This is a genomic window from Sanguibacter sp. A247, from assembly GCF_052324925.1.
In the GTDB taxonomy this organism is placed as follows: domain Bacteria; phylum Actinomycetota; class Actinomycetes; order Actinomycetales; family Cellulomonadaceae; genus Flavimobilis.
In genome coordinates this window covers 1-55791 of the sequence record NZ_JBQPRE010000002.1, presented here as the reverse complement: position 1 = coordinate 55791, position 55791 = coordinate 1, and the positions used below count along the sequence as shown (strand labels likewise).

At 71.4% G+C, this 55791-nt stretch carries 53 protein-coding genes, 4 tRNA genes, 1 pseudogene and 1 riboswitch (1 of these 59 only partly in view); of the genes and pseudogenes, 29 read left to right on the top strand and 29 right to left on the bottom strand.

The features are described from left to right. On the top strand, positions 1-579 hold the 3' portion of the coding sequence (locus ACTVCO_RS04455; RefSeq protein ID WP_443727209.1) for an NUDIX hydrolase. It extends 474 nt beyond the left edge of the window; 579 of the gene's 1053 nt are visible here — the last part of the coding sequence; its start codon lies off the left edge, out of view; the stop codon is at positions 577-579. Between the two features lie 93 nt (positions 580-672). Here the strand turns inward: ACTVCO_RS04455 and ACTVCO_RS04450 are convergent, their stop codons facing one another. The 3 genes from ACTVCO_RS04450 to ACTVCO_RS04440 form a co-directional block, all read right to left on the bottom strand. After that, entirely contained in the window at positions 673-1677 is a 1005-nt protein-coding gene (locus ACTVCO_RS04450) for an inorganic phosphate transporter (RefSeq protein ID WP_443727208.1), read from the bottom strand. Between the two features lie 6 nt (positions 1678-1683). Next, entirely contained in the window at positions 1684-2292 is a 609-nt protein-coding gene (locus ACTVCO_RS04445; RefSeq protein ID WP_443727207.1) for a DUF47 domain-containing protein, read from the bottom strand. A 442-nt stretch (positions 2293-2734) separates the two neighbouring features. Continuing rightward, the gene (locus ACTVCO_RS04440) at positions 2735-3376 is read right to left on the bottom strand and encodes a hypothetical protein (protein WP_443727206.1); all 642 of its coding nucleotides are present in this window, start codon (positions 3374-3376) and stop codon (positions 2735-2737) included. Positions 3377-3484: 108 nt separating this feature from the next. On the opposite strand from ACTVCO_RS04440, the gene ACTVCO_RS04435 reads away from it, so the two are divergent. Continuing rightward, entirely contained in the window at positions 3485-4003 is a 519-nt protein-coding gene (locus ACTVCO_RS04435; protein ID WP_443727205.1) for a MarR family winged helix-turn-helix transcriptional regulator, read from the top strand. Between the two features lie 44 nt (positions 4004-4047). Next, positions 4048-5628: an MFS transporter gene (locus tag ACTVCO_RS04430; RefSeq protein ID WP_443727204.1), complete on the top strand. Its 1581-nt coding sequence runs from the start codon at positions 4048-4050 to the stop codon at positions 5626-5628. An 18-nt stretch (positions 5629-5646) separates the two neighbouring features. Here ACTVCO_RS04430 and msrB read toward each other — a convergent pair. Then, a pseudogene (gene msrB, locus ACTVCO_RS04425) lies at positions 5647-6036 on the bottom strand (peptide-methionine (R)-S-oxide reductase MsrB); the annotation flags it as partial. A 156-nt stretch (positions 6037-6192) separates the two neighbouring features. Further along, positions 6193-7779: a DEAD/DEAH box helicase gene (locus ACTVCO_RS04420; RefSeq protein WP_443727203.1), complete on the bottom strand. Its 1587-nt coding sequence runs from the start codon at positions 7777-7779 to the stop codon at positions 6193-6195. 310 nt (positions 7780-8089) lie between these two features. Here ACTVCO_RS04420 and ACTVCO_RS04415 point away from each other — a divergent pair, with 310 nt between their 5' ends. The 5 genes from ACTVCO_RS04415 to ACTVCO_RS04395 all read left to right on the top strand — a co-directional run bounded on the left by ACTVCO_RS04415 (position 8090) and on the right by ACTVCO_RS04395 (position 13603). Next, positions 8090-9349 (top strand): sensor histidine kinase, encoded by a 1260-nt coding sequence (locus ACTVCO_RS04415; protein ID WP_443727202.1) that lies wholly within the window; start codon positions 8090-8092, stop codon positions 9347-9349. Then, positions 9346-10017: a response regulator gene (locus ACTVCO_RS04410; RefSeq protein ID WP_443727201.1), complete on the top strand. Its 672-nt coding sequence runs from the start codon at positions 9346-9348 to the stop codon at positions 10015-10017. The genes ACTVCO_RS04415 and ACTVCO_RS04410 overlap by 4 nt, the downstream gene beginning before the upstream one ends. Positions 10018-10134: 117 nt before the next feature. Next, the gene (locus ACTVCO_RS04405) at positions 10135-10938 is read left to right on the top strand and encodes an ABC transporter ATP-binding protein (protein WP_443727200.1); all 804 of its coding nucleotides are present in this window, start codon (positions 10135-10137) and stop codon (positions 10936-10938) included. A 5-nt stretch (positions 10939-10943) separates the two neighbouring features. Further along, complete coding sequence (locus ACTVCO_RS04400; RefSeq protein WP_443727899.1) at positions 10944-12824, top strand: FtsX-like permease family protein; 1881 nt, start codon at positions 10944-10946, stop codon at positions 12822-12824. A gap of 23 nt (positions 12825-12847) precedes the next feature. Continuing rightward, complete coding sequence (locus tag ACTVCO_RS04395) at positions 12848-13603, top strand: M50 family metallopeptidase (protein ID WP_443727199.1); 756 nt, start codon at positions 12848-12850, stop codon at positions 13601-13603. A 78-nt stretch (positions 13604-13681) separates the two neighbouring features. Here the strand turns inward: ACTVCO_RS04395 and ACTVCO_RS04390 are convergent, their stop codons facing one another. Next, a complete protein-coding gene (locus tag ACTVCO_RS04390) occupies positions 13682-14230 on the bottom strand; it encodes a HEAT repeat domain-containing protein (RefSeq protein ID WP_443727198.1) in 549 nt (182 codons plus the stop codon). 191 nt (positions 14231-14421) lie between these two features. Here ACTVCO_RS04390 and ACTVCO_RS04385 point away from each other — a divergent pair. Both ACTVCO_RS04385 and ACTVCO_RS04380 read left to right on the top strand, forming a co-directional pair. Next, a tRNA-Lys gene (locus ACTVCO_RS04385) sits at positions 14422-14494 on the top strand. 83 nt (positions 14495-14577) lie between these two features. Next, a complete protein-coding gene (locus tag ACTVCO_RS04380) occupies positions 14578-15489 on the top strand; it encodes a glycerophosphodiester phosphodiesterase (RefSeq protein WP_443727197.1) in 912 nt (303 codons plus the stop codon). A 34-nt stretch (positions 15490-15523) separates the two neighbouring features. Here ACTVCO_RS04380 and ACTVCO_RS04375 read toward each other — a convergent pair whose 3' ends face one another. The 5 genes from ACTVCO_RS04375 to ACTVCO_RS04355 form a co-directional block, all read right to left on the bottom strand. Continuing rightward, positions 15524-16483, bottom strand: coding sequence for an alpha/beta hydrolase (locus ACTVCO_RS04375; protein WP_443727196.1), 960 nt, complete (start codon positions 16481-16483; stop codon positions 15524-15526). 7 nt (positions 16484-16490) lie between these two features. Further along, a complete protein-coding gene (locus ACTVCO_RS04370; protein WP_443727195.1) occupies positions 16491-17927 on the bottom strand; it encodes an MFS transporter in 1437 nt (478 codons plus the stop codon). Positions 17928-18066: 139 nt separating this feature from the next. After that, positions 18067-18139 (bottom strand) — tRNA-Phe (locus tag ACTVCO_RS04365). A 42-nt stretch (positions 18140-18181) separates the two neighbouring features. Then, positions 18182-18255, bottom strand: a tRNA-Asp gene (locus ACTVCO_RS04360). A 27-nt stretch (positions 18256-18282) separates the two neighbouring features. Further along, a tRNA-Glu gene (locus ACTVCO_RS04355) sits at positions 18283-18355 on the bottom strand. A 151-nt stretch (positions 18356-18506) separates the two neighbouring features. On the opposite strand from ACTVCO_RS04355, the gene ACTVCO_RS04350 reads away from it, so the two are divergent. The 4 genes from ACTVCO_RS04350 (at position 18507) to ACTVCO_RS04335 (ending at position 20686) form a co-directional block, all read left to right on the top strand. Continuing rightward, on the top strand, positions 18507-18845 hold the full coding sequence (locus ACTVCO_RS04350; protein WP_443727898.1) for a metallopeptidase family protein: 339 nt from the start codon (positions 18507-18509) through the stop codon (positions 18843-18845). A gap of 45 nt (positions 18846-18890) precedes the next feature. Next, entirely contained in the window at positions 18891-19874 is a 984-nt protein-coding gene (gene galE, locus ACTVCO_RS04345; protein WP_443727194.1) for a UDP-glucose 4-epimerase GalE, read from the top strand. 102 nt (positions 19875-19976) lie between these two features. Then, positions 19977-20384, top strand: coding sequence for a phage holin family protein (locus ACTVCO_RS04340; RefSeq protein ID WP_443727193.1), 408 nt, complete (start codon positions 19977-19979; stop codon positions 20382-20384). Next, positions 20381-20686, top strand: coding sequence for a DUF3618 domain-containing protein (locus ACTVCO_RS04335; RefSeq protein WP_443727192.1), 306 nt, complete (start codon positions 20381-20383; stop codon positions 20684-20686). Before ACTVCO_RS04340 ends, ACTVCO_RS04335 begins: the two co-directional genes overlap by 4 nt. Positions 20687-20774: 88 nt before the next feature. Here the strand turns inward: ACTVCO_RS04335 and ACTVCO_RS04330 are convergent, their stop codons facing one another. Next, the gene (locus tag ACTVCO_RS04330; RefSeq protein ID WP_102509979.1) at positions 20775-20987 is read right to left on the bottom strand and encodes a BldC family transcriptional regulator; all 213 of its coding nucleotides are present in this window, start codon (positions 20985-20987) and stop codon (positions 20775-20777) included. A gap of 343 nt (positions 20988-21330) precedes the next feature. Here ACTVCO_RS04330 and ACTVCO_RS04325 point away from each other — a divergent pair, with 343 nt between their 5' ends. Further along, entirely contained in the window at positions 21331-21510 is a 180-nt protein-coding gene (locus tag ACTVCO_RS04325; RefSeq protein ID WP_443727191.1) for a DUF3073 domain-containing protein, read from the top strand. An 84-nt stretch (positions 21511-21594) separates the two neighbouring features. On the opposite strand, the gene purM is transcribed toward ACTVCO_RS04325, so the two are convergent. Together purM and purF are read right to left on the bottom strand one after the other, a co-directional pair. After that, positions 21595-22698, bottom strand: a complete 1104-nt coding sequence (gene purM, locus ACTVCO_RS04320; RefSeq protein ID WP_443727190.1) for a phosphoribosylformylglycinamidine cyclo-ligase — start codon at positions 22696-22698, stop codon at positions 21595-21597. A 69-nt stretch (positions 22699-22767) separates the two neighbouring features. Continuing rightward, a complete protein-coding gene (gene purF, locus ACTVCO_RS04315) occupies positions 22768-24312 on the bottom strand; it encodes an amidophosphoribosyltransferase (protein WP_443727189.1) in 1545 nt (514 codons plus the stop codon). A 204-nt stretch (positions 24313-24516) separates the two neighbouring features. On the opposite strand from purF, the gene ACTVCO_RS04310 reads away from it, so the two are divergent. The 4 genes from ACTVCO_RS04310 to ACTVCO_RS04295 all read left to right on the top strand — a co-directional run bounded on the left by ACTVCO_RS04310 (position 24517) and on the right by ACTVCO_RS04295 (position 28279). Then, the gene (locus tag ACTVCO_RS04310) at positions 24517-25557 is read left to right on the top strand and encodes a sulfate ABC transporter substrate-binding protein (RefSeq protein ID WP_443727188.1); all 1041 of its coding nucleotides are present in this window, start codon (positions 24517-24519) and stop codon (positions 25555-25557) included. Then, on the top strand, positions 25554-26420 hold the full coding sequence (gene cysT, locus ACTVCO_RS04305) for a sulfate ABC transporter permease subunit CysT (RefSeq protein ID WP_443727187.1): 867 nt from the start codon (positions 25554-25556) through the stop codon (positions 26418-26420). The genes ACTVCO_RS04310 and cysT overlap by 4 nt, the downstream gene beginning before the upstream one ends. Then, positions 26407-27222 carry a sulfate ABC transporter permease gene (locus ACTVCO_RS04300; protein ID WP_443727185.1) on the top strand — a complete coding sequence of 272 codons (816 nt, stop codon included), beginning with the start codon at positions 26407-26409 and terminating at the stop codon, positions 27220-27222. Before cysT ends, ACTVCO_RS04300 begins: the two co-directional genes overlap by 14 nt. 82 nt (positions 27223-27304) lie before the next feature. After that, positions 27305-28279, top strand: coding sequence for a sulfate/molybdate ABC transporter ATP-binding protein (locus tag ACTVCO_RS04295; RefSeq protein WP_443727184.1), 975 nt, complete (start codon positions 27305-27307; stop codon positions 28277-28279). 49 nt (positions 28280-28328) lie between these two features. Here the strand turns inward: ACTVCO_RS04295 and ACTVCO_RS04290 are convergent, their stop codons facing one another. Further along, positions 28329-28757 (bottom strand): hypothetical protein, encoded by a 429-nt coding sequence (locus ACTVCO_RS04290; protein ID WP_443727182.1) that lies wholly within the window; start codon positions 28755-28757, stop codon positions 28329-28331. Between the two features lie 37 nt (positions 28758-28794). Here ACTVCO_RS04290 and ACTVCO_RS04285 point away from each other — a divergent pair, with 37 nt between their 5' ends. Continuing rightward, positions 28795-29166, top strand: a complete 372-nt coding sequence (locus ACTVCO_RS04285) for a sterol carrier family protein (RefSeq protein WP_443727181.1) — start codon at positions 28795-28797, stop codon at positions 29164-29166. A 26-nt stretch (positions 29167-29192) separates the two neighbouring features. Here the strand turns inward: ACTVCO_RS04285 and ACTVCO_RS04280 are convergent, their stop codons facing one another. The 7 genes from ACTVCO_RS04280 to ACTVCO_RS04250 all read right to left on the bottom strand — a co-directional run bounded on the left by ACTVCO_RS04280 (position 29193) and on the right by ACTVCO_RS04250 (position 38575). Further along, on the bottom strand, positions 29193-30773 hold the full coding sequence (locus tag ACTVCO_RS04280) for an RNB domain-containing ribonuclease (RefSeq protein WP_443727180.1): 1581 nt from the start codon (positions 30771-30773) through the stop codon (positions 29193-29195). Continuing rightward, positions 30773-31813: a glycoside hydrolase family 6 protein gene (locus ACTVCO_RS04275; protein WP_443727179.1), complete on the bottom strand. Its 1041-nt coding sequence runs from the start codon at positions 31811-31813 to the stop codon at positions 30773-30775. The genes ACTVCO_RS04280 and ACTVCO_RS04275 overlap by 1 nt, the downstream gene beginning before the upstream one ends. A gap of 233 nt (positions 31814-32046) precedes the next feature. Then, on the bottom strand, positions 32047-33384 hold the full coding sequence (gdhA, locus tag ACTVCO_RS04270) for an NADP-specific glutamate dehydrogenase (RefSeq protein WP_443727178.1): 1338 nt from the start codon (positions 33382-33384) through the stop codon (positions 32047-32049). 267 nt (positions 33385-33651) lie between these two features. Then, the gene (locus ACTVCO_RS04265) at positions 33652-34383 is read right to left on the bottom strand and encodes a copper homeostasis protein CutC (RefSeq protein ID WP_443727177.1); all 732 of its coding nucleotides are present in this window, start codon (positions 34381-34383) and stop codon (positions 33652-33654) included. Positions 34384-34406: 23 nt separating this feature from the next. Beyond that, positions 34407-35303 carry a D-hexose-6-phosphate mutarotase gene (locus ACTVCO_RS04260; protein WP_443727176.1) on the bottom strand — a complete coding sequence of 299 codons (897 nt, stop codon included), beginning with the start codon at positions 35301-35303 and terminating at the stop codon, positions 34407-34409. 28 nt (positions 35304-35331) lie between these two features. Further along, positions 35332-37653, bottom strand: coding sequence for a phosphoribosylformylglycinamidine synthase subunit PurL (gene purL / locus ACTVCO_RS04255; RefSeq protein WP_443727175.1), 2322 nt, complete (start codon positions 37651-37653; stop codon positions 35332-35334). Continuing rightward, complete coding sequence (locus tag ACTVCO_RS04250; protein ID WP_443727174.1) at positions 37598-38575, bottom strand: NAD-dependent epimerase/dehydratase family protein; 978 nt, start codon at positions 38573-38575, stop codon at positions 37598-37600. The genes purL and ACTVCO_RS04250 overlap by 56 nt, the downstream gene beginning before the upstream one ends. A gap of 133 nt (positions 38576-38708) precedes the next feature. Here ACTVCO_RS04250 and ACTVCO_RS04245 point away from each other — a divergent pair, with 133 nt between their 5' ends. From ACTVCO_RS04245 to ACTVCO_RS04235, 3 genes are all read left to right on the top strand, one after another. After that, positions 38709-39608 (top strand): DUF2599 domain-containing protein, encoded by a 900-nt coding sequence (locus ACTVCO_RS04245; RefSeq protein ID WP_443727172.1) that lies wholly within the window; start codon positions 38709-38711, stop codon positions 39606-39608. A 74-nt stretch (positions 39609-39682) separates the two neighbouring features. Further along, positions 39683-41239, top strand: coding sequence for a heparan-alpha-glucosaminide N-acetyltransferase domain-containing protein (locus ACTVCO_RS04240; RefSeq protein ID WP_443727171.1), 1557 nt, complete (start codon positions 39683-39685; stop codon positions 41237-41239). A 187-nt stretch (positions 41240-41426) separates the two neighbouring features. Next, complete coding sequence (locus ACTVCO_RS04235) at positions 41427-42125, top strand: superinfection immunity protein (protein WP_443727170.1); 699 nt, start codon at positions 41427-41429, stop codon at positions 42123-42125. A gap of 448 nt (positions 42126-42573) precedes the next feature. Here ACTVCO_RS04235 and ACTVCO_RS04230 read toward each other — a convergent pair whose 3' ends face one another. Together ACTVCO_RS04230 and ACTVCO_RS04225 are read right to left on the bottom strand one after the other, a co-directional pair. Next, positions 42574-44649 carry an acyl-CoA dehydrogenase family protein gene (locus tag ACTVCO_RS04230; protein ID WP_443727168.1) on the bottom strand — a complete coding sequence of 692 codons (2076 nt, stop codon included), beginning with the start codon at positions 44647-44649 and terminating at the stop codon, positions 42574-42576. 39 nt (positions 44650-44688) lie between these two features. Beyond that, complete coding sequence (locus tag ACTVCO_RS04225) at positions 44689-45519, bottom strand: TetR/AcrR family transcriptional regulator (protein ID WP_443727167.1); 831 nt, start codon at positions 45517-45519, stop codon at positions 44689-44691. A gap of 63 nt (positions 45520-45582) precedes the next feature. Here ACTVCO_RS04225 and ACTVCO_RS04220 point away from each other — a divergent pair, with 63 nt between their 5' ends. From ACTVCO_RS04220 to ACTVCO_RS04210, 3 genes are read left to right on the top strand one after another with little or no spacing between them, the layout of a single operon-like run. Further along, on the top strand, positions 45583-46947 hold the full coding sequence (locus ACTVCO_RS04220; RefSeq protein ID WP_443727166.1) for an acetyl-CoA C-acetyltransferase: 1365 nt from the start codon (positions 45583-45585) through the stop codon (positions 46945-46947). Next, the gene (locus ACTVCO_RS04215) at positions 46944-48302 is read left to right on the top strand and encodes a 3-oxoacyl-ACP reductase (RefSeq protein WP_443727165.1); all 1359 of its coding nucleotides are present in this window, start codon (positions 46944-46946) and stop codon (positions 48300-48302) included. The genes ACTVCO_RS04220 and ACTVCO_RS04215 overlap by 4 nt, the downstream gene beginning before the upstream one ends. After that, complete coding sequence (locus ACTVCO_RS04210; protein ID WP_443727164.1) at positions 48302-49285, top strand: MaoC/PaaZ C-terminal domain-containing protein; 984 nt, start codon at positions 48302-48304, stop codon at positions 49283-49285. The genes ACTVCO_RS04215 and ACTVCO_RS04210 overlap by 1 nt, the downstream gene beginning before the upstream one ends. Here ACTVCO_RS04210 and ACTVCO_RS04205 read toward each other — a convergent pair. After that, positions 49282-50376, bottom strand: coding sequence for a hypothetical protein (locus ACTVCO_RS04205; protein WP_443727163.1), 1095 nt, complete (start codon positions 50374-50376; stop codon positions 49282-49284). The genes ACTVCO_RS04210 and ACTVCO_RS04205 overlap by 4 nt on opposite strands. Beyond that, entirely contained in the window at positions 50376-50705 is a 330-nt protein-coding gene (locus tag ACTVCO_RS04200; protein WP_443727162.1) for a PadR family transcriptional regulator, read from the bottom strand. Before ACTVCO_RS04200 ends, ACTVCO_RS04205 begins: the two co-directional genes overlap by 1 nt. 192 nt (positions 50706-50897) lie before the next feature. Here ACTVCO_RS04200 and ACTVCO_RS04195 point away from each other — a divergent pair, with 192 nt between their 5' ends. Further along, positions 50898-51482, top strand: a complete 585-nt coding sequence (locus ACTVCO_RS04195; RefSeq protein ID WP_443727161.1) for a pentapeptide repeat-containing protein — start codon at positions 50898-50900, stop codon at positions 51480-51482. On the opposite strand, the gene ACTVCO_RS04190 is transcribed toward ACTVCO_RS04195, so the two are convergent. Then, complete coding sequence (locus ACTVCO_RS04190; RefSeq protein ID WP_443727160.1) at positions 51469-52053, bottom strand: GNAT family N-acetyltransferase; 585 nt, start codon at positions 52051-52053, stop codon at positions 51469-51471. The two genes, ACTVCO_RS04195 and ACTVCO_RS04190, sit on opposite strands and share 14 nt — an antisense overlap. Before the next feature lie 158 nt (positions 52054-52211). Then, a complete protein-coding gene (locus ACTVCO_RS04185) occupies positions 52212-52970 on the bottom strand; it encodes a GNAT family N-acetyltransferase (RefSeq protein ID WP_443727159.1) in 759 nt (252 codons plus the stop codon). A gap of 248 nt (positions 52971-53218) precedes the next feature. After that, positions 53219-53328: riboswitch (SAM riboswitch) on the top strand. A gap of 11 nt (positions 53329-53339) precedes the next feature. On the opposite strand from ACTVCO_RS04185, the gene ACTVCO_RS04180 reads away from it, so the two are divergent. Continuing rightward, complete coding sequence (locus tag ACTVCO_RS04180; RefSeq protein ID WP_443727158.1) at positions 53340-53744, top strand: rhodanese-like domain-containing protein; 405 nt, start codon at positions 53340-53342, stop codon at positions 53742-53744. Then, on the top strand, positions 53693-54955 hold the full coding sequence (locus ACTVCO_RS04175) for an O-succinylhomoserine sulfhydrylase (protein WP_443727156.1): 1263 nt from the start codon (positions 53693-53695) through the stop codon (positions 54953-54955). The genes ACTVCO_RS04180 and ACTVCO_RS04175 overlap by 52 nt, the downstream gene beginning before the upstream one ends. A gap of 93 nt (positions 54956-55048) precedes the next feature. Here ACTVCO_RS04175 and ACTVCO_RS04170 read toward each other — a convergent pair whose 3' ends face one another. Then, the gene (locus ACTVCO_RS04170) at positions 55049-55696 is read right to left on the bottom strand and encodes a hypothetical protein (protein WP_443727155.1); all 648 of its coding nucleotides are present in this window, start codon (positions 55694-55696) and stop codon (positions 55049-55051) included. Positions 55697-55791 lie beyond the last annotated feature (95 nt).

Sequence of the window (55791 nt, the reverse complement as noted above, 5' to 3'; positions counted from 1 at the left end):
CTCGTCGCGGCGCACGAGCGTGGACGGCTCGACACGCACGCGCTCGTCATCGCTCGGCACACGCGCGCGCGCAAGCGCAGCGCGTGGGCTGGCGGCGAGGACGACCGCCCGCTCACGCCCGCGGGCTACCTGCAGGCGGCGACGCTCGTGCCCATCCTCTCTGCCTATGGCGCGCGCCGGATCGTCTCGAGCTCGTGGTTGCGCTGCACTGACACGGTCGCGCCGTACGCCCGCGCGAGCGGGCTCTCGGCGGGCCTGAGCTTTGACCTCACCGAGATCGCGCACGCCGACGACCCCTCGGACGCCTACGACCTCGTCGACGATCTTCTCTCGGGTGCGGTGCCCGCGGTCCTGTGCACGCACCGGCCGGTCCTTCCGACCGTCCTCGAGGCGCTCGGGGCGCGCGCTCGCCGCAAGGTGCGCGACGTCCTGCCGGGCGCGGACCCGTACCTCAAGCCGGGCGAACTGCTCGTCGCACACGTCGTGCAGCGGGCGTCGGGTCCGCGCGTCGTCGCCGTCGAGATCTCACGTTCTCACCTGCACGCGGCCATCCTCGGACCGCGCGCTGGGGTCGCCTGACGCTCATGAGGCGCGGCTCCGGCGGCGCTCATCACGCGAGAGGCGGGCGGCGCTCATGCGCCACCCGCCTCTCAGCCTGTCCCGAGGCCTCGGCTACACGAGGAACGGTCGCAGCGCGAAGAAGCACAGAGCCGCGACGGCGGCCGCTGCCGGGATCGTCAGCACCCACGCGGCTCCGATCGACTTCGCGACGCCCCACCGGACCGCCGAGAGGCGCCGGGTTGCGCCCACGCCCATGATCGCGGTCGTGATCGTGTGCGTCGTCGAGACCGGAGCGTGCAGCCAGAACGCGTTGAGGTAGAGAACGACCGCAGAGACTGACTCGGCGACGAAGCCGCGCGCCGGGTCGAGCTCGATGATGCGGCGGCCGAGTGTGCGCATGATGCGCTTGCCGCCGGTCGCGGTGCCCGCCGAGATTGCGGCAGCCGCGAGGATCTTGATCTCCCACGGGATCGCGTCGCCCTTGACCGTCCAGCCGACGGCGGTCGTCGCGAGGAACATCACGCCCATGGTCTTCTGCGCGTCCTGCAGGCCGTGGCCCAGGGCCATGGCTGCGGCTGACGCGGTCTGGGCGATCCGGAACCGGCGCGACGCCTTGGCGGGCGCGACGTTCTTGAAGATCCACAGGACGGCGACCATGACGAGGAAGGCGATGCCGAATCCGACGACCGGCGAGACGATCATCGGAAGGACGACCTTCTCGACGATCGACGTCCAGTAGACCGAGATCCCGCCCGCGAGCCCGGCGCCGACGAGGCCACCGATGAGCGCGTGCGTCGACGAGGACGGCAGGCCGAACCACCACGTGATGAGGTTCCACGTGATCGCGCCGACGAGCGCGGCGAGCACGGCGACGAGCGTGAGCCGCCGGCCCACGTCGTCGATGTGAATGATGTCGTGAGCGATGGTCTCAGCGACCGCCGTGCCCATGAGCGCCCCGGCGAAGTTCATCACCGCAGCCATCGCGAGCGCGACGCGCGGTGTGAGCGCACGCGTCGAGACGGAGGTTGCGATCGCATTCGCGGCGTCGTGGAAACCGTTGGTGAAGTCGAACGTCAGCGCGAGCGCAGCGACGACCAGAACAAGTGCGACGTCCACGTGGCGTCAGGACTCCTTGACCGCGATCGTCTCGACCGTGTTGGCGACCGTCTCGAAGGCGTCGGCGGCCTCTTCGAGGATCTCGACGACCTCCTTGAGCTTCATGAGAAGGATCGGGTCGGTGATGTCGTCGAACATCTGCGCGAGCAGCTTGCGGTGCTGCTTGTCCGCCTGGTTCTCGAGGCGGTTGATCTCGACCCAGTAGTCCGAGAGGTCGCTCATCGAGCGCAGACGAGGCATGGCCTCGGCTGTGATCTCTGCGCACCGCTGCAGGATCTGCACCTGGTCGGCGACGCGGCGCGGCAGCTCGTCGAGCTTGTACAAGACGATGAGGTCGCTGGCCTCCTCCATGAAGTCCATGCAGTCGTCGAGCGCTGAGGCGAGGGCGTAGATGTCGTCACGGTCGAACGGTGTGACGAACGTCGAGTTCATGCGTCGCATGATCGTGTGGGTCGCTTCGTCGGCGAGGTGCTCGACCTCGTTCATCCGCTTCGCGATGGGCTTGCGGCCCGCGAGGTCGGTTCCGAGGAGCTCACCAAGAAGCTTGGAACCGGTGACCAAGTGCTCCGCCAGGGCGGTGAACAGGTCGAAGAATGTGGTGTCACGCGGTGTCATACGCGGAATGCGCACGGGTACTCCCGTAAAGAGGCAGCCTTGTCATCCACAGCGTAGGCCCCCTCTGCCGTGAACACGCAACTACATGGGTGTTGGGCCGATGACATTGCGACGAACGCTTGCCTGTCCTCACGCCGCTCCGGGGGCGTCGTGGGACGAACGGCTCGCTGCGCATGTGAGATAGCAGACGCCACGACAGGGTCCCTCCTGGCCGCTGCGCGGCCGTCGGACGTCGCCCGAGCGGCCTGAGAGAGGGTGTGGACACAGCGATGCGACGCCGGACCGGGAGCGCCTCTCGGCGCGAGGCCGCTCGAAGCGGCTGATGTTGGAGCCCGGGGCTACCGCGGCCCGACGCCGCACCTCCATTATACCGACGGTCGTCGTGCGAGTCAGGGTGAGGGCGTTCGCCCTGCGCGCACGGGATGCAGGACGCACGCCGGGCTCAGTCGAGCTGACCGGCCCGCCAGTGCTGCGCGGCTGCCTCAAGGTCGTCGGCCGTTGAGGTGAGCGATGCGGCACCGAACGTCAGCCGCGTACCGCGTGCTGGATCGGTGTGCTCGACGCTGTCGGCGTCGACCGTCGCTCCTGTGGCGAGAATCCGGCAGAAGGCCGCGGCACGTTCGAGGGCGACCGCGAAGTCGCCGTCGAACAGGCCCGAGAGCACTGCGTCTGCGAGCGCGCGCATGTCGTCCGGGGACGGGCCTGCCGCGCCCGCCACGACCTCGGCGACGGGCGTGTGCTCGACGCCGAGCCGGTAGCGCAGGCCGACGGTGCGGTCGTCGCGTCGCACCCATTCTCGCAGGACGAAGAGGCGCCATAGCGCGCCAGGAAGGGTGACGGGTGCGGCGTCGGCCCACAGCGCGGCGATCGCGTCGAGGCCTTCGGTGTCGACGAGCGCGAGGATGCGCGCCGTGACCTCCGCGTCGTCCGTCGCGCGCCCCTCGCGGACGAGGGCGCGGGCCGTCGTGTGCGCGATCTCCTCGCGGAGCGCAGGATCGTGGCCCCCCGGGATCTGCTCAGCCTCTGCGGGGTCGAGCATCGCTGGGCGGCGGAAGGTGCGGCGGTCGCGTGCGTGGTCTGTCACCTCTCCAGTCTCCGCCACTGCCGTTCGACGTGCCGTACCTCACCGCGAAATTGTTTGCGTGCTGCAAGCAATGGGTTTAACGTCGTCCAGTCACCATAAGGAGCCACGATGTCTCACCCCGGCAACGCCCGACCCCCCTCCGTCCTCGACAGCGACCCCGCCGCAACCGACGACGTGCGCGCGGTCCTGCGCGCCATCGAAGCCTTCGGACGCGCCCAGCGCTGCATCGGCGGAGCATTCGCCCACGAGCTCGACCTGCCCCGCGCCACGCTCGGCGTGCTCTTCAAACTGCACGCCCACGGCGTCATGCAGATCAGCGAGCTCGCCCACCAGCTCCAGGTCGACGTCTCCGTCGCCTCCCGCCAGGTGACCGCGCTCGTCGACGAAGGTCTCGCCGTCCGCGACATCGACCCCGACGACCGACGCGCCCGCACGGTCGCCCTCTCCCCCACAGGGCTCGCGCGCGCCACCGAGGCCCGGCGCAGCGTCGGACGCCACCTCGCCGGCGCACTCAGCGACTGGGACAGTGCACGACTCACCGCACTCGCCACCTCCCTCAACCACCTCACCGACGCCGTCACCACGCACTTCGGCGCCCCCGCGCACCACAGCAAGGACCACGCATGACAAGCCATACAGCACCCGACCACGTGGCCGGCGAGCCCACCAGCATGACCCACCGCGAAGTCCTCCGGACCATCTCCGGAATCTTCATGGGCCTCTTCGTCTCGATCATCGCGACGTCCATCGTCTCCTCGTCGCTGCCCAAGATCGTCGCCGATCTCGGCGGCAATCAGTCAGCGTTCACCTGGGTCGTCACCGCGACCCTCCTCACCACGACGATCTCGACGCCGATCTGGGGCAAGGTCGCCGACCTCGTCGACCGCAAGCTCACCATCCAGATCGCCCTGAGCATCACCGTGCTCTCCGCAGCCTTCGCCGGCTTCTCCCACAGCCCCGCGACACTCATCACGTGGCGCGCCTTCCAGGGCATCGGTGCGGGTGGCCTCACGGCCGTCGGCATGGTCCTCATCGCCGACATCATCTCGCCGCGCGAACGCGGCAAGTACATGGGCTACATGGGCGCGATCATGGCCGTCGCCACGATCGGCGCACCCCTCCTCGGCGGGTTCCTCACCGACACCGCGGGGTGGCGCTGGAACTTCTTCGTCGGCGTGCCCTTCGCCGTCATCGCGATCGTCCTCATCCAGCGCACGCTCCACCTGCCGCCCCTGGAACGCCCCCAGAGGGTCTCGATCGACTACCTCGGCGCGACGCTCATCTCCGCCGGCATCGCGCTGCTGCTGCTCTGGGTGACGTTCGCCGGCTCCCGGTTCGACTGGCTCTCGTGGCAGACCGCCGTCATGGTCGGCGGCGCCGTCGCCATCCTCGCGGCCGCCGTCTGGGCCGAGTCCCGCGCCGAGGCGCCCATCATCCCGCTCGGGCTCTTCCGCAACTCCACCCTGACGCTCGTCGTCATCGCGTCCGTCGCCCTCGGCGTCGTGCTCTTCGGCACGACCGTCTTCCTCAGCCAGTACATGCAGATCGCACGCGGCTACTCCCCGACCGTGTCCGGCCTGCTCACCGTGCCTCTCATCCTCGGCCAGCTCACCGCCTCGATCTCCTCGGGCCGCGCCGTGTCGCGCACGGGCGTCTACAAGAAGTTCCTCGTCATGGGAGCGATCATCATGCCCATCGGCATCGGGCTCATGGGGTCGATCACGTACCAGACGAACCTCGTGGTGATCAGCGCCTACATGGCGCTCATCGGCGTCGGCATGGGACTGCTCATGCAGAACATGGTGCTCGCCGCGCAGAACACGATGACGCCCGCCGAGCTCTCGACCGGCTCCGCGACGATCGCGTTCTTCCGCTCGCTCGGCGGCGCGATCGGCGTCTCCGCGCTCGGCGCGATCCTTGGCCACCGGGTCTCGACCGAGATCACCGGAGGGTTCGCGTCGGCAGGTCTCACGCCGCCCGCTGCGCTCGCGGGCGGAACGCTGCCCGACGTCTCGACGCTTCCGGGCCCGATCGCCACGATCGTCGAGTCCGCCTACGGGACCGCAGTGGCCGAGGTCTTCCTCGTTGCAGCGCCCGTCGCACTCATCGCCCTCGTGTGCGTCATCCTCCTCAAGGAGGTGCCGCTCGCGACCAAGTCGAACGCCGAGCTCCGGCTCGAAGAGCTCGCGCGCGCCGAGGCGCGCGCCGAGGCACAGGCTGAGACCCAGGCCGAGGCTCGAGGCGAGTCCTGACCACCCAGCCCCACGCGCGTCGAACGTGAGCGACACGGAGTTCATGCAGAAGCGGTTGCCCGTCGGGGTCTGCGGGGCGTCAGGGAAGACGTGGCCCAGGTGCGAGCCGCAGCGCGCGCAACGGACCTCGGTGCGCGTCATGCCGAGGGAGTTGTCCTCGAGGAGCTCAACCGCGTCGGACCGGCTGGCCTCGTAGAAGCTGGGCCAGCCGCAGCCCGCGTCGAACTTCGTGTCAGCGTCGAAGAGCTCGGCGTCACATGCGCGGCACCTGTAGGTTCCGGCGCGCGCTTCGTCGAGCAGCGCACCTGACCATGGCCGTTCGGTTCCGGCCTCGCGCAGGACGTGGAACTCCTGCGGGCTGAGCTCGACCTTCCAGTCGTCGTCAGTCTTGTTGACGTCATAGCTCATGACGGCACCCCTCTCTGTCTCTATCTCTGTCCATCGCACTCGGCTCTCCCATCATCCCCCCACCCGAGCCCCGGCGTTCGCGGGAACCAGAGGGGTGACGACGACGACCCCTCCGCACCCGGAGGTGCGAAGGGGTCGTCTGTGGTGAAGAGAAGGTCAGCGGCGACCAGAACGCGAGCCGCGCGACATCTCGACGAGCCCGCGACCGACGCCCGAGCCCGAGGCGGCGCCGCCCGACGACGACCCGCCCGCGGCACGGCCAGACTGCTGGCGTCCGGAGCCGGACGCGCCGCCCGAGGCGTTCCCGCCACGGCCCGACGCCTGCTGAGCGCCTGCAGCACCGCGTCCCGCGCCACCACGGCGACGGCCACCGGAACGAGCACCGTCAGGACGCGAGGAGTCCGCGGCCTGTCCGTTGCGGCCCACACCCGAGCGACCGGCGCCAGCGCCGCGACCGGTGGCAGCACCGCGACCAGCGCCACGGCCCGAGCCTTCGCCAGCCTTCTTGCGCGGCTGCTTGGGCGCGGGCTGCGCGGCCACGGGGGCCTCCGACGGCTTGACGTACGCTGCGGTCTCGCCGACCAGCTGAGTCACGCTCGCGTCGCCTGCGCGCACCCGGACCGGGTTCACGGAGATCCCGGCCTTGCGCGTGAGGTCCCTCACGTCACCGCGCTCTGCGGGCAGCATGACCGTGACGACGACGCCTTCCTCACCCGCGCGCGCAGTGCGTCCTGAGCGGTGGGTGTACGCCTTGTGCTCGGCCGGCGGGTCGACGTGGACGACGAGGCCCACGTTGTCGACGTGGATGCCGCGGGCGGCGATGTCGGTCGCGACGAGCACCTTGACGGCCCCCGAGGTGAACGCCTCGAGGTTGCGCTCGCGTGCACCCTGGGAGAGGTTGCCGTGCAGGTCGACGGCGGGCACGCCGTCCGCCGTGAGCGACTTGGCCAGCTTCTTGGCCTGGTGCTTGGTGCGCATGAAGAGGATGCGGCGGTCGACGCCCGAGGCGAGGGCAAGGACGAGGTCCTTCTTCGCAGTCGCGTCGGCCACCTCGAAGACGTGGTGGGTCATCGCCGAGACGGGCGAGGTCTCAGGGTCGACCGAGTGGTGCAGCGGCTTGTGGAGGTAACGCTTGACGAGGATGTCCACGCCGTTGTCGAGCGTCGCGGAGAACAGCAAGCGCTGGCCGTCGGCCGGGGTGCGGTCCATGAGGCGCTTGACGCCCGGCAGGAAGCCGAGGTCGGCCATGTGGTCGGCCTCGTCGAGCACGGTGATCTCGATGTCGTCGAGCGTGAGGTGACGCTGGCCGAGGAGGTCCTCGAGGCGGCCGGGGCACGCGACGACGACGTCGACACCCTTTTGCAGGGCGGTGATCTGGCGCGACTGGGACACGCCGCCGAAGATCACGGTCGTCGTGAGGCCGAGCGCCTGCGCGAGCGGAGCGAGGGTCGCATCGATCTGGGTGGCGAGCTCACGCGTCGGCGCGAGGACGAGTGCGCGCGGCCGGCCCGGCTTGGGGCGGGCGGGACGCGACGCGTCGAGACGCGTGACGATGGGCAGGGCGAACGCGAGGGTCTTGCCCGAGCCGGTGCGGCCGCGTCCGAGGACGTCACGACCGGCGAGGGTGTCAGGCAACGTCGCTGACTGGATGGGGAACGGAGCCGTCTTCCCGTCACGCGCAAGTGCAGCGACGACGGGTGCGGGCAGGGGCAGGTCGGAGAACGACCGGGGGGTCTGAGACATGAGTCTTCCTGGTTCGGCCCAGCGCACGGCGCACAGGGGCGCTCAGTGTCGACCGGGGTCGGGGTCCGCCGCATGAGGCAGGATCACAGCGCATCGCTCAACGCGTGCGGGGATCGTGCGGGACTCCACGACGATAGGCCGGCAGGTTCGCGCGGCCCTCTGCCCCTATCCTCTCACCCCACGGGCCCGGCGACGACCCCCGCAGGCTGTGAGCGGCGCGACATCGCGGCTGGAAACGGCGAGGTCCTCGGGGCCGGCGTCGGGCTGGGACGGCGCCGTGCACGGGCACATCACCCGTAAGGTCGAGCCTATGAACCCTGACGGTGCTGCGGCGGTCCGCGCAGACGTGGGCCGCGCGGACGTCGTGCGCGCCGTCATCTGCTGGGCCGTTGCTGCCGCCGCGCTCGTTGCTGCGCCCGCATTTGCCGGCGTCGATCCCGCCGTCGGCGAGGCGGTCGCAGCTCTCGGCTCGGTGCCGTGGTGGGTTGCGTTCGCGGCCATCACGTCCCAGGCCGTGCCTGTCGCGTGTGCGCGCGTGGCGCCGCGGACGGCGCTCGCGACCGTCGCTCTCGGCCCGTTCGTCGGGGCAGTCGTCGGTGACGCCGGGCTGACGGGCATCGCGTCCCTCGCGACTGCGGTCACGGTGTACGTCGCCCTGGTGAGGACGTCTGGCGCTGCGGCACCCGCCACGGCCCTCGCGGGCGTCCTCACCGCCGCCGCTCACGCCATCACGGGACTGCGCGACGACACCCTCACGCCGTTCGGGGCAGTCGCAGGTGCGCTCGGGCAGGGGGTGATCGTCGTCGGCGGGGCCGCCCTCGTCGCCGCGTTCGTCGCGGCCCGCCGCCTGGCTCAGCGCGCCCGCGAGCACGAGCTGCGTGCTCACGCACGCGAGCGAGACGCGTCAGTGCGCGAGGCCCGCGCTCAGGAGCGCATCGCGATGGCACGCGAGCTCCACGACATCGCCGCGCACCACCTCTCTGGCATCGCCGTCATGGCGGCAGCGATCGAGCGGCAGGTGACACGCGACCCCTCGGCCGCCGAGCAGGGCGCCCGCGAGGTGCGCGGTCAGAGCAAAGCAGTCCTGCGCGACCTGCGCCGGCTCGTCGGGCTGCTCCGCGAAGGCGCCGACGGCGAGATGGACGTCGAGTCTCTCGCAGGCGTCGCGACGCTCGTCGAGCGTGCGAACGCCCTCGGCACGACCGTCGACCTCACCGTTCAGGCGGGCGCGGAGCCCTTCGGCGCAGGCCTCGGCCCGCTCGCCCAGCTGACAGCGTTCCGCATGGTCCAGGAGTCACTGGCCAACGCCGCCCGGCACGCACCCGGGGCCCCGACCCACGTGAGCATCGACGACCGCAGCCCTCGCGAGGTCGTCGTCGTCGTGCGCAACGCTGCGGCCGTCCCCGCCCCGGGCGCAGGCGACGGCACCGGGCTGGGTCTCGTCGGCATGCGCGAACGAGCCGAGCTCACGGGCGCGCGGCTCGCCCACGGCCCGACCGTCGACGGCGGCTGGGACGTGACGCTCACGCTCCCGAGGGACGCCGACCAGGCAGAGGAGGATCCCCGATGATCCGCATCGTCGTCGCTGACGACCAGCCCCTCGTGCGCGCCGGGCTCGCCGCGCTGCTCGGCTCCGAGCCGGACCTCGAGGTCGTCGGGGTCGCGTCCGACGGCGACGAAGCAGTGCGCCTCGCGCGCGAGCTGCGCCCTGACGTCGTCTGCCTCGACATCCGCATGCCGGGCCGCGACGGCATCAGCGCGGCCCGCGAGCTGTGCGGCCCCGACGTCGTCGACCCGGTTCCCGTGCTCGTGCTCACGACCTTCGACCTCGACGACTACGTCTTCGGGGCGTTCGAGGCGGGCGCAGCCGGCTTCCTGCTCAAGGACGCCGAGCCCGACGCCATGGTGGCAGCCGTCCGTGCGGTCGCGGCCGGTGAGGCCATGCTCGATCAGAGCCTCACGCGGCGCGTCCTGCGCGAGGTCGTCGAGCGGCGCCGCAGCCGCCCGGTGACTGCCGCGCGTGCGTCAGAGCTTCTCACGGCGCGCGAGCACGAGATCCTCCTGCTGCTCGCCCGCGGCATGTCCAACGAAGAGATCGCGGCGGCCCTCGTCGTCGAGGTCTCCACGGTGAAGTCACACCTCGCGCGGATGATGCCGAAGATCAGTGTCCGCTCGCGCCTCCAGGCGGTCGTGTGGGCGTACCAGAACAAGATCGTCACGGTCGCCGACGACGCCTGAACGTGGCTTGCATCGAACGATGCAAGCCACGCAGTTCCATCCTCAGCCGCTCGATGCGCACCCCTCGCGGTTCCTACCGTCGAGATCGTCACCATGACGACCTCGAAGGAGCCTCCGATGCACCAGCACACCGCGTCCCCGCCCGCCGTTCCCACCCCCGCCGCAGCGAAGGTCACCGCCGCCGGTGCGTCGACGACACACGCTGCCGTGCGCCTCGTCAACGTCCGCCGCACCTACCCCGACGGACCCAGCGTCATCGAAGCCTTGCGCTCGGTGACGATCGCACTGCGCCCCGGATCGTTCACGGCAGTCATGGGCCCGTCAGGCTCGGGAAAATCGACGTTCCTCAGCTGCGCGGCAGGTCTCGACACACCGACGAGCGGCCAGGTCATCATCGGCGACACCGACCTCACGGGGTTGCGCCCCGACGACCTCACACGCTTCCGCCGCCGTCACATCGGCGTCGTCTTCCAGGCGTACAACCTCGTCGACCACCTCACGGTCGCTGAGAACCTGCGCCTGCCGCTTCTGCTCGACGGCCGTGAGCACGACCCCGCGTGGGAGGCGTACCTGCTGCGGGCCGTCGGGCTCGACGGGCTCGCCGGCCGACGCCCGGGCGAGCTCTCGGGCGGACAGGCGCAGCGCGTCGCGATCGCCCGAGCCCTCGTCACCCGCCCGACGCTCATGCTCGCGGACGAGCCGACGGGCGCCCTCGACGCACGCACGGGCGCGCAGGTGCTCGACGTCCTGCGCGGCGCGGTGCGCGACCTCGGTCAGACGCTCGTCGTCGTCACGCACGACGCCCGCGTCGCTGCCGCAGCCGACCAGGTGCTGCTGCTCGCCGACGGCGACCTCGTCGGCCACCTCGAGAACCCCACGGTCGAGCAGGTCACCGCCCGCCTCGTCGAGATGGGCCGGTGACCGCCATGAACGCGTACGCCCTCTCCTCAGTCCGCGCCCATCGCGCGAGCCTCACGGGGACCGCCATCATCATGGGCCTCGCCGGGCTGCTGCTCACCGCCACCGGAGTGCTGCTCGAGTCGGGCGTGCGCTCCGGCCTCGCGGGCGTGCGGCCCGATGGCTCCGACTGGCTGCTGTCGACGCTCGCCGCGTCGTTCGCCGGCACGACCGTCATCGTCGTCATCCTCATGGTGGCCTCGACGGTGGCCGGCGCGCTGCGGCAGCGTCGTCGCGAGCTTGCGCTGCTCCGCGCGCTCGGGGCGACCGGACCGCAGGTGCGCCGGCTCGTCTCCGGCGAGGTGCTCGTGGTCCTCGCTGTCGCAGGCCCGCTCGGGGCGATCCCCGGGCTGTGGGCCGCCCAGCTGCTCGTGCCCTCGCTCACGTCCAGCGGCATCCTTGCGCCCGACACCGGGCTCGTCCTCTCGCCGCTGCCCATCCTCGCAGCGCTTGCGCTGCTCGTACCGACGGCGCTGCTCGCGGCGCGACTCGCGGCACGCGAGGCGGTCCGCACGGCGCCGTCCGCCGCGCTCAGCCAGGCCCGGGTCGAGCCCGCGGCCCTCGGGCGCGGACGCCGGATCACGGCCGCGTGGGTCGCGGGCGCGGGCCTCCTGGTCGCGCTCGCGCCGTTCGTCGTCCCGGGCGTGCTCGGGAGCGCCGCGGGCGCCAGCTCCGCGCTCCTGCTCATCACGGCGGGCGCGCTCGCCGGGCCGGCGATCGTCGCCTGGTGCGCCCAGCGCGGGCTGCGCCTCGTCGCGCCGCTCGGCTCGCCCGGCGCGTACCTGGCACTCCTCAACACGCGCGGCTTCTCCCGGCGCCTGACGACGGCAATCGTGCCGCTCGCGCTTCTCGTCGCGCTCGGCACGGTGCAGACGAGCCTCGACCGCACGATGTCAGAAGGCGCCGAGCTGCAGCTGCGCGACGCGCTCGGCACGAACCTCGTCGTCGAGTCACCCCGCCCGGGGGTCGCGGCCCTTCCCGGGGTCGCGGCCCTTCCCGGGGTCGCGGCCGCCGCGAGGCTCGGCGTCGCAACCGCCCAGATGCAGATCGAAGACGACGACCCAGACGTCCCGTGGTTCGACGGCCTCACCTGGGAGCCCATGTCGATGCGGGTCCTCGGAGCAGGCGCGGAGACGCTCGTCGATCCCGGCGTCACGGACGGTACGCTCGCCGACCTGAGCACGGTCGGCACGGTCTCGGTCGGGCGCGAGGCGCTGCTCGCGACGGGCAAGGGCGTGGGCGACGAGGTCCGCCTGCGCTGGGGCGGCTCCGAGCGCGCCCTGACGATCGCCGCGATCCACGAGCGGACGCTCGGCCTCGGAGACCTGCTCGTCGGCGAGGCGACCCTCGCCGGTGCGGGCATCCCCGTGACGCCGGCGATCACGCTCGTCCAGCCGGCCCCGGGTGCCGCGGCTGAGGTGGCGGCAGCGCTCACCGCTGCGGGCGCGTCAGTGAGCGCGGCCGACGCCTACGCCGACGACGCCACCACCTCGTCGGACGGGCTCTCGACGATCCTCATGTTCGCGCTGCTCGCGTTCGTCGCGCTCGCGGCAGCCAGCACGCTCGCGATGCTCGCGAGCCAACGCGGCGGCGAACTCACCCTGCTGCGGCGGACGGGGGCGACGGGTCGCCAGCTCACGGCCATGACGGTGGCCGAGGCCGCGTTCATCGCGGGCGCCGCGTGGCTGCTCGGCACAGCGGCCGTCGTGCCGTCGCTCATCGGCGCAAGCTTCGGAATCCTTGGGACGGTCGTTCCGACGGTCGACCTCACGATGCACGCGGGCCTCGTCGCGGTCGTCGTCCTCGTCGTCACGACGACGATGATCCCGGCGGTGCTGCGCCGCCGCTGACGCGCACCCGGCAGGATGGGGGCGTGACCGACGTGCTTTATGACATCTGGGCTGCGGCAACGACCGCCTCACCCCCGCCAGCAACTGCGCTCGTGCTGGCGGGGACGGTCGTCGCGCTCCTGCTCGTCGCGTGGCGGCCCGCCTGGGGAGTCGTCCGCCACGGTGTGACGGCCGTGCACGAGGCCTGCCACCTGCTCGTCGCCGCACTCACCGGTCGCACGATCATGGGGATCCGGCTGCACACGGACACGTCCGGGCTCGCACTCTCGAAGGGCCGGGCGAGCGGCCCCGGCATGGTGCTCATGACAGCTGCCGGGTACACAGGTCCGGCGGTCGTCGGGCTCGCGGCCGCGTTCGGGGTGGGGCGAGGCTACGACGTCGGCGTGCTGTGGGCGCTCGTCGTGCTCGCGCTCTTCGTGCTCCTCATGATCCGCAACTGGTACGGCCTGTGGACGATCCTCGTGACGCTCGCGCTGCTCGGCGCGCTCACATGGTGGGGCACGCCCGAGGTCCACGCGTTCGCTGCGCACGCCACCGCACTCGTGCTGCTCGTCGGCTCAGTGCGCGCGGTCGTCGAGCTTGGGCTCTCTCGCCGCGCCGGTCGTGGGCGCTCGTCCGACGCCGACGCGCTGGGCCGCCTCACCCGCCTGCCGGGCGGATTCTGGGTCGGGGTGTTCGGGCTCGTCACCTCCGGCGCTCTCGCGCTCGGCACGTGGTGGCTCGTCGGCCCGACGCTCTCGGGCGTCGCCGACGCGGCAGCAGCCCTGGTCCCTCGCTGACGCCGACCCTCCCGACGCGCCGACTGCTTCCGCCCGTCGCGGGGCGAAAGCCGTCCGTACGTCGCAGGTCCGGCCCGGCTACTGTCCCGCGAGACGCGCCGCGAGCGCGTCGCGCGCCTGCTGCGCGACCGGACGCACTGCCCGGTCACGGTCGCTGAAGTGCCGGGCGATGATCGCCTGGTGCTCGCTGCTGCCCTGAGCCGCGAGCGCGCGCAACGCGGCGCTGCGCACCCGAGCGTTCTTGTCGTCCGTGAGGAGGACGATCGCGCCCAGCGCTGGCACGCCACGCTCAAGTACGACGCGCAGGCAGATCTCTCGCACCCGCCACGCCTGGTTGCCGAGTGCAGCGACGATCTCGTCGGCCGCTGCGTCGTCCCACACGTGGAGGAACGCACGCGCACCCCAGAGCTCGGGCCAGTAGAGAGCCGGCGCCCCGTTGAGGATCCCGCGCGCATGGCGCCCGCCCGCATAGAGGAGGAAGTCCTTGCCCGCGTTCTCGCCGCGCAGGAGCGCGAGCGCGCGTTGCACGACGTCGCTCTCCCCGTAGTGGGCGACGGCGGCGGCGATCCGCTCGCCCGTCGGCAGGTCGACGGGAATGTCTGGGTGGTGGCTGAGCTGAGTGTCCATGGCAAGGCCAGCCTAGTCCGCGCCGCCGGGGGAGCGATGCCGCCCGCCCGCAGCCCCAGGCCCTCACGTCCGATCCCAGACGACCGGGGACCACAGCCCCGCGCCCGTGACGATCCGTTCAGAACCGGCGCTCTGTGAACGCGCAGTTCAGCGGGCCGCACCCGAGCCCATGTCACCCGTAGACTCTTCCCGGGCCTGTAGCTCAGTTGGCAGAGCATCGGACTTTTAATCCGCGGGTCGTGGGTTCGAGCCCCACCGGGCCCACTTCTAGGCCGGCCGCGCGGGCGGTGACCGGCGACCGGGGCAGGCCCGCGTCGGCCCCCGGTCGCCGCCGGGACGGTACCGTCGTGAGCGTGCCGCAGATCATCGCCCATCGGGGCGCATCCGCCAGCTATCCCGAGCACACGCGTGCCGCCTACGTCGAGGCGCTCGCGCAGGGCGCTGACGGGCTCGAGTGCGACGTGCAGCTGACGTCGGACGGCGCCGTCGTCCTGTGGCACGACGCGACGCTCGACCGGACGTCGGACGCGACCGGGCCGCTGCACGCACGCACGCTCGCGGAGATGCGTGCGCTCGACGTGTGGTCGTGGAAGGGCGTGGCGCCGCCGCCGCCGTCGCACGGCGGGCACGACGACCAGCTCCTCACGCTCACGGACCTCGTCGCCCTCGCGGCCGGGTCAGGACGTCCTGTCACTCTCGTCATCGAGCTCAAGCACCCGAGCCCTGCGGGTCATGGCCTCGAGGACGCGGTGCTCGCGACGCTCGCGGCGTCGGGCTGGGACGCAGCCACGGGCCGCGTCGGCGCGACGGACGTCGAGGTCACCTTCATGAGTTTCTCCCCCACCTCGCAGCGTCACCTCGGGGCGACGGTCCCGGCAGACCGGCTCATGGTTCTCGTCGACGAGGTCGACGACGCCGAGCTCGTCGCGGAGCTCGCGCCGGGCGGCGGCTCGTCGCCCGAGGACGTCGCCCGGCTGCGCGCGCTCGTCGACGAGGCACGGGCCGACGTCATCGCGGGCCGGATCGGTGGTCTGGGACCGTCGGTCGCCTGGTGCCGCGCCCACCCGGACGCAGTCCGTGCGGCGGTCGCGCTCGGCCGGACGGTGCGAGTGTGGACGGTCGACGACGTGGACGACGCGCGCTTCCTCGTCGACCTCGGCGTCACAGGCCTCACGACCAACCGCCCGGGCGCCCTTCGCGCCGAGCTGAGTGCCAGCGGCTCCGCCCGTCACACCGTTGCTCAGCGCCCAAATCGCTGATCCTCATGAGCGACCTCGGCTCCGCGCAGCGACCTCACGGAAGACGGGGAGCCGCGGGGTGAGGCCGGGGTTGAGGTTGGGTTTCTAGCCAGGCCAGGATGTGCCGCAGGTAGGCATTGCGTACCGGCTCCGGTGAGAGCGTGAGGTCGTGCGCCCCACCCTCGAAGCGCTCCAGTGAGACGTTGCGCCCGACGAGGTGCGCACGGTTGGCGATCTGCTCGACGTCGAGGACACGGTCGCCCCCCGGGCCCGAGACGGTCGACGTTGCGACGCACACGGGGGCGCGCACGTCGAGCCCTCGCGCAAGGCGCGCATGGCCTCGCCGCACGGCCCGCATCCACCCCGCACGCACGGGCACGCCGTCCGGGGACTTCCACGCCGGGTTGAAGTCCCACTCGCCGCCGTTGGCGCGCAGGAGGTCGAACGCGTAGCCCGACGGTGAGGCGTGGACGACCCGCTCGGGATCCCACGGCGCAACCGTGTCGAGGATGTGCGTGCCGACCGTCCGGTCGAACCACGGAGCGTCCAGGTCGAACCACGGCGAGTTGAGCACGAGCGCGTCGACCACGATCTTGCGCCGCAAGGAGTGCGCCCACAGCGCCGCTGTCAGCCCACCCGTCGAGTGGGCGTGCACGGCGAGCACGTCGTGCGTCGCACGGATGTAGGCGGCCGCTCGCGTGAGCTCTTCCGTGTAGAGCCTGAGGTCCGTGACGAAGTGCGGCAGCTGCCACGGCCGGAGCGACCTGCCTGCGGCGCGCAGGTCGATTCCGTAGACGTCCCAGCCCGCCGCGTCGAAGGCCTCGGCGACGTGCGTCTGGAAGACGTAGTCGTTGTAGCCGTGGACGAGCAGGACAGCCCGCACCCGCGGCGGGGCCAGGGGGCCACGGGGCACGTAGCGCACGAGCGTCGCGACGACGGGTCCGCGTTCGTCGCCCGTCACGTCGATCGTCGCCTGTTCGTACCCGTCACCGAGGACGTCAGGAACCCACCGCATCAACGCTTCACGCCACCGTGACGTCGTCGACGCGACGGTCCGCACTCGCCGCAACCCCCGGAACGGGCAGGAGCAGGAGCAGGCCGACGAGCAGCACGAGCATGAGCCCGAGAATGCCGAAGTGCTGCGTTCCTGTCACCGCGATAAACGCGGCCCACGCGGCCGGCGCCATGAAGCTTGCGGCACGCCCCGTCGTCGCGTAGAGACCAAAGATCTCAGCCTCGCGCCCGGGCGGGGTGCGGCGCATGAGCAGGGCGCGGCTCGAGGACTGGGCCGGCCCGACGAACACGCACAGGAGCAGACCGAAGATCCAGAAGATCGTCTGCCCACCGTCGTGCAGGACGAAGACAGCGATCCCCGAGACGAGGAGTCCGACGAGCGACGTCACGATGATCGCCTTGGGCCCCACCGAGTCCTCGACAAAGCCCGCGATCATCGTCGCAAGACCCGAGACGACGTTGGCGGCGATCGCGAAGACGATGACGCCCGACGCCGAGAAGCCGAACGTCACCGACGCGATGACCGCCCCGAACGTGAACACGCCGGCGAGGCCATCGCGGTAGACGGCCGAGGCGATGAGGAACCGCAGGACATCGCGACGGTCTCGCCACAGCCCGGCGACGTCCGTGAAGAGCTTGCGGTAGGCGGCGGGGACGCTCAGACGTGCGCGCGTCGTCGACGCGGGAACCTCGGGCACCGCGATCAGCACCGGAATCGCGAACGCAGCGAACCACAGTGCGGAGGCAAGGACGGCGACACGGATGTTGAGGCCGCCTGCGTCGGTGACGCCGAACCACCCGACCTCAGGATTGATGAATCCCACGAAGAGGATGAGGAGCAAGACGATTCCGCCGATGTAGCCCGCGCCCCAGCCGAGGCCGGAGATGCGCCCGACGTTCTTCCGGGTCGAGACCTGGGAGAGCATCGCGTTGTAGTTGACCGACGCGAGCTCGAAGAAGATGTTGCCGACGGCAAGCAGGAAGATGCCGACGAGCAGGTTGGTCTCGAGCGCATCCGCGTTGGGTGTCACGAAGAACATCCCGGCACAGATCGCGACCGTGATACCCGTGTGGATGCCGAGCCACAGGCGACGACGACCCGCATCGTCCGACCGCGCGCCCGTCACAGGGGCGATGAGTGCGATGAGCACACCCGCGGCGGCGAGCCCCCAGCCAAGCCACGACGAATGATCCGCGAGGACCGCGTCGAGCGCGGCCTGGCCGGGGCCGCCGGTCACCTTCGCCGCCTCTTCGGCGGCCGCCGCAGCCACGACGTCGGAGGTGACGAACGCGTCCGACGTGAGCCACCGGGTGAAGACGAAGGTCGTGATGACGGCGTTGAACGCGGCCGAGCCCCAGTCCCACAGCGCCCACGCGACGACCCTGCGCGCGGGGACGGGGGCGGAGGGGATGTCGTCGATGACACGAGTGGCCTGGGAGGTCATGGTCGGATCGTAGGCCCTACGTCCGACATTCTCGTGACCAGGACCACACATCGAAGTGTCGTTCACGCACCGTGCGCCCGGCGCACGACGTCAGGAACGCGGAAGGCCCCGTCCATCTGGACGGGGCCAACCGGTGCTGTGGCCACTGGCAGGGTCGAACTGCCGACCTTTCGATTTTCAGTCGAACGCTCTACCAACTGAGCTAAGTGGCCTTAGCCGACAACGCCCGGTCAGATGACCGGGCGCTGATCGAGCGACCCCGACGGGACTTGAACCCGCGACCTCCGCCGTGACAGGGCGGCGCGCTAACCAACTGCGCTACGGGGCCTTGACGTGCAAGACCTGATACTACTCGTACCCCCAACGGGATTCGAACCCGTGCTACCGCCGTGAAAGGGCGGCGTCCTAGGCCGCTAGACGATGGGGGCCTAGTCCATTGCGTCGGCCCGCCGTGAAGCGAACCGCTGAGGACGTCGGTAACTATATGCGCCAGAAGCCGTGCATGCAAAATCGGCGCAGTGCTGCGGCTCCCGAAGCCCCTCCAGCGCGCACACCTGGCACCATAGGGGCGTGATCGAGATGACCCGGGAACGCTTCGAGGAGCTCGTGAGCGACGCGCTGGACGACGTCCCGCCCGAGCTCACCGCGATGATGGACAACGTCGTCATCCTCGTCGAGGACGACGCCCCGGCCGACGACCCCGAGCTCCTCGGGCTCTACGACGGGATCCCCCTCACCGAGCGCTCGCTCGCCTGGACGGGCCTGCCGGACCGCATCACGATCTTCCGCAACCCCACGCTCGCGATCTGCGAGACGGAGGACGAGGTCGTCGACGAGGTCGCGATCACCGTCGTCCACGAGATTGCCCACCACTTCGGGATCGACGACAACGCGCTCCACGAGCTCGGCTGGGACTAGCCCGGTCCCACTGTGCGCGGCGGCAACACCGCTAGAATCGGCCCCATGACGATCCTCGTGACCGGCGGAGCCGGCTACATCGGTGCCCATGTCGTCCGTGTGCTCCACGAGCGTGGGGACGAGGTCATCGTCGTCGACGACCTCTCGACGGGTCGCGCTGATCGCATCGGCGGGGCGACGCTCGTCCACCTCGATGTGGCCTCCCCGGAGGCCGTCGGCACGCTCACGCGCACCATGCGCGACCACCAGGTGAGCGCAGTCATCCACTTCGCCGGCCGCAAGCAGGTCGGCGAGTCCGTCGAGCGCCCCGCGTACTACTACGAGCAGAACGTGGGCGGCCTCACCAACGTCATCACGGCGATGGAGGCCGCGGGCGTCGATCGCCTCGTGTTCTCGTCGTCCGCCGCGACCTATGGCATGCCGGCCGTCTCGCTCGTCGACGAGAAGCTCCACGCAGAGCCGATCAACCCCTATGGCGAGACGAAGCTCATCGGCGAATGGCTCGGGCGCGCCGCGCAGCGCGCATGGGGCCTGCGCTTCGTCGCGCTGCGGTACTTCAACGTCGCCGGCGCCGGCTGGGACGAGCTGGGCGACTCCGCCGTCCTCAACCTCATCCCCATGGTCCTCGACCGCGTCGAGAAGGGGCAGCGCCCCGCGATCTTCGGCGACGACTACCCCACGCCCGACGGCACCTGCATCCGCGACTACATCCACGTGCTCGACCTCGCCGAGGCCCACGTCGACGCACTCCGGTACCTCGCCGAGCCGGAGCGTGAGCACGACGTCTTCAACGTCGGCACGGGCCGGGGCGCGTCGGTGCGCGAGGTCATCGACGGGCTCGCCGCCGTCTCGGGCATCGCCATGGATCCCGAGGTCAAGCCGCGCCGGGCGGGTGACCCGCCGCACCTCGTCGCCTCGGCCGAGCGCATCAACACCGTCCTCGGCTGGCACGCGACCCGCACGTTCGACGACATCCTGCGGTCGGCATGGAGCGCCTGGCAGGCCGGGCCCCGTCGCATCGAGTCATAGTCGCGTCACGGCTCGTCGATCTGCCCCGGATTGAAACCCGCGCCGCTTCGCGGTTGAGTTGACCTAGGCGCCGCGCGCGCACCGCCGACGAAGGCAGGAATCATGAGCACAACCGACGCACCTCAGGGCGAGCCGAGCATCGGCGAGCTCTTCGGCAGACTGAGCGAGCACACGAGTCGCCTCGTCCACGCCGAGATCGAGCTCGCCAAGGCTGAGATGAAGGCGCGAGCGATCCGTCTCGGAGCGGGCGCCGGGCTCCTCGCAGCAGCGGGCGTCCTGGCCCTCTACGCGCTCGACAAGCTCTTCGACGCGGCCGCGCTCGGCCTCTCCGTCCCGATGCCGGCGTGGCTCGGATTCCTCATCGTGGGCGTCGTCCTGCTCCTCATCGTCGGCGTCCTCGCCCTGGTCGGCATGAAGATGCTCAAGGCGGGCAGCCCACCCAAGCCCTCGCGCGCCGCAGCGAACGTCAAGGACGACGTCGACGCACTCAAGAAGGGCCTCGGACGATGATGGCCAAGAAGCCGCTGACCCTCACTGACCCCGGGATCGTCGCGGCCGAGGCTGCGGTGCGCGCCGCGCGAGCCGACCTCACGGCGACCGTGGACGCCCTCAGTGGTCGCCTCGACCCCCGCGTCAAGGCGCAGCAGGCCGCTGCGTCCGCGCGTACAGCCGTCCACGACGCTCAGGGCCTCTTCACCGGTCAGGGCTTCCCCGCCGAGGACCCGCGGCGTTCGCGGAACGTCAAGCTGCTGGCCGGCGCCGTCCTGGGAGCAGTCGCGCTCGTCGCGATCGTCGTCATCAGGCGTCGCTGAGCGCGACGCGCGACCGTACGCCGATGGCCGGGCCCCGTGGGGGACCCGGCCATCGGTGCAACCACCCGCAGGCGGGGTGGCCACGAGATCAGACGCTGGGCGTGCCTGCCTCGGAGGAACCGGCGCTGAGCAGCGCGAGAACCTCGGCCTCGCGGTAGCGGCGGTGGCCACCGAGAGTGCGGATCGCGGAGATCTTGCCAGCCTTGGCCCAGCGGGTCACCGTCTTCGGATCGACGCGGAACAGGCTCGCAACCTCTGCGGGCGTGAGCAGGACTTCAGACTCAGTGCCGTGGACGGGCATGGTCACTCCTTCGTAAGTGTTCAGTTACTGCATGATGTTTCCACCTGCAAGTAAGAAGCGTAGCAAGTCCAGCTGATGATCCCGTGAGATATCGAACACTAATCTCCGAATCAGGACCTACGGGCCCATGGTCGCGCGTTTTTCACGGATGCGCCAGTGCCAGCCGATGCTCCTACGCTGAGCGCAGAACCCGTCCACGAGGCCTGCGTCACGCATCTCGAAAGTGGTCGGAACCCGTCCGTCTCATGTACCGTGGGCCTCGAATGAGACACCACGAGGGGCCGCCCGCGTCCGGAGCCGACGCAGGGCCAGTCCCGCCTCGACTCAAAGGGAGGTCGGAGCCATGGGCCGCGGCCGTCAGAAGGCGAAGCAGACCAAGGTCGCTCGCGAGCTGAAGTACTACACGCCTCCCACGGACATCAAGGCGCTCGAGCAGGAGCTCGCCCACACGAAGCGCTCAGATGTTGCGGTCGACGACCGCGAGGATGACGACAAGTATTCGAGCTGGCGCAACGAGGACTAACGGTCCCGAGAACGCCATACGCGAACACACGAGGAGCGCCGCCCGACGGGCGGCGCTCCTCGTTGTCGTGCGAGTCGGGCTGCGTCAGCGGTAGTCGCCCGTGAGGCGCACCGCGCCCGCCTGGACGCCCTTGGTCCCCGCAACGAGGCCCTCGCGCGAGGCGTCGTCCGTGAGCTGGGCAACCTCGCCCAGGACCCACGCGTCAACACCCAGCGTGCGACACCGTGCGAGCGCTGCGTCTGTGCCCTCAGCACCGACGATCGCCACCATGCCGACGCCGAGGTTGAGCGTGCTCTCGAGGTCGCCGCGCGGAACGTTGCCGAGGCCGCGCACGAGCTGGAAGATCGCGGGCACCTCCCACGAGGACCGGTCGACGGTCGCGACGAGCCCCGCGGGCAGGACGCGCGCGAGGTTGGCGGCGAGTCCGCCGCCGGTCACGTGCGTGTAGGCGTGGACCTGCGCGGCCTGGTCGGCGGCGAGCGCGAGGCAGTCGGCCGCGTAGACCTTCGTGGGCTCGAGGAGCTCTTCGCCCAGGGTGCGGCCAAGCTCGTCGACGTGACGGTCGAGCGCCCAGCCAGCGTGGTTGATCACTGCGCGCACGAGCGAGTAGCCGTTGGAGTGCAGGCCGGAGGCTGCCATGGCGATGAGGACGTCGCCTGCCCGCACGCGGTCGGGCCCGAGCATCGCGTCGGCTTCGACGACGCCAGTGGCCGCACCTGCGACGTCGTACTCGTCGGCTCCGAGGAGGCCGGGGTGCTCGGCGGTCTCGCCGCCGACGAGCGCGGTCCCCGCGATCTCGCAGGCCTCGGCGATGCCGCGGACGATGTCGGCGATCCGCTCGGGGACGAGCTTGCCGCAGGCGATGTAGTCGGTCATGAAGAGCGGCTTGGCACCGACGACGACGATGTCGTCGACGACCATGCCGACGAGGTCGTGGCCGATCGTGTCGTGCTTGTCCATGGCCTGCGCGATCGCGACCTTGGTGCCGACGCCGTCGGTCGAGGTGGCGAGCAGCGGCCGCTTGTACCCGACGAGAGCCGAGGCGTCGAAGAGCCCGGCGAAGCCGCCCACTCCCCCGAGCACCTCGGGGCCGTGCGTCGCGCGCACGGCGCCCTTCATGAGCTCGACGGCCTTGTCACCGGCCTCCGTGTCGACTCCCGCGGCGGCGTAGGTGATCGGCTCGGTCATGTGGCTCTCCTTGGTCGGTCCGCGCGCGGGTGTCGCGCGGGGCAGAGGTGCCGGCCGTGCCGGCCGTGGTCAGGGGTGGTCGAGCGCGGTCGCGCCGCCCGCGCTCACCGTGAGGTTGCGCAGACCGGCCTCGGGCGAGCCGAGGGCTGCCGGGGGCTCGAGGAGGTTCTTGCCGAGCTTGTCCTCGGCAGGGAGCTCGATCGGGTAGTCACCCGTGAAGCAGGCGGTGCAGAGCTTCTCGCGGGGCTGCTCGGTCGCCTCGATCATGCCCTCGAGCGTGATGTAGCCGAGCGAGTCAGCACCGAGGGAGCTGGCGATGGCGTCGGTGTCGAGGCCGTTGGCGATGAGCTCGGCACGCGAGGCGAAGTCGATCCCGTAGAAGCATGGCCACTTGACGGGTGGCGCGGAGATGCGGATGTGCACCTCGGCGGCGCCGGCCTCACGGAGCATCCGCACGAGCGCGCGCTGGGTGTTGCCGCGCACGATCGAGTCGTCGACGACGACGAGACGCTTGCCGCGGATGACGTCGCGCAGGGGGTTGAGCTTGAGCCGGATGCCCAGCTGGCGCAGCGTGTCCGACGGCTGAATGAAGGTGCGTCCGACGTAGGCGTTCTTCGTGAGGCCCTGCCCGAAGGGGATGCCTGAGCCTTGCGCGTAGCCGACGGCTGCGGGGGTCCCGGACTCGGGGACGGGGATGACGAGGTCGGCGTCGACCGGGTGCTCGGCGGCGAGGCGTCGGCCCATCTCGACGCGGGCCGCGTGCACCGAGCGGCCGGAGATCGTCGTGTCGGGCCTGGCGAGGTAGACGTACTCGAAGACGCATCCGGCGCGCTTGACCTCGGCGAAGCGCTGCGAGCGCAGGCCCTCGGAATCGATCGTCAGCATCTCGCCAGGCTCGACCTCACGCACGAACGAGGCGCCGACGATGTCGAGGGCGCTCGTCTCGGAGGCGACGACCCAGCCGCGCTCGAGGCGACCGAGCACGAGGGGGCGCACGCCCTGGGGGTCGCGGGCCGCGTAGAGCGTGTGCTCGTCCATGAAGACGAGCGAGAACGCGCCGCGCAGGCGCGGCAGCACCTCGAGCGCGGTCTGCTCGAGCGTGTGCTCAGGGTCGCCGTGCAGGAGGGCGGTGACGAGGGCGGTGTCGGTCGTGTTGCCGCGTGCAAGCTCGCCGCGCGCCTGCTGGCCGTAGCGCTCGGTGACGAGCTCGAGGAGCTCGGCCGTGTTGACGAGGTTGCCGTTGTGGCCGAGGGCGACGGTGCCCGACGACGTCGCTCCGAGAGTCGGCTGCGCGTTCTCCCACGTCACACCACCGGTCGTGGAGTAGCGGCAGTGGCCAATGGCGATGTGCCCCTGGAGAGCGTCGAGCGCGGTCTCGTCGAACACCTGCGAGACGAGGCCCATGTCTTTGTAGACGAGGATCTGCGTGCCGTTGCTCGTCGCGATCCCGGCGGACTCCTGCCCGCGGTGCTGCAGCGCATAGAGCCCGAAGTAGGCGAGTTTGGCGACCTCCTCGCCGGGCGCCCAGACGCCGAAGACGCCGCAGGCATCCTGCGGGCCCTTCTCGCCCGAAAGGAGGTCGTGATTGAGCAGTCCGTCTCCGCGCAGCGCCACGCGGCAAGTCTCCCACAGTGCCCCCGGAGCCCGGCGGCGCGCCAGCATGCGGACCGGGCGGGCCGGTCCCGGGCGGGCGCGACCTCGTCGAGAGCCGCCGGTCTCATGATGCGGAATGTCCGACGCGATCTGGACCGAAGCGGTCGGGAAGGACGTACGTTCCTCGACACCGGCCCACCCACGGGCCCCGACCCAGGAGCCCGCATGCATGCACGAGATCGCCGCAGGAGCGTGGTAGCGGCAGCCGCCCTCACCATCCTCACGACGCTGGCGCTCGGCGCATGCGGCCCCACCCCGATCGGCGGCGCGGCCGCCCCCGGCCCCTCCGACGCCCCGCTCTCGCTCGTCGGCTTCGCGGTCCCCAAGGCCGCGCACGACGAGGCCCAGCGGGCGTTCGCCGCGACGGAGGAGGGCTCCGCAACGACCTGGACCACCTCATTCGGCGCCTCCGGCGACCAGTCGCGTGCCGTCGCGAGCGGGCTCGACGCGGACGTCGTCCACTTCTCCCTCGAAGGCGACGTCACCCGGCTCGTCGACGCGGGGATCGTCGCCGACACCTGGGACGACGGCACGCACGCAGGGATCATCTCGACATCCGTCGTCGTCCTCGTCGTCCGCGAGGGCAACCCCAAGAACATTCGCGGCTGGGACGACCTCGTGCGCGACGACGTCACGATCGTCACGCCCAACCCCGGCTCGTCAGGCTCCGCTCGGTGGAACATCCTCGGCGCCTACGGCGCCGCCCTCGCCGACGGCGGAACCCCCACGAGCGCCGAGGCCTACCTCCGGGACTTCTTCAACCACGTCGTCGCCCTGCCCGGCTCCGGACGCGACGCGACGACCGCGTTCACGTCGGGCACCGGCGACGTCCTCATCAGCTACGAGAACGAGGCGATCCTCGCCCGCCAGCAGGGCGAGAGCTTCGAGTACGTCGTCCCCGAGGCCACCTTGCTCATCGAGAACCCTGGCGCGGTGACCAAGGACGCGGACCCCCGCGGCCAGCGCTACCTCGACTTCGTCCTGTCCCCCGCAGGCCAGCGGATCTTCGCGTCCAAGGGCTTCCGCCCCGTCACCGACGTCGCCGACATCACCGTCGCGGGCGCCAACGAGCCGGGGGCACCGTTCCCCGTCCCGTCCCACCTCTTCACGGTCGACGATCTTGGCGGCTGGACGGCCGTCAATGCGCAGTTCTTCGCCGACGACGGCCTCGTCACGCGCATCCAGCAAGAGCTGGGCGCCTCGTGACGACCATCGCTCCGGCCCACCCCGCCACCTCCAGCCCGAAGCCGCGACGACCGCGCCGCTCCCACGCACCGCGCGCCCTCAGCCCCGCGTCACGCGTCGGCCTCGGCGTCGGCGTCCTGTGGTTCTCGATCCTCGCGCTCATCCCGCTCATCGCCGTCGTCGTCGAGACCTCCCAAGGCGGTTGGGGCGCCTTCGCGCACGCCCTCACGACCCCGCAGACCGCCGCCGCGATCCGGCTCACGGTGCTCAACGCGCTCGGCGTCACAGTCCTCAACGCCGTCATGGGAACGGTCATCGCATGGGTCCTCGTGCGTGACCGATTCCCCGGCCAGCGCATCTGCGAGATCGTCATCGACATCCCGTTCGCCCTGCCCACGATCGTCGCCGGCCTCGTCCTGCTCAGCCTCTACGGCCCGACGAGCCCCCTCGGCATCAACGTCGCCAACACGCAGTGGTCCGTGACGCTCGCCCTCGCGTTCGTCACGCTGCCGTTCGTCGTCCGCACCGTGCAACCCGTCCTCGCCGAGCTCGACCGCGACGTCGAGGAGGCCGCGTCGTCGCTCGGCGCGCGCCCCTTCACCATCCTGCGCCGCATCATCCTGCCCGCCCTCGTCCCCGCCATCGCGGCCGGCGCCTCGCTGTCGTTCGCGCGCGGCATCTCCGAGTACGGCTCGCTCGTCCTCCTCTCAGGCAACCTGCCGATGCGCACCGAGGTCGCGTCCGTCCGGATCCTCGCCTACCTCGAGAACGGCGACGAGACCTCCGCCGCCGCCGTCGCAACCCTCCTGCTCGGCGTCTCGCTCGTCGCCCTCGTCACCCTCGACGTCCTCCAGCGCAAGGTGGTCAGCCGTGGCACGCACTAGCCCCTGGCTGCGCTACGCCCTGCGCACCCTCGTCATCGTCTACCTCGTCGCGCTCGTCGGCTGGCCCGTGAGCCTCGTCGTCCGCGCCACCTTCGCCGACGGCCTCACGACGCTCCGCGACGCGCTCAGCGACCCGACCGTCGTCTTCTCCCTCAAGCTCACCGTCGCCGTGGCCGTCCAGGCGACGCTTCTCAACACGGTCTTCGGCATCGGCATCTCGCTCCTGCTCGTGCGCACCGACTTCCGAGGCAAGCGGCTGCTGTCCGCGCTCATCGACCTCCCGCTGTCGGTCTCGCCCGTCGTCGTCGGGCTCGCGATCGTCCTCGCCTACGGTCCGCGCGGCACGTGGTTCGGGCCCGCGCTCTCGGACGCGGGCCTCGACGTGATCTTCGCGCCGGCCGGGATCGTTCTCGCGACCGCGTTCGTGTCGCTCCCCCTCGTCGTCCGCGAGGTCGTGCCCGTGCTGCACGAGATCGGGACCGACGAGGTCCAGGCCGCGCGCTCGCTCGGCGCGAGCGGACCTCAGACGTTCTGGCGCATCACGCTGCCCTCCATCCGGTGGGCGCTCATCTACGGCGTCGTCCTCACCCTGGCCCGGTCGCTCGGCGAGTTCGGCGCGGTCAAGATCGTCTCCGGCAACCTCGAGGGCCGCACCCAGACGGCGACGCTCCTCGTCGAGCAGCGCTACCACGACTTCGATCACGCGACCGCGTACGCGGTCGCGTTCCTGCTCGCGGCCGTCTCGGTTGCCTGCATCACGCTCGTCACGTACCTGCGGCCCGCGCACGGCAGCGCCCGATGACCGTTCCTGTCGCCCGACCCGTCCGCTCCGTTCGCCCCACCTGCACCGCCCGACCCGCCCGACCGCTCGCCAAGGAGCTGCTATGAGCATCGTGGTCCGCAACGCCACCAAGCGCTTCGGCGACTTCGTCGCGCTCGACGACGTCTCCGTGTCCATCCCCACCGGCCAGCTCACGGCCCTGCTCGGGCCGTCGGGCGGCGGCAAGTCGACGCTCCTGCGCATCATCGCCGGGCTCGAGACCGCCGACTCCGGAACCGTCTCGATCGAGGGCCGCGACGCGACGCACGAGCCCGCGCGCAAGCGCAACGTCGGCTTCGTCTTCCAGCACTACGCGGCGTTCAAGCACATGTCCGTCGCCAAGAACGTCGCGTTCGGGCTCGAGATTCGCAAGACGCCCAAGGACGAGATCCGCGAACGCGTCGACGAGCTGCTGCGACTCGTGCACCTGCAGCAGTTTGCCGACCGCAAGCCCTCGCAGCTCTCGGGCGGGCAGCGCCAGCGCATGGCGCTCGCCAGGGCGCTCGCCGTACGGCCCTCGGTCCTGCTCCTCGACGAGCCGTTCGGCGCGCTCGACGCGCGCGTCCGCAAGGAGCTGCGTGACTGGTTGCGGCACCTGCACGACGAGTACCCCGTGACGACGGTCTTCGTCACGCACGATCAAGAGGAAGCGCTCGAGGTCGCCGACGAGATCGTCGTCGTCAACGAGGGCCGGGTCGAGCAGGTGGGCTCGCCCGACGACCTGTACGACGCACCCGCGAACCCGTTCGTCATGAGCTTCCTCGGGCCGGTGACGCAGCTGGACGGGCGGCTCGTGCGTCCGCACGACGTCCATGTGTTCACCGAACCGCCCGCGGGGCTCGCCGCATCCGAGGGACGCGTCGTGCGAGCGCAGCGCATCGGGTTCGAGGTGCGGCTTGACGTCGCTCCCGTGAGCTCGCCCGACACTGCCCCGACGACCGTGACGCTCACGCGCGCGGAGCAGCGGGCGCTCGGGGCTGAGGCAGGGTCGGCGGTCTGGCTACGCCCGGCGCCCCACGCCCTCACGCTAGCGAGGTAAGAACGACGCGTCCGATAGCCGATCTGCACACCTCAGGCGTACAGATCCGCTATCGAGAGGGCCGGGACCCTCGGGAGCGACGCGAGCGGCCGTCCGAGATGAGCGCCATGACCAGTGTGACCGCGAGCGTGACGAAGGCGACCTCGAGCGCGAAGATCACACGCGACCAGCCCGGGTGCGAGGCCGGGAAGATCGCATACCCGAGCCCGACGCCAACGACGAGACCGACGACGACGGCGGCGAACGCGAAGCGACCGAAGCGCGGGGCACGACGCAGCGTCGTGCGGTCGAGCACGACGGGGTGGGCCTCATCCGGGTACGACGTCAGACGCGCGGGCGCCTCGTCGACCGCGGGAACCTCGTCGACCGCGGAAGCCTCGTCGTCCGCTGGGGACACGTCGTCCGCTGGGGACACGTCGTCCGGCCGGTCAGGACCGGGGAGGATCGGATCGGGCTGGTCTGCAGACGGCATGCTCACCCCCCGACCTTAACCGCCGGACGCCTACGATCAGGTCATGGCCGCACGACGACGCACCGACCCCGCTGCCGGTCGCGCAGCACTCGCCCGCTGGCGCGAGAATCCAGACGACCGCGCCGCCCGCCGCACGGCCGTGCGGTTCACGCTCGAAGAGATCGCCGAGATCGAGCCGGGCCACGCCGTCGAGCTACGCGTTCCGCCCGACGGCGCCGTGCAGGCGATCGACGGGCCACGCCACACGCGCGACACACCACCCAACGTCGTCGAGACCGATCCCCAGACGTGGCTCCGGCTCGTCACCGGCGCGGTCACCTGGGACGAGGCCCTTGCTGACGGGCGCCTGCGACCGTCGGGCATCCGGGCCGACATCTCACGGCTCCTCCCCCTGCAGGCCGCACGTCCGCGCTGAGCGGCCTGCCGTCACGCGACAGCCAGCTAGCCCGCCACCGGAGCAGACTCGTCGGACGCAGGGCGCGCCACGGTCTCGAACCTCACGACCCGCGCCGTCACATCCGCCTGCGCGAGGCGCACCTTGGCACGCTCACCGGGTTCGAGGCCGACGCCCGTGACCTTCGACCGCACCGCAGGATCGGCCAGGAGGATCTCGCCCTTGGTTCCCTGCTCATTGGCCTCGACGACGACCGCGTCAAAGACGTCCCCCAGCCGTTCCCGCAGCACGGCAGCCTCAACCGCATCGAGACACCCGCGCTCAAAAGCGCCGGCCCGGCGCCCGGTCGTCGCCATGATCTCGGGAAGCTCCGCGAGCCCCGCACGCACACCGTCGGGCACAGGCTCGCCCGCGCACAACGCGACGCAGATCGCGAGCCCGTACCTGTCGACGAGGCGCCGCAGGGGCGCCGTGACGTGCGCGTACGGGGCGGCGATCGCCGCGTGCCGACGCTCCGCGTCGTCAGCAGGCAGCGGACGACCACGCTCGACGTCAAACGCGAGGTACCCGGCGCCGCGGAAGAGCGTCGTGGCTTCCTCCATGAACGCGGCATGCTGCGGGTCGGTGCCGTCGAGCGTCGAGATGAGCCCCGCGTAGGTGAGGTCGCGCGGCCAGTCGATCCCCAACCCGGTCGCAGCCCGACGCAGGCGTCGCACGTCACGCGGGTCCGCCGGCGGCAGCGTCCGCAGCACACCGATGCCGCCGTCGAGCATGATCTGCGCAGCAGCCATGCCCGTGAGCAGGGAGATCTGCGCGTTCCAGCCTTCGACGGGCAGCACGTGCCGAAACTCGAGAAGGGGCACCCCGTCGACGACCGCAGCCTCTTGCTCGGGGACGTCCAACGACACTCCGCCCCGCTCGCGCTCACGGTCCTGGCGAAGCGTTCCCACGTCGCGCAGCAGGCCGAGCAGCCGGGCGACCGCAGCGTCGTCGAGCCCACCCGCGGGGTCCGTCGCACGCTGCGGGACCTCACCGTCGAGAACCGCCTGGGCCTGGGCGTACGAGAGGCGCACGCGTGAACGCACGAGCGACCGACGGACCATGGCTGCCGAGCATTCGCCGCTCTCATCGAGCGTCAGCTCCCACAGCAGCGCGGGCCTGTCGACGCCGGGCAACAAGCTGAGCACGCCCTCCGAGAGCACCTCGGGGTGCAGGGGAACCCGCGTCCCGGGGCCGTACACGGTCGTGCCGCGCTCGCGCGTCGCCACATCGAGCGCGCCGCCGATCTCGATGGCCGTGGGGACGTCGGCAATCGCGTACAGCACGCGGTAGCCGCCATCGCGGCGTTCGATGTGCACGGCCTGGTCGAGGTCCATCGACCCGGGCGGGTCGATCGTCACGAAGGGCACGTCACGCGCGTCGAGCACGTCAGCCGCGTCAGCCGCGTCAGCGGGCCCAGCCGCGTGCGCCGACATCGACGACGCGACACGCTGCGCCACCGCGTCAGCCTCGGCGAGGACGTCAGCCGAGAACTCGTCGGGCAGGTCGAGCTCGGCGCGCAGCTGAGCGAACGACGCGGCGAGCTCTGCGCCGGGACCCGTCGCGAGCCGCAGGGTGTGGCGCGTCATCACTTCACCCGCCGAGCCACAAGACCGAGCGCGTAGGACTCGAACCACTGCCCCGCGGCCGGCCCACCCCCGCAGCTTCCGTCGGACTCCCCGGGGCGCTTGACCCACAGGTAGGCGTCGACCCCGCCCTTCGAGACCCACCGGGGCCGCCGCCCGAGCCCCTGCCTGGCCGGGTTGCACCACGCACCCTTCGCGGTCGCGCGGCCGTTGCGGGACGTGTCGACGACGAACCGCCTGTGCGACGAGCTCACGCCACGCTTCGCCAGCTGTGCGGCGACCTTCTTGCCGTAGGCGACCTCGGCCTTCGTCGAGTTGAAGTTCGAGACGTTGACCGCGAACCCACGTGCGGCGCTCACCCCCGCAGCCTTGAGCCGCTTCGCGGCGGCCGTCGGGCTGTTCCACCGGGAGTGCCCGCCATCGAGGTACACCCACGCGCCGGACTTCGTCAGACGCTTCGTCGCGTCCTTGAGGAGCGCCGTGCGCTGCGAGCCGCCGCACGTGTGACCGAGCGAGTCCGGCTCGAGCACGACGACAGCCCGTGAGCCCTTGAGGCCCGCCGCAACCTTGCGGATCCACGCGCGGTACTCCGTCGCGGTGAAGCCGCCGGAGGACCAGCCTCCGCAGTCGCGGTTCGGGATCGCGTAGAGGACGAGCTGCGGCACCCGCTTCTTCTTCTGCGCAGCCTTGACGTACGCGCGGACGTCGGCCTTGACGGTGCGCGTCGAGTTCCACGTCCCGAACCACCGCGCCTGCGGCGCGGACGCGATGACGTTGAGCCTCTTCGCCGTCGTGCGCCGACCATCGCGTCGCGCAGCGGCCGCAGCCGACGCCGCCTGCGAGTCCGGGTCGACGTAGAGCTTGCGGGACGTCCTCGCCACGCTCCCGCCCCCGTGCTGGCCCGCCGACATCGTCGGGCCGTCGCCCAGGGGACGAGCGACGGGTACGGCCGTGGGCACGGCGACCACGGGCAGGCCCGTGCCCGCGACAAGGCCAAGGGCGAGCAGCCCGACGACAAGGATCCTGTGGGAGCGAGGACGCATGGCGCTCACGCTACCGTCTCCGCCGGACGCGCCCCAGCGGTGCTCGGACCGCTCCGGAGCGCTCCGGAACGGAGCGCGACGCTCCACGGCAGGCCGTTCGTGAGGGACGCCGAAGGCGGGTCGTGAGGGACGCCGAAGGCGGGCTCCCGGGAGGGAACCCGCCTTCGACGACCTGCTGCAGCCCCTGCGGGACCGACGCGCGCGGCCGGCACACCGACCTGGTGCGTGAGACGTCAGATGACGCCGAGCGCAAGCATCGCGTCGGCGACCTTCGTGAAGCCCGCGATGTTTGCACCCGCGACATAGTTGCCCGGCTGGTCGTACGCGTCGGCGGTCGCCGCGCAACGGTCGTGGATGTCGCTCATGATGCGCGCGAGACGCTGCTCCGTGTGCTCGAAGCTCCACGCGTCACGCGAGGCGTTCTGCTGCATCTCAAGAGCGGACGTCGCGACGCCGCCAGCATTCGCCGCCTTGCCGGGGCCGAAGAGGATCCCGGCTTCCTGGAGCAGCTGGATCGCCTTGGGCGTCGTCGGCATGTTCGCACCCTCGGCAACCGCGACGAGACCCGACGCGATGAGCGAGCGGGCGTCGTCTTCGTCAAGCTCGTTCTGCGTCGCGCACGGAAGCGCAACCTGAGCCCCGACCTCCCAGACACGACCACCCGGGACGAACTTGGCCGACGGGCGGCGCTCGGCGTACTCCGAGATGCGCGCCCGCTCGATCTCCTTGACCTGACGCACGAGCTCCACGTCGATCCCGGCCTCGTCGACGACGTAACCGGAGGAGTCAGAGCACGCGACGACGTGGCCGCCGAGCTGCTGCGCCTTCTGCATCGCGTAGATCGCGACGTTGCCGGAGCCCGAGACGACGATGCGCTTGCCCTCGAAGCTGCCGCCCACGGTCTCGAGCATGTGCTTCGCGAAGAAGACCGTTCCGAAGCCCGTGGCCTCGGTGCGGACGAGCGAGCCGCCCCACGAGATGCCCTTGCCCGTGAGGACGCCGGACTCGTAGCGGTTGGTGATCCGCTTGTACTGGCCGAAGAGGTAGCCGATCTCGCGACCACCCACGCCGATGTCACCCGCGGGCACGTCCGTGTACTCACCGATGTGGCGGTAGAGCTCGGTCATGAACGACTGGCAGAACTCCATGATCTCGCGGTTGGACTTGCCACGCGGGTCGAAGTCGGAGCCGCCCTTGCCGCCGCCGATGGGCATACCGGTGAGGGAGTTCTTGAAGATCTGCTCGAAGCCGAGGAACTTGACGATCCCGAGGTACACCGACGGGTGGAACCGCAGGCCACCCTTGTACGGGCCGAGAGCCGAGTTGAACTCGACGCGGAAGCCGCGGTTGATCTGCACGCGGCCGGCGTCATCGACCCACGGCACTCGGAAGATGATCTGACGCTCGGGCTCACAGATGCGCTGGAGCACAGCAGCATCCGCATACTGAGGGTTCTTCTCGAGGACGGGGCCGAGGGAGTCGAAGACCTCACGGACGGCTTGGTGGAACTCCGTCTCACCAGGGTTCCGGCGAAGAACCTGTTCGAAGACGGGCTCAAGTGAGCTCTGCATGGGAAACTCCTCGACATCGTGGCGTGCATTGACGCCAAGTGCTGACGGCACGTATCGATAGGTGGGCACGTCGTGTCCAGGCCGCCAACCGACCACTGTGGCACCGCGAGTCCACGCCTGCCGTGACGTCTCAGGATTCGACCCTGCGCCAGCGGTGCGCCAGGAGGCGAGACCGCGGGACCTCCGCGCTTTCCGCGCTCGGCTCGCTCGGCCGGCGGACGCCGTGCGGGCACGCGCAGCCGGTCCGCATCGCGAGACCGTCGCGCGTCAGTCCCGCGCCGCCCGCACGACGCCACGCACGAGCTGCAGCTCGGTGCCCAGGTAGGTTGCGGCACCGCCGCCCGGCCCCGCAGGCCCGCGGTCGTCACGTTCGACCGACGCAGACAGGTGGACCGCGTCGATACCGACGGCCCGGGCAAGCCCGACGTCCTCGGCGCGCAACCCGCCTCCCGCCATGATCTCGACACCCGTGCCCTCGCGAACCATCTCGGCAAGCGCATCGATGCCGTCGAACGTCCGCGCTGCACCACCCGACGTGAGGACGCGCCACACCCCGAGGTCCGCGAGCGCCCGGAGCGCGACGAGCCGGTCGGGGACGACGTCGAGCGCCCTGTGGAACGTCACCTCACGACCGTCGGCCGCATCGCTCAGCCGCGCGACCGCGTCACGGTCGACCTCGCTGCGCTCGTCAAGCACCCCGACGACGACGCCCGCCACACCCGCCCGCACCGCATGCCGGACGTCGGCCGCCATGAGGTCGAGCTCGTCAGCGTCGTACTGGAACCCGCCCGCGCGCGGGCGCACGAGGACGTGAACGGGCAGCCCGACAGCGACCACCTGCTCGACCGTCCCCAGGGAGGGCGTGAGCCCACCCGTCCCCGCGAGCGCCCCGCACAGCTCGACACGGTCCGCGCCACCGTCACGGGCGACGCGCGCCCCGGCGGCGTCCTGCACCGCGATCTCGACCGCAACCGTCGGCCTGCTCACTGCGCGCTCCACGCCCCGACCCTAGCCGCGCGGACTCAGAGGACCGTGAGGCGGGTCATGAGGGTCTGGGTCTCGCCCGCGGGCAGGCGGACGGCGTCGTCGGACGCGTTCGCCGCCTCGACGCACACGAAGCGCAGCCACCCGTCGTCCGGCACGTCACGCATGGCCGACGCTCCCTCGCCCCACGGGTTCCACACGACCGTCGTCCGCGAACCAGCCTTCGCAACGTTGAGCGTCCGCCCACCCGGCTCCGAGACCGTCAGCTGCGCCGATGTGCCCAGGTAGATGCGGTCCGTCGGGCCCGAGAACAGCACGGGCCCGTCCTGGACCTGGCGGGCGTCGCCGGCGATCTTGTCGAGGTAGGGCCCGCCGCCGAGCCCGTCGAGGCGCACCCGCCGGACGTCGCCCACCGCGACGTACGTGTGCAACGCCTGCGTGAGGTCGGCGGGGTCTGCACCGTGGTTCGTCGTCGTGAGGCTCACGGTGAGCGACGTGCCGACCTCGACCTCCGTGCGCGCCGTGAAGTCGTGGGGCCACAGCGCCGCGAGCGCCGGGTCGACGTCCGCTGGCGTGAGCTCGAACGTGAGGAGGACGGCCCCGCCAGGGCGGTGCTCATCGTCGGGGAGTTCCGCCGCGCCGACGAGCCGCCACGCGCTCGTCCGCGCAAAACCGTGAGCAGGCCCAGCGCCGCCCGGAGGCGGACCGAACCACGGAAAGCACAGCGGGATGCCGCCGCGGATCGCAGTGCCCGGCGCGAGCACCGCGTCGGGCGACAGCCACAACACGTCGCGCACGCCCGCGGGCGCCCACGCGACGACGTGCGCCCCGTACGCGTGGATGCGCGCGGTCGCGGCGGGGTGCTCGACGACGACGAGCGGTGCGTCGCCCACCCCTGGTTCGAGGCGGACGGTGGGCGGCAGGGCGACAGGCACGACGAGCTCCTCGCGGGACGGGCGGTCGTCAGCCGAAGATGCGCGGCAGCGTGCCCTCGAAGATCTCGCGGGCCTCCGCGACCGGCACCTCGAAGAGGCCGTCGACGACGAGCGCGGGCTCGTCGCCCACGACCGCGCCGGTCTCGCCGAGCTTGAGGAGCGGCACGCCACGGGCGACGCACGCGTCGACGAGACGCTGCTCCTCACCGCGCGGCACAGAGACGACGGCGCGGGCGACGGACTCGGAGAAGAGCGCCTCGAACTCGCTCACGCCGTCGCGCTCGGCGACACCCGCGATCGAGACGCGCGCGCCGACGCCGTAGCGCACGCAGGACTCGAGGAGTGCCTGGACGAGGCCGCCCTCGGAAAGGTCGTGCGCGGCGTCCACGAGCTCATCGCGCGAGGCGTTGACGAGGACGTCGGCGAGCGCCTTCTCGGCCGCGAGGTCGAGCTGCGGCGGCACGCCGCCGAGGTGGTCGTGGATGACGTCAGCCCACGCGGAGCCGTCGAGCTCGGCGCGCGTCGTGCCCAGGAGGAAGATCGTCTCGCCCTCGCCGCGCCAACCGGACGCGGTCGCGCGCGTGACGTCGTCGATGACCCCGAGGACGCCGACGACGGGTGTGGGATGGATCGAAGAGTCGATCTGGCCGGGCTCGCCCGTGCCGTTGTAGAGCGAGACGTTGCCCCCCGTCACGGGCGTGCCGAGCTCGAAGCAGCCGTCGGCGAGGCCTTCGATGGCCTCGACGAGCTGCCACATCGCGTCCGGGTCCTCGGGGGAGCCGAAGTTCAGGCAGTCGGTGATGGCGAGGGGGCGGGCACCCGTTGTGGCAACGTTGCGGTACGCCTCGGCGAGCGCGAGCTGAGCGCCGGTGCGCGGGTCGAGCTTCGCGTAGCGGCCGTTGGCGTCGGTCGAGATCGCGACGCCGAGGCCCGTGGACTCGTCGACGCGGACGACGCCCGAGTCGTCGGGCTGCGCGAGCGCGGTGTTGCCCTGGACGAAGCGGTCGTACTGGTTCGTCACCCACGCCTTGGAGGAGTGGTTGGGCGAGCCGAGCACGGCGAGCGCGGCAGCACGCAGCTCGTCGCCCGTGGCAGGGCGGGCGAGGCCGGCGGCGACGGTCGTGTCCGCATTGAGGCCGTCCTGCCATGCGGGACGCGCGTAGGGGCGGTCATAGACCGGACCCTCGTGAGCGACGGTGCGGGGGTCGACGTCGACGATGCGCTGGCCGTGGTGGTCGATCGTCAGTCGGCCCGAGCCGTTGACCTCGCCGACGACCGCGGTCTCGACGTCCCACTTCTTCGTGATCGCGAGGAACTGCTCGAGCTTGGCTGGCGTGACGACAGCCATCATGCGCTCCTGCGACTCCGACATGAGGATCTCGCCCGCATTGAGCGTGGGGTCGCGCAGCAGGACGTCGTCGAGCCACACGTGCATGCCGCCGTCGCCGTTGGACGCGAGCTCCGACGTCGCGCACGAGATGCCGGCGGCGCCGAGGTCCTGGATACCCTCGACGACCTTCGCCGCGTAGAGCTCGAGGCAGCACTCGATGAGCACCTTCTCCATGAAGGGGTCACCCACCTGCACGGAGGGGCGCTTCGCGGGGACGCCGTCCTCGAACGTCTCCGACGCGAGGATCGACGCGCCGCCGATGCCGTCACCGCCCGTGCGCGCGCCGAAGAGCACGACCTTGTTGCCGACGCCCGAGGCGTTGGCGAGGTGGATGTCCTCGTGGCGCAGCACGCCGAGGCACAGCGCGTTGACGAGCGGGTTGCCCTGGTAGGAGGCGTCGAAGACGAGCTCACCACCGATGTTCGGCAGGCCGAGCGAGTTGCCGTAGCCGCCGACGCCCGACACGACCCCGTGCACGACGCGTGCCGTGTCCGGGTGGTTGACGTCGCCGAAGCGCAGCTGGTCCATGACGGCGACGGGCCGCGCACCCATCGAGATGATGTCGCGGACGATGCCGCCGACGCCCGTCGCAGCGCCCTGGTAGGGCTCGACGTACGACGGGTGGTTGTGCGACTCGACCTTGAAGGTCACGGCCCAGCCGTCACCGATGTCGACGACGCCCGCGTTCTCACCGATGCCGACGAGGAGGTGCTTCTTCATCTCGTCGCTCGTCTTGGCACCGAACTTCGACAGGTGCACCTTGGACGACTTGTACGAGCAGTGCTCCGACCACATGACGGAGTACATCGCGAGCTCGGCGGCCGTGGGCCGGCGGCCGAGGATGTCCTTAATCCGCTGGTACTCGTCGGGCTTGAGACCGAGCTCGGCGAAGGGCTGCGACTCGTCAGGAGTGGCCGCGGCGTGCTCGACGGTGTCCAGGGTGGGCTTGGGCGCGGTCATCGGTTCCCTCGGGCGTGGTGGGCGGCGTGCGGCGAGCCGGCATCGGATGCGCGGGTGCGAGCGCGTCCGGGTGCTCCTCCGTACGGTGCGAGACGCCACCGAGTCTAGCCGCGCGCTCGGACATGCTGGCGGCCGTCTCACCGCAGGCGGGGCGCAGATCAGGCCGCCGGCCGTCGGGGTGCGCGCTCAGCCATTCGGCGAAGGTCGGGCCGACGGCCTCGGTCCCGCCGGTCGGCAGCAGCGCGCCCCGACGAACAGCACGCGCCGCGCCCGGGAAGGGGACGGGGATGCGGATGGGCGGACGGTCGACGAGCGCACCGACGAGGGCGGCGAGGGTGGTCTCTTCGGGCCCGCAGAGACAGGCGTCGGCGCGTTCGCGTCGACCGAGCACGAGCTCGGCGACGACGTCCGCGACCGCGTCGAGTGCGACGGGGCGGATCCGCATGCTGGGGACGGGCATGACGGGCCCGCGAGCGAGGAGGTCGACCAGCTGCCGGGCGAGGGCAAACCATTGCGTGGACTGCACGATGTAGACGGGGGTCTGGGGCGTGGCGGCTGCGCGGGCGGCGCGCTCCTGGGCGGCCTTGCCGTCGTAGTGGCTGGCACCGGGCGCTCGCTCGCAGCCGACGATCGAGACGACGACATGCATACCTGCGCCGATCGCCTGTGCTGCGGCTGCTGTGTTGCGCGTCGATGCCTCGAAGAACGCGATCGAGTCAGCCGAGGAGCGCGCGGAGGTGTTCGTCGCTTCGATGACGGCGTCGATGCCGTCGTCACCGACGAAGGGGCGGAGGTCGACGGGCCGGGTGATGTCGACGCCGTCGCGCCTGCCCACGGTCACCGCATCGTGCCCTTGGGCCTCGATCGCGCGGACCAGTGCGGCGGCAAGGAGCCCTGTCCCGATGATGATCGTGCGTCCCATGTGCGGTCCTCTCGTCGCGGCGTGCGTGGCTCGTGACGATCCCCCGGAGCCGACTGCTCGCGCGGGTGCACATCGCCTCGTGCGAGGGTACGTCGGTCCCGGTCAGAGGGGCAGGGTGGTTAAGGTCGTGCGGGTGAGATCGTCGTCCGCTGCTCCCGGTGCGCGCGCCCGCGCGCTGCTCGTCGGTGCTGTGTGCGTCGCAGCCCTCGCGGCGGGGTGCGGCGGGACCGGGGCGCCGTCACGCACGACGCCGTCGTCGTCGGGCGCGGCGCAGTCACGCTCCGCGCCGCCCGCGACGTCGGCCTCGGCCTCGGCTTCGCCGAGCCTGTCCGAGCAGGGCAGCGTCACGCACGCGGACGTGTCCGACACCCGCGGCCGACGCACACGCGTGACACTCAGGTCGGCGGCCACGGACGCCGCCCCGGTCCGCGCAGGTCTCACAGCCGGGACGGTCGCGGTCACCGCGTCGCTCGCGCCCGACGACATCCTCACCGTGACCGTCGCGGGGGCGCGCTGGACGGCCTACCCCGACGGATCGGCGACGCTCGCGGACGACGACGCGGCGCTCGTCGGCGGCACGCAGCCGACAGCCACCGACGACAACGGCGTGCGACGCACGACGACGCGCACCGAGGACGACGGTCGCACGCTCATCATCGCCGTCGCACCACCCGTCTTTCCCGTACCCGAGCCGTCCGCCGCGACCGCTCCCGGACGGCCAGCGCACACGACGGTGACGTTCGCGATTGCGCCCCGCGCTCTCGTCGGCGCGACATGGGCCGACGACGTCGAGGGTGGCCGTTCGCTCCAGGTGGACCCGACGGCGTTCGGCCGGTCCGGTTCGACGGCAGCGCTCGAGGCCGTGCGCGCGGAGCTCGTCGCCGCCCACACCGAGGCCGCGACGACGGTCATGGATCACCAGCTGCGCTGCCACGCGCTCGGAGCCCCGGACAAGACGACGTGGAACCTCGAGCCATGGCGTCCCGAGGGGAGCTATCTCGACTACCTGCTGGCCCGCTGCAACCCGTCCTAGCAGCGACGACGTCGTGACATCGGCGCCGGGCGCGCCCTCCGGGAGGATCATCCGCCTCGCCCTACGCTGACCCAGTGACGACCTCGTCCGACGCCACGGCGTCCTCGGCCCCGACCCGGCGCCTGCCCAGCCTGCGCATCCTGCCCGACGTCCGTGAACGCTGGGCACGCCTCGTGCGCCCACCGCGCATCGCAGGGGTCGACCTCGCGCGGGGCCTCGCCATCGGCGGGATGGTCGCGGCCCACGTCAGCGGTGCGCCGCAGCTCGTCCTCGCCGACCCGTCCACGTGGGCGGGCGTCGTCCACGGACGCTCATCGCTGCTGTTCGCGCTCGTCGCGGGAGTCTCACTCGCCCTGATGAGCCGCGGCGTGCGCAGCGCGGCCATCACTGACGTCCGACGGATGCGCCTCACCCTCGTCGGGCGCGGCCTTGTCATCCTCGTGCTCGGCGTCCTGCTCGAGCTCGTCGGCTCACCCGTCGCGGTCATCCTCGGCTTCTACAGTGTGCTCTTCATCGTCGTCGCGCCCGTCGTCGCGTGGCCAACCCGCAGGTTGCTGCTCGTCGTCGTGCTTCTCGTGGCGGTCGCGGTGCCGGCAACGACGCTCGCGATGCTCGCCGGGCTGCTCGGAGGCCCGACTGCTCAGCTCGTGCTCTTCGGCACGTACTCGATGCCCGTGTGGCTCGCGTTCGCCCTCGCGGGCCTCGTCGTCGGACGCGGCGACCTCCGCTCTGTGCGACGTGCCGGCACGCTCGTCGTCGCGGGCGTCCTGCTCGCGGCGGCCGGGTACGGTGGCGCGGCGCTCCTCGCGCCGGCTTCGAACGAGGACGCCTCCTCGTCGTCGCCGTCGAGCTCGGGCTCGGGCTCGACCTACTCGGAGATGCCGGGTGAGGACGTCGATCTGACGGGGTTCATGTGCGTACCGCTGGACGGTGGCGCCGTGTCGTGCTGGCCGGATGGGGACGACGCGCTCGACGCCCCCGGGCCGGGAACGTCGTCGGGGTCGGTCTCGGAGCCGTCGGGGTCGGAGCCGTCGGGGTCGGAGCCGTCGGGGTCGGCGGGGTCGGAGCCGTCGGGGTCGGCGTCGTCGGGGTCGGTCTCGGAACCGTCGGTCTCGGAGCCGTCGGGGTCGGTCTCGGAGCCTTCGGGGTCGGGGTGGGGCTCGGCGTCGGGCGACGCATCGCTCGGCTGGAGCGCGAGCGCGTCGACCACGTGGTGGCGCCCGCCAGCGTCGTTCGACGGCGTGACGGGAGCCGACATCGTCACGGCACTCTTCTCGATGGAAGCGCACTCGGGCGGGCTGGGCGAGGTCATCGGCTCGGGAGGCGTCACGCTCGTCCTCCTCGGGCTGTGCCTGCTCGCGGGACGCCCACGGGTTCTGCGGCTCGTGCTCGTGCCGATCGCCGCGCTCGGCAGCATGCCGCTCACCGTGTACTCGCTGCACATCGTCAGCTTCCTGGTGCCGGCGCTCACCGAACCCGCCGGTCTCGAGACATGGCTCCTGCAGGTCGGCCCGCTCACGGTCGCCGCAACCGCGTGGGCGCTCACGATCGGCAAGGGGCCCCTCGAGCGGCTCACCGCGTCGCTCGCGGCCCGCTATGCGATCCGCACGTCACGCGCTTCAGACGCCTAGGGACCGCGCGGGTCGTCTGGCCCCTGCGCGTCGTCCGCCGCCTCCCCTAGGGTAGGAGCGCGACGCAATGGTGCCGCAACCGCCTCACTCAGGGAATGTCATGACCGAGAATCCGTACGGGTCTGCGTCAACCCCGCCGTCGTCGAGCCCCTATCCGGAGCTCAGATACGACGCCGACGGTCGGCCGGTGAGCGGCTCCGCCCATAGCGTGCCGGGCTCCGCCCCGAACGCCTCCGACCCCTACGGGACGACCCCGCAGGTCGGTCCGTCCGCAGCAGCAGGGGCATCCGACCCCTACGGCACGTCGTACGGAAGCGCGTCGTACGGGAGCGGCTCGTATGGAGGCGCGTCGTCCTACGGTGGCACCCCACCCAGCAGCCCCGACAGCGCCGGGGCCTACGGAAGCACGTCGTACGGAAGCAGCCCGTATGGAGGCGCGTCGTACGGGAGCGGCTCCTACGGAAGCAGCTCGTACGGGGGAGCGCCGTACGGCGGGTCGACCGGCGACCCCTACGGTGCGGGCGGCGCCGGCCAGGCGTACGCGCAGCAGGGGTACACGCAATCGGCGTACATGCAGCAGGCCTACACGCAGCAGCCGGACTCGACGCTGCTCATCGTCTCGTGGATCGTCACCGTCTTCACGGGCTTCTACATGCTGCCGTGGGCGGTCGCCGCCACGCGGCGCGCCGGCAACTCCACGACCATCGCGATCGTCACGCTCCTCACCGCGTGGACGGTCATCGGGTGGATCGCGTGCCTCGCCTGGGCGTGCGTCAGCCAGCCGACGTCGCCATCGGCCGCCCCTCCCGGCTGGTATCCCAGCACCACGGGAACCGGCACGCAGTACTGGGACGGCCGTTCCTGGACGGGCCACACCCAACCCTGACCCACCCCCGCCCGCCCCGCCCCACCCCACCCCAGCCGCCTACCCGCCCCGGCCCGGCCCGGGCCAGCCCAGCCCGGCCCGGCGGGGTGGCGGCCCGGCCCAGCCCGCCTACCCGCACGTTTGTGCCCCACCCGCGGGTCTGGACTTGCGGGTGCGGCACAAACTTGCGGGTGGGCGAGTTCTCGCCGGCCCGGCGAGTGGCCGGCTCAGCCCGGCCCGGCCCAGCCTGGCCCGGCCCGGCCTGGCCCGCCTACCCGCACGTTTGTGCCCCACCCGCGAGTCTGAACTTGCGGGTGCGGCACAAACTTGCGGGTGGGCGGTCTCCCGCTGGCCCAGCGGGTCGGCGGCCCGGCGGACCGCCGGCGCGGCGGGCGGGTTCTCGCCGCCCGGCGGCCCGCCGGCCCGGCGGGTGGGCGGGCCGGCGGGTGGGCGGGTTCTTGCCGGGGGATCAGCGCTTGGCGTGACGCTTGAGCGCCTTCTCGCTGATCGGGGCGTCGCCCGAGGCGCGCTGCGCGCGGTAGTGCGCGATCGCCTCGTCCTGACGCTCCTTCTCAGCGCCCGTCGCGATCGGAGCGCGCAGGTGCTCGGGGGCATAGCCCCACGCCTCGGTGAGACCGAGCGCATGCGGTCGCAGCCGCCCGACGAGACGCGTCATGTACGACGCCACCATGCGAGCGCGCTCCCCCGTGAGGCGGCCGTGCATGAGGTACCAGGCGAGGTTCTCCTCGATGACCGACAGGCCGTAGAGGTCGCGCAGCCACGTGAGGATCGCACGGTTGCCGTCGTCCGACACCGACGCGATGGCACGCGTGAACGCCTCCCACTGCACAAGCTCGGCGTGCGCCTTCGCGGCCGCGATGAGGTCGTGCTGGTGCTGGTTGAACAGCGCTGCCGCCTTGTCGTCGGGCAGCTTCTGTGCGGGCCGTAGCCGGTCGCCAAGCTCCTCGACCATCGTCTCGACGCGGTCGGTGAGCAGGGCGCGCTGCGCCTCCTCGCCCCGCAGGTGCGCAACCTTGCGCGAAGCCTGGCCCGAGTCCGAGATCTTCTGCAGCGCACGGCCGAACGGCGTCGCGTAGCGCACCGTGTCAGCGGCGCGCTCGGCCGCGACGCGGGCGATCCCCGCCGCATCCATGCCCTTGAACTTCTTGGCGTAGTCAGCCAGCAGTCGCTTGCCCACGAGCTGCAGCAGAACCGTGTTGTCCCCCTCGAAGGTCGCGTAGACGTCGAGGTCGGCGCGCAGGCTCGTCATGCGGTTCTCGGCCATGAAGCCCGCACCGCCGCAGGCCTCGCGGCAGGTCTGGAGCGTCGACAAGGCCGTCCACGTCGACGTCGTCTTGAGGGCCGCGGCGAGAGTCTCGAGGTCCTCGCGCGAGGACTCGGTGTCGTTGCGACCTGAGAAGACGTCGTCGAAGAGCTCGAGCAGCTCGGCGTGCGCGAACAGCCCCGCATACGTCCGCGCGATGAGCGGGACGAGGCGGCGCTGGTGCTCGCCGTAGTCGAGCAGGACCGTCTCTTGGCCGCCCGCGCCGGGGAACTGGCGCCGCTCCGTCGCGTACCGGACGGCGATCGCGAGCGCGATCTTCTGCGCGTTGACCGCGGCACCGTCGAGCGAGACGCGACCCTGGACGAGCGAACCGAGCATCGTGAAGAAACGACGCCCCGGGCTCTCGATCGGTGAGGAGTACGTACCGTCCTCGGCGACATAGCCGTAGCGAGCGAGCAGGTCAGTGCGCGGCACGCGCACGTGGTCGAACGCGAAGCGGCCGTTGTCGATCCCGTTGAGGCCGCCCTTGTGACCGTCGTCCTCGCTCTGGATCCCGGGCAGGAGCGGGCCCGCAGTTCCGTCGGCGAGACGCTCCCGCACGGGGACGTAGAACGCGTGAACCCCGTGGTTGACGCCCTTGGTGACGAGCTGCGCGAAGACAACCGCAGCCTGGCCGTGGAGCGCCGCGTTGCCGAGGAACTCCTTCCATGCGGCCCGGAACGGCGTGTGGATGACGAACTCCTGCGCCTCGGCGTCGTACGTCGCGACCGTGCCGATCGACGCGACGTCTGAGCCGTGGCCGATCTCGGTCATCGCGAAGGCGCCGGGCGTCTCGAGGCTCATCGCGGCGGGTAGGAAGCGGTCCTGCTGCTCGGGCGTGCCGAGGTGGAGGATCGCGGACGCGAACAGGCCCCACTGGACGCCTGCCTTGATCTGCATCGAGGGGTCGCCCACGACGAGCTCCTCGAACGCGGCGAGCGAGCCACCGTGCTCGTCGGAACCACCGAGTCGCTCGGGGAAGGCGCGCAGCACCCTGCCCTCGGCCACGAGCGCCTTGAGCTGGCCCAGAACACGTTCGCGGTGATCCGCCGTGGACATGCCCTCGATCTTGTGGAACCGCGGGTCCTTGAGGAGCTCACGGGTGAACGTGCGGAAATCGCCCCAGCGCCCCAGCAGCTGAGGCGTGAGCGCCTCGACGTCGAGCGTGACGTCGTCGTCGACGGGGGTGTGGGGCGTGCGGGGTGTGGCGGTCGCGGTCATCGGGACTCCTTCGTCTCCAACGGTGCGGGTGGTCGGGCGTCAGCCCGTGGGGTTGTCGTCGGTGCGTGTGGTGGTGCGGGTGGTGGTGTCGGCGGTGCGGGTGCGTTCGCGGGCGAGGAGGCCGATCGGGCCGGCCCACAGCCACGCGGTGATGCGCGCGGCGATGTGCGCGCGGTCGGGGCCCCCGGGCTCGCCGAGGCGGGCGAGCCACCATTCGCCGGTGCCCGAGATGAAGCCGACGGCCCCTGCGGCCCAGGCCTCGACATCGAGCTGGTCCTCGCCTCCGACCGCCTGGGCGAACGGCTCGGCCACGACGGCGGTGATCGACCCGAGGAAGGACGACAGGGGCGCGGACCGTGCGGTGTCGCCCGCTGCGGGCTGTGCGACCGCGTTGGCGATCGCGGTGTTGCGGGTGACGAAGTAGTAGACGCTCGGCGAGTGCTCGATCATCGCGAGGTAGGCGTCGATCATGCCGTGGAGCGCGGCCCGCGGGGTCGGGGCGTTCTGGGACGCCGCACGGAGGTTGACGCTGATCGCGCCGACGACGGCCTCGCCGACGGCGTTTTGTAGACCGACCTTGTCGGTGAAGTAGCGGTAGAGGATCGACTTGGAGGTGCCGAGGTCAGCGGCGATCTCGTCCATCGATACGTCGGGGCCGCGTCGGTGGACCGTGCGGCGCGCGGCATGCGTGAGCTCGCGCCTGCGCGCCTCACGGTGGTTGTCCCAGCGGGTGGACCGACCATCGACGGGCTCGGCCGGAGACGAGACGCTTGTGGGGCGCGGCGAAGCTGCCGCAGCGGTGCGGCGACGGCTTGCATCCCCCGCGGCGTCGGTGGCGTCGGTGCCACGTCCCGGTGTGATCGGACTCACGAAACCCACAGTATCAGGTACTCTGAGTTCGAGGAACCCGAGCAATGGAGCGAGAGGCCTGCCATGACTGCGTCATCAACCCCCACCCCGCACGACGGACCACGCGACGCGTACGTCCTCGGCGGCAACCGCATTCCCTTCGGCAAGGTCGGCGGCGCCTACGCCCGCTCGACCAACCAGGACATGCTTGTCGCCGCGCTCGACGGGCTCGTCGCCCGCTACGGCCTCCATGGCGAACGCCTCGGAGAGGTCGTCGGCGGTGCCGTCCTCAAGCACTCCAAGGACTTCAACCTCGTCCGCGAGGCCACCCTCGGCACGACCCTCGACCCCCGCACCCCCGCCTTCGACCTGCAGCAGGCGTGCGCGACCGGCCTCGAGGCCGTCATCACCGTCTCCAACAAGATCCGCCTCGGTCAGGTCGAGTCGGGAATCGCGGGCGGCGTCGACTCGACGTCCGACGCCCCCATCGCCGTCTCGACCGGACTGCGCCGCGCGCTGCTCGCCGCGAGCCGCGCCAAGGACCTGCCGGGCCGCCTCAAGGCGTTCGCCTCAGTCCGTCCCGGGGACCTCGCACCCGACGCCCCGCGCACCGACGAGCCCCGCACAGGCCTCTCGATGGGCGAGCACCAGGCCATCACGACCGCCCGCTGGGGCATCACGCGCGACGCTCAGGACGACATCGCGCTGCGCTCGCACCACAACCTCGCCTCCTCCTACGAACGTGGCTTCCAGGACGACCTCGTCACTCCCTATCGCGGGCTCGTGCGCGACCAGATCCTGCGGCCCGACTCGACCGCGGAGAAGCTCGGAAGCCTCAAGCCCGTCTTCGGCAAGCGCCTCGACCACATGCCCACGATGACCGCGGGAAACTCGACGCCGCTCTCAGACGGAGCCTCTGCCGTCCTGCTCGGATCCGCGGACTGGGCTGCCGAGCGCAACCTGCCGCTCCTCGCGCGCATCGTCGACGCCGAGACCGCCGCCGTCGACTTCGTCCACGGGCACGAGGGCCTCCTCATGGCCCCCGTCCATGCCGTCGCCCGCCTCCTCGCGCGCCACGGCCTCGCTCTCGGCGACCTCGACTACGTCGAGATCCACGAGGCCTTCGCGAGCGTCGTGCTCACGACCCAAGCCGCCTGGGCCGACGACGACTACTGCCGCACCGAGCTCGGCCTGCCCGGCGCCCTCGGCACGATCGACCCCGACAGGGTCAACGTCAACGGTTCCTCGCTCGCCGCAGGACACCCCTTCGCGGCAACGGGTGGGCGCATCGTCGCGCAGACCGCCAAGCAGCTCGCCGAGCGCCAGGCCGCCGAGCCGACCGCGGGTCCCTTCCGCGCCCTCGTCTCGATCTGCGCCGCGGGAGGCCTCGGCGTCGCCGCGATCCTCGAGTCCGTCCCCACCACGACGCCCGACGGAGGCCCCCGATGACCGACCGCTACACGCAGCTCGTCAACACGGGCTTCACCGCGACCCTGGCCAAGCGCCTCGGCCTCCCCCAGCCGGCACTCCTGCGTCGCTACTCCCCGGGTGCTCCGCTCACCCCGGGCCCCGTCCTCGTCCTCGGCCCCGACACGCACGACGACTCCGACTCGGACGCCGTCGCGCAGCACCTCGCAGGGCTCGGGCTCGACATCCACCGCTCCCCCACGACCGGGTCCGCACGCTGGGGCGCCGTCATCCTCGTCCTCACCGAGATCTCGCGCGTCGAGGACCTCTCCGAGCACGTCCTCGCGGCAGGCTCCGTGCTCAGGCAGATGGCGCGCGGAGCGCGCCTGATCACTGTCGTGCGCGAGGCTCAGGACGAGGACGCGCCTGCGCTCGCAGCGGCACGCCAGGCCGTCGTCGGGCTCACGCGGTCCCTCGCGAAGGAGCTGCGCGGCGGCGCGACCGCCAACGGGCTCGTCCTCGCAGGCGGCGTGGCTGTCGGACGCGAGGGCGTCCTCTCCCCGCTGCGCTGGTTCCTCTCGGCACGCTCCGCGTTCGTCGACGGCCAGCTGCTCACCGTCGGGCAGGGTGCGGCCGACGTGCCCGCGCAGGACGACGAGCAGCCGCTCGCCGGACGCGTCGCGGTCGTCACCGGTGCCGCGCGCGGCATCGGCGCCTCGATCGCGCGCACGCTCGCCCGTGACGGCGCGGCGATCGTGTGCGTCGACGTGCCCGCCGCAGGCGAGCACCTCGCGCGGGTGGCGGGGGAGGTCCGGGGGACGGCGCTGCAGCTCGACATCACGGCGGACGACGCAGGCGACCGGATCATCGAGCACGCGCGCGCCCGGCACGGGCGCCTCGACATCGTCGTCCACAACGCCGGGATCACGCGCGACAAGCTCCTCGCGAACATGGACCCGGCACGCTGGGACTCCGTCCTCGCGGTCAACACCGTGGCCCAGCTGCGCATCAATGACGCGCTGCTCGCCTCGGACCTTTTCGCGGACGCGCCCCGCATCGTCTCGCTTGCGTCGACGTCCGGGATCGCGGGCAACCGCGGCCAGACGAACTACGGGGCATCCAAGGCGGGCGTCATCGGCATGATCCGGGCGACCTCGCCCCTGCTCGCGGACGTCAGCGGAACCGCGAACGCGGTCGCGCCCGGCTTCATCGAGACCGAGATGACAGCGAAGATCCCGTTCGCAACGCGCGAGGTCGCGCGGCGCCTCAACTCACTTCAGCAGGGTGGCAAGCCCGTCGACGTCGCAGAGGCGGTCGCGTTCCTCGCGTCGCCCGGGGCCGGAGCCGTGTCCGGTCAGGTGCTGCGCGTGTGCGGCCAGAACCTCGTGGGTGCGTGATGGCAGCCTCGGACGACAGCCGCGGAACCGCCGTGCCGCGATCACGCACGATCACCGGCCTGCCGGCCGGGACGCGCGTCGAGACCCTGCCGTCGATGCCGACACTCGGCGGGCTCTACCTGCGCGGGGCAGCCGGGTCGGCTGCTGCGCGACTGCCCGGGCAGTCGTCGTCCGCCACGCTCCCGGCCGTCGCGCACCGCGTGACGGGCGTGCGCGTCGACGCCGCGCACCTCACGGACTACCAGCACCTCGTCGGCGAGACAGGCACAGACACTCTGCCGTCGGGCTACTGCCACGTGCTCGCGTTCCCCATCGCGACCGCCGTCATGGTGCGGTCCGACTTCCCGCTGCCGCTCCTCGGCATGGTGCACGTCGCCAATGCTGCATCCGTGCTGCGGCCTCTGCGCCTGGGCGACACCCTCGACATCACCGCGTGGACCCAGGACCTGCGCCCGCACCGGCGGGGAGCCCAGCTCGACGTGTGCGCCGAGATCGTGTCCGACGGTGGGGTCGCGTGGCGTGGGGTCTCGACCTACCTCGCCAAGGGGGTCACCCTCGCAGGGCACGACGACGAGGTCCCTGAGGCTCGCGCATCGGGCGGAGGCGAGCGGCAGGCGACGTCGGGCATGGGCGGCGCGGCAGCGGTGTCCTGGCGGCTCGACGCGGGCGTCGGGCGCGCCTACGGCGCAGTGTCCGGCGACCGGAACCCCATCCACATGTCCGCGCTCTCGGCCAAGGCCTTCGGCTTCCCGCGCGCGATCGCCCACGGCATGTACACCGCCGCACGCGCACTCGCAGATATCGGTGCGCCCCGCGGGGCCACGTACGACTGGACGGTCGAGTTCGCCAAGCCCGTCCTGCTTCCCGGCCGCGTCGGCATGACCTACCAGGCCGACGCCGACGGCGCGTGGGCGTACGCGGGCCACTCGCAGTCCGGCACGCTCCACCTCGCCGGGACCGTCACACCCCGCCCCACCACCTAGTCGTCCGCGGCGGGGGTCTCCACCCCGGACGAGGCGCCGCTCTCCTCCGCGAGAGCCTGAAGCGGGGCGACCGTCCGTGCGAGCGGACGAGGGACGCTCACCCCGGCGTCCGAGGGAAGCCTGGGCCACAGATCGTCGTCGATGCCGTCCTCATCCTCGGGCACCTGCCACCACGGAGTGGGGAAGGCGTTGAAGACCTGACGACCATCCTCATCGAGCCTCGGCACATAGACCGTCACCCCGTCGGGCGCAACGAGCCGCCCATCACCCGTGCCCAAGATGAGGGGACGACCCGACTGATCGACGATCTGTGCACCGTCGATGAGTTCACCGTCAGGGCCGTACACAAAGAGGTTCGTCGAGCGATGTCCGTCGATCATCACACCCGTCGCGTCGTACTGGAACGCGCCCCATGCCGGGATGTCCTCGAGATACTCAGCCGAGTTCCACGTCGCGTATCCCCTGCTTCGCTGCTCCTGCGCGATCGCGTCTGAGGTCGTGAACAGGACCACGAAACACACCGGGATGAGCACGACGGACGCCACCCGCCACGTCACCCGCCACCGCCCGCGCAGCACCCATGCGCCACGCCCCACCTGCGCTGAGACCACGACCCCCGCCATCACGAGGAGCCAGGCCAGCAGGTCCCGGGGAGGGGCGACGGAGGTGAACGGTACGGCCACAACCGCCGCGAGCGCCCAGCCTCGTAGGACCCACCACAGCGGCGTGAGCGCGACGAGGAAGTCGCGCACGTGCCGCCACGCGGGCGTCGCCTCGAGCGCCTGACGCCACCGGCGCACGAGCAGGGCCACGCGGTCGGCCATGCGGGTCCTCGCCCCGGCCTCCCCGACGGCAGGAAGCCCTGCGGACTCGCGGAGCTCGGCCGCGTAGGCCTCGGGGGTTCCGAAGCGCACGACGAGATCGTGCGCGGTCGGGCTCGCTCCGGCCAGGGCATCGGCGGCTGACTCACCGAGGTCGGCCTCAAGTCCGCCCGTGAGGTCTTCGAGCACGTCGGGGGCGAGGTCGGCCAGGTGGTGTCGGACGTCGGTCGCGTAGGCGGCGACGGGGTCGAGCATCGTGGGCGCGGACATCACGCGGCTCCTTCCATGTCGAGGAGGCCCGTGAGGGCCTCGGAGAACTCGTGCCACTCCTTGCGCTGCGTCTCGAGCGACGCACGACCCTGTGGCGTCATGCCGTAGTACTTGCGGTGCGGGCCCTCGTCGGAGGGGACGACGTAGCTCGTGAGCGAGCCCGCCGCGTAGAGGCGGCGCAGCGTTCCGTAGACCGACGCGTCACCGACCTCGGTGAGCCCGGCGTTGCGGAGTCGGCGCACGACGTCATAGCCGTACCCGTCGTCGCGGTCGAGCACGGCGAGGACCGCCGCGTCGAGCACCCCGCGCAAGAGCTGTGTCGTGTCCATGCACCCTCCTTGCCGTGCCGCCGTGCGGCGGCATCCGTGGCCCTCGCGGCAGCCCCCTGCCCCGTCGCCCTGACCTTTCGCGTCGCACACTACTCCGCGTGACACGGTAGTGTCCACGACGCAGAACTGTGCGGCGTGTCGGAGCAGGTCGGGCGCTCGGGCAAGGTGACGGCGGCGTGGTTGGGTGGAGGCATGGACCTCACGCGCGGCACGACGCTCGACGACGTTCGGCTCGACGACCTCGACCTCACCGACCACGACCTCACCGACGCCCGCATCCTCGAATGCTCGATCGCACGGTGCGTCCTCGACGGTGCCCGGCTCACGGGCGCGCGACTCGTCGACACCGACTGGGACGACGTCCGCGCGACCTCCGTCGACCTCAAGAACGCCACCGTCCTCAGCGGCACCTGGTCCGACCTGCGGATCGGCGCCCTCACCGCCCCCGGCGCCACCATCTCGCGGCTGACGATCATCGGCGGACGCCTCGACCACCTCAGCCTGCGCGGCGCAACCGTCGAGGGAATCTTCTTCGACGGCGTGACGATCGGCGACCTCGACCTCGCTGGCGCGAAGGTCACGCGACTGCGTGCGCGCTCGTCAACCATCCGCAGGCTCGACGTCACCGAGGCCCGGCTCAAGGAGGTCGACCTGCGCGGACTCGACCTCGCCGAGGTCGACGGCGCCGCCGGACTACGCGGGGCGAAGGTCTCGGCTGCTCAGCTCCACGGTCTCGCCACGGGACTCGCAACCGCCCTCGGCATCACGATCGACTAGCCAGACGGGCATCGAGGACGGCTCGGCTCGCGGGCCACTCGTCACGCAGGATCGAGAAGTAGACGGTGTCGCCACGCGACCCGTCGGGCGCACGACGATGCGACCGCAAGACCCCCTCACGGGTCGCCCCCAGCCGCTCGATCGCGGCGAGCGATCGCGCGTTGCGGGCGTCGGCACGCAGCGCGACACGCTCGACACCCCACACGTCGAACGCGTGCGCGAGCATCGCGCGCTTCGCCGCCGGGTTGACGTGCGTTCCCCACCAACGCCGCCCGTAGAACGTGTGACCGATCTCGACCCGCCCCGCATGCAGATCGATGTCGTAGAACGTCGTCACCCCCGCAACAGCACCCGGCTCGAGCTCCGCGTCAACGACAGCAAACCCGACGAGCCCCGGCCGCGACGTGAGGGCACGGATGTGCTCCGTCATCGCCTCGAGCGTCCCAGGCACGGGCGTCGTCATGCCCGCCCACAATGCGTCGTCGACGAGCGGCCAGAGCGCGGGCGCATGGTGCTCGGCAAGAGGCTCGAGGCGCACACCACGACCGGACAAGGGTGGAGTCGTCGTCATCGCCCCAGCCAAGCACCCCGCCCTCGGGCGCGCGACGGGAAATCGCCGCAGCGGGCCGGGCGCGCCCGTCTCCCCCGTCTCAGCGGGTCAGCGGGTCCGGGGGCTTCCCGGCTCAGCGGTCCCGCTGTTCCAGGCCCGACGGTCCCGCGGACTCCGGTTCAGCGGGCCGGGCGCGGGCGGCGCGGCTTGCCGCGCAAGCGCGGACCCCGCCACCGGCGCGACGCCACACCGGCACCGACGCCGCCGGGGACGTCCACGACCGCGTCGTCGACCGGCATCGGCTCCGCGACGGACGCACCCACGACGGCCAGCTGCGGCCCCGCAAGCGACCCTTCGATCGCTCGCAGCGGGTCGATGCGCGCGAGCAGGCGCTCCCGCACACCGGGCCACTCGGGAGCAAGGATCGAGAACATCACCGAGTCGACGCGCGTGCCGTCGGGTGCGTCGCGGAAACCGCGCAGCGTTCCCTCACGCGTCGCGCCGAGGCGCTCGATCGCGGCGAGCGAGCGCGTGTTACGGGCGTCGGCACGCAGCGAGACGCGGTAGACGCCGAGTGCGTCGAACGCGTGCTCAAGGAGCAGGAACTTCACCGCCGGGTTGATGAGGCGGCCCCAGAGCGCGCGGTCGTAGAAGGTGCGGCCGATCTCGACGCGCCGGGCGACGGCGTCGTGCGCGACGAGAGCCGTCGACCCCCGCACCTCGCCGCTGATCGCGTCGACGACCGCGAACGGGTAGCAGCCCTCGAGGAACAGGGAATCTTCGATGTAGTTCATCATCCCCACCTCACCCTCAGGCACGGGGGTACTCATGCCGGCCCACATGTCGGCGTCGACCATGCGGGACAGCTCGCCGACGTGCTTCTGCGCCAGCGGCTCGAGGCGAAAACCGTGCCCCGAGAAAGTGCGATCGTGCTCCACAGCGAGAAATAAGAACACACCCTGGCCCGCCTGCCAACACCCGCACGGCAAACTGTGCACGACGACTTCTCACAAGCCCGCGCGACGCGGTGTCACCCCCTTGCGGATCCGCGGATCTCCGCGGCTGCGGCGACGCCGCTCGGGCGGCGGACGTGGCGTTCCTCATAGCCGCCCGCACGCCCCACGGACAGCGCGTCCGGCCACCGGAACGACCACCGTCCGGGGAGCAGCTGCCGGTAGCATTTGTCGTGTCATCCAGAGCGGCCGAGTGACGTGGCACGACGACGCCGCAGCAACCCCCCGAACAGGGTGCGGGTGCTCCCGCCACCACCGATGCAAACGGAGAATTCGATGCCCTACGCCGGAGACGTGACCCCCCACGACGCATGGGACCAGCTGACGATCGACCCTCACACGGTTCTCGTCGACGTCCGCACGGTCGAGGAATGGCAGGAGGTCGGCGTGCCGGACTCCCCCAAGGACGACGCTCCCGTCCGCTTCATCGAATGGGCGAGCCACCTCGGCCCCAACCCGCACTTCGTCGCCGAGCTCGAGGCCGCGGGCGTTCCCAAGGACGCAACGGTGTTCTTCCTGTGCCGCTCGGGTGGACGCTCGATCGCCGCCGCCGAGGCCGCAACCGCTGCGGGCTGGGCGTCGTCGTACAACGTCCTGCAGGGCTTCGAGGGCGACTTCGACGCGCTCGGTGGGCGCTCGATCAACGGATGGCTCAACGCAGGCCTCCCGACGACGACGTACACCGGGAACGCTCGGTGAGCGGCAGCTCGCTGCCCGACGGATTGCGGCCCGCCACGCTCGCCGTGCGCGGCGGCCAGGTCCGCACCCCGTTCAGCGAGACCGCTGAGCCGCTCTTCCTCACGCAGGGTTACGTCTACAGCTCGGCCGGCGAGTGCGAGGCCGCGTTCACGGGCGAGATCGACCGCTACGTGTACTCGCGCTACGGCAACCCGACCGTCGCGAACTTCGAGGAGCGACTGCGCCTCATCGAGGGCGCCGAGGCCTGCTTCGCCACGGCGACCGGCATGTCGGCGGTGTTCACTGCGCTCGCCGCCGTCTGCCGTCAGGGCTCGCGCGTCGTCGCGTCACGCGCACTGTTCGGCTCGACCGTCGTCGTCCTCACCGACATCCTCGCGGGGTGGGGCGTGCAGACGGACTTCGTCGACGGCCGTGACCTCGAGCAGTGGCGCGCGGCCCTCGCGACGCCCGCCGACGTCGTCTTCTTCGAGACCCCGTCGAACCCCATGCTCGAGATCGTCGACATGCGCGCCGTCTCGGAGCTCGCCCATGCCGCGGGTGCGCTCGTCATGGTCGACAACGTGTTCGCGACGCCCGTCCTGTCGCGGCCGCTCGAGCACGGCGCTGACGTCGTCATCTACTCCGCCACGAAGCACATCGACGGACAGGGGCGCGTGCTGGGCGGCGCGATCCTCGGTTCTGAGGAGTACATCCGCGGGCCCGTGCAGCACCTCGTGCGCAACACCGGCCCGACGATGTCCGCGTTCAACGCGTGGGTCCTGCTCAAGGCGCTCGAGACGATGCCCCTGCGCGTGCGCGCGCAGTCGGCTGCTGCACTCGAGATCGCTCGGGCGCTCGAGGCCGACGACCGCGTCGGGCAGGTCTTCTACCCGTACCTTGCCTCGCACCCGCAGCACGAGCTTGCCGTGCGGCAGCAGTCGGCGGGCGGCACGGTCGTGTCGTTCGACCTCGCGGTGCCGGACGAGGCGACCCCGGAGGCGGAGAAGGAGCGGACGTTCCGCTTCCTCGACGCGCTGCGCGTCATCGACCTCTCGAACAACCTGGGCGACGCGAAGTCGCTCATCACGCACCCTGCGACGACGACGCACCGCAAGGTTGGTGCCGCGGGTCGTGCTGCGGTGGGGATTGGCGAGACGACGGTGCGCCTCTCGGTCGGCCTGGAGGACGTGGCGGATCTCCTGGAGGACCTCACGCAAGCGCTCTCCGCGTAGGCGGCCACCACCCACCCGCACGTTTGTGCTCTACCCGCACGGCCAGACCTGCGGGTAGAGCACAAACCTGCGGGTAGCCGACCTGTCGGGGGGTTAGCGGGTGACGAGCAGCGACGGGCGGGGGGTCAGGGCGCGTCGGGCCTTGACGCCGAGCGCACGACGGAGCCGCGCCTCGAACAGGTCGGGAGTCCGCAGCTGGTTCGCCGTCACGCGCACGACCGACCACCCTTCTGCGCGGATCGCATCCTCACGCTCCTTCTCGGCGATGACGACTCCGGCGGGATCCGCGCCGGCAAGATCCCGGTACTTCAGCTGCCCGTCAAACTCGACGATCAGCCGCAGTTCAGGCCACGCGAGGTCGGCGTAGAAGACCCCGATGTCGGTGGCGATCTCCAGCTGCGTCGTCGGGCGCGGCAGTCCGGCCGCCATGGCCCTGACCCTCGTCCACGACTCCCACGGCGACTCAGCCCCGTCGTCCGCGAGCCCGAGCGCAACCCGCGCACGCCTCGAACCCGGAACGCTGCAGAGGCGGCGCACCGCCTCCTCAAGAGCGGCCCCTGAGATCCCTGCGCGGAGGGCCTGGTCGAGCACGACGACGCCGGCACGCGTCGAGCCGAAGCGGGCGACGTCGACGACTGTCCGGACGACGCTCGAGACCCACGCACCACCCACCTCGACGAGCTCGGCCTCACCACAAGGCGCCGTGTGGACGCGCGGGACTGCTGCACGGATAGGTGACACCCACCCGTGGTGCTGACCAGCACCGCTGAGAGGATGTCCCCATGTCCAAGCGCTATCCCCGCGAGTTCCGCGACGACGTCGTTCGCGTCGCCCTG

Coding starts and splice junctions, on each gene's coding strand:
- ACTVCO_RS04275 (WP_443727179.1), bottom strand. CDS start 31,813: ATGCGTCCTCGCTCCCACAGGATCCTTGTCGTCGGGCTGCTCGCCCTT.
- ACTVCO_RS04340 (WP_443727193.1), top strand. CDS start 19,977: ATGAGCACAACCGACGCACCTCAGGGCGAGCCGAGCATCGGCGAGCTC.
- ACTVCO_RS04335 (WP_443727192.1), top strand. CDS start 20,381: ATGATGGCCAAGAAGCCGCTGACCCTCACTGACCCCGGGATCGTCGCG.
- ACTVCO_RS04405 (WP_443727200.1), top strand. CDS start 10,135: ATGCACCAGCACACCGCGTCCCCGCCCGCCGTTCCCACCCCCGCCGCA.
- ACTVCO_RS04220 (WP_443727166.1), top strand. CDS start 45,583: ATGACTGCGTCATCAACCCCCACCCCGCACGACGGACCACGCGACGCG.
- ACTVCO_RS04285 (WP_443727181.1), top strand. CDS start 28,795: ATGGCCGCACGACGACGCACCGACCCCGCTGCCGGTCGCGCAGCACTC.
- ACTVCO_RS04325 (WP_443727191.1), top strand. CDS start 21,331: ATGGGCCGCGGCCGTCAGAAGGCGAAGCAGACCAAGGTCGCTCGCGAG.
- ACTVCO_RS04200 (WP_443727162.1), bottom strand. CDS start 50,705: ATGGACACGACACAGCTCTTGCGCGGGGTGCTCGACGCGGCGGTCCTC.
- galE (WP_443727194.1), top strand. CDS start 18,891: ATGACGATCCTCGTGACCGGCGGAGCCGGCTACATCGGTGCCCATGTC.
- ACTVCO_RS04445 (WP_443727207.1), bottom strand. CDS start 2,292: ATGACACCGCGTGACACCACATTCTTCGACCTGTTCACCGCCCTGGCG.
- ACTVCO_RS04175 (WP_443727156.1), top strand. CDS start 53,693: ATGGCTCAACGCAGGCCTCCCGACGACGACGTACACCGGGAACGCTCG.
- ACTVCO_RS04410 (WP_443727201.1), top strand. CDS start 9,346: ATGATCCGCATCGTCGTCGCTGACGACCAGCCCCTCGTGCGCGCCGGG.
- ACTVCO_RS04330 (WP_102509979.1), bottom strand. CDS start 20,987: ATGCCCGTCCACGGCACTGAGTCTGAAGTCCTGCTCACGCCCGCAGAG.
- ACTVCO_RS04205 (WP_443727163.1), bottom strand. CDS start 50,376: ATGTCCGCGCCCACGATGCTCGACCCCGTCGCCGCCTACGCGACCGAC.
- ACTVCO_RS04250 (WP_443727174.1), bottom strand. CDS start 38,575: ATGGGACGCACGATCATCATCGGGACAGGGCTCCTTGCCGCCGCACTG.
- ACTVCO_RS04430 (WP_443727204.1), top strand. CDS start 4,048: ATGACCCACCGCGAAGTCCTCCGGACCATCTCCGGAATCTTCATGGGC.
- ACTVCO_RS04375 (WP_443727196.1), bottom strand. CDS start 16,483: ATGCGGTGGGTTCCTGACGTCCTCGGTGACGGGTACGAACAGGCGACG.
- ACTVCO_RS04370 (WP_443727195.1), bottom strand. CDS start 17,927: ATGACCTCCCAGGCCACTCGTGTCATCGACGACATCCCCTCCGCCCCC.
- ACTVCO_RS04295 (WP_443727184.1), top strand. CDS start 27,305: ATGAGCATCGTGGTCCGCAACGCCACCAAGCGCTTCGGCGACTTCGTC.
- ACTVCO_RS04420 (WP_443727203.1), bottom strand. CDS start 7,779: ATGTCTCAGACCCCCCGGTCGTTCTCCGACCTGCCCCTGCCCGCACCC.
- ACTVCO_RS04415 (WP_443727202.1), top strand. CDS start 8,090: ATGAACCCTGACGGTGCTGCGGCGGTCCGCGCAGACGTGGGCCGCGCG.
- purM (WP_443727190.1), bottom strand. CDS start 22,698: ATGACCGAGCCGATCACCTACGCCGCCGCGGGAGTCGACACGGAGGCC.
- ACTVCO_RS04190 (WP_443727160.1), bottom strand. CDS start 52,053: ATGACGACGACTCCACCCTTGTCCGGTCGTGGTGTGCGCCTCGAGCCT.
- ACTVCO_RS04210 (WP_443727164.1), top strand. CDS start 48,302: ATGGCAGCCTCGGACGACAGCCGCGGAACCGCCGTGCCGCGATCACGC.
- ACTVCO_RS04390 (WP_443727198.1), bottom strand. CDS start 14,230: ATGGACACTCAGCTCAGCCACCACCCAGACATTCCCGTCGACCTGCCG.
- ACTVCO_RS04400 (WP_443727899.1), top strand. CDS start 10,944: ATGAACGCGTACGCCCTCTCCTCAGTCCGCGCCCATCGCGCGAGCCTC.
- ACTVCO_RS04350 (WP_443727898.1), top strand. CDS start 18,507: ATGACCCGGGAACGCTTCGAGGAGCTCGTGAGCGACGCGCTGGACGAC.
- ACTVCO_RS04280 (WP_443727180.1), bottom strand. CDS start 30,773: ATGACGCGCCACACCCTGCGGCTCGCGACGGGTCCCGGCGCAGAGCTC.
- gdhA (WP_443727178.1), bottom strand. CDS start 33,384: ATGCAGAGCTCACTTGAGCCCGTCTTCGAACAGGTTCTTCGCCGGAAC.
- ACTVCO_RS04310 (WP_443727188.1), top strand. CDS start 24,517: ATGCATGCACGAGATCGCCGCAGGAGCGTGGTAGCGGCAGCCGCCCTC.
- ACTVCO_RS04215 (WP_443727165.1), top strand. CDS start 46,944: ATGACCGACCGCTACACGCAGCTCGTCAACACGGGCTTCACCGCGACC.
- ACTVCO_RS04195 (WP_443727161.1), top strand. CDS start 50,898: ATGGACCTCACGCGCGGCACGACGCTCGACGACGTTCGGCTCGACGAC.
- purL (WP_443727175.1), bottom strand. CDS start 37,653: ATGACCGCGCCCAAGCCCACCCTGGACACCGTCGAGCACGCCGCGGCC.
- ACTVCO_RS04435 (WP_443727205.1), top strand. CDS start 3,485: ATGTCTCACCCCGGCAACGCCCGACCCCCCTCCGTCCTCGACAGCGAC.
- ACTVCO_RS04230 (WP_443727168.1), bottom strand. CDS start 44,649: ATGACCGCGACCGCCACACCCCGCACGCCCCACACCCCCGTCGACGAC.